Source organism: Clostridium muellerianum (assembly GCF_012926525.1).
GTDB classification, from domain to species: Bacteria; Bacillota; Clostridia; order Clostridiales; family Clostridiaceae; genus Clostridium_AM; species Clostridium_AM muellerianum.
Genome location: NZ_JABBNI010000010.1, coordinates 1 through 57,671, shown reverse-complemented (window position 1 = coordinate 57,671; position 57,671 = coordinate 1). Strand labels below are relative to the sequence as shown.

Annotated in this window: 65 protein-coding genes and 1 tRNA gene (1 of these 66 running past the window's edge); 14 read left to right on the top strand and 52 right to left on the bottom strand. The window is 28.5% G+C overall.

The window, feature by feature from the left end; all coding sequences use genetic code 11:
* The 8 genes from HBE96_RS05160 to HBE96_RS05125 all read right to left on the bottom strand — a co-directional run.
* A protein-coding gene (locus HBE96_RS05160) for an adenylosuccinate synthase (RefSeq protein ID WP_169296693.1) crosses the window boundary here: on the bottom strand, window positions 1-533 show its 5' end (the start). It extends 754 nt beyond the left edge of the window; 533 of the gene's 1,287 nt are visible here — the first part of the coding sequence; it begins with the start codon at window positions 531-533; its stop codon lies off the left edge, out of view.
* Between the two features lie 285 nt (window positions 534-818).
* Window positions 819-1,028, bottom strand: a complete 210-nt coding sequence (locus HBE96_RS05155) for a DUF3006 domain-containing protein (protein ID WP_169296692.1) — start codon at window positions 1,026-1,028, stop codon at window positions 819-821.
* Window positions 1,029-1,071: 43 nt separating this feature from the next.
* Complete coding sequence (locus HBE96_RS05150) at window positions 1,072-2,706, bottom strand: ATP-binding protein (protein ID WP_243186839.1); 1,635 nt, start codon at window positions 2,704-2,706, stop codon at window positions 1,072-1,074.
* A gap of 316 nt (window positions 2,707-3,022) precedes the next feature.
* On the bottom strand, window positions 3,023-4,756 hold the full coding sequence (locus tag HBE96_RS05145) for a phosphoenolpyruvate carboxykinase (protein WP_169296691.1): 1,734 nt from the start codon (window positions 4,754-4,756) through the stop codon (window positions 3,023-3,025).
* A gap of 581 nt (window positions 4,757-5,337) precedes the next feature.
* Window positions 5,338-5,811 (bottom strand): IS200/IS605 family transposase, encoded by a 474-nt coding sequence (tnpA, locus tag HBE96_RS05140; RefSeq protein ID WP_169296690.1) that lies wholly within the window; start codon window positions 5,809-5,811, stop codon window positions 5,338-5,340.
* A 705-nt stretch (window positions 5,812-6,516) separates the two neighbouring features.
* Window positions 6,517-7,140: a DUF2284 domain-containing protein gene (locus HBE96_RS05135; RefSeq protein ID WP_169296689.1), complete on the bottom strand. Its 624-nt coding sequence runs from the start codon at window positions 7,138-7,140 to the stop codon at window positions 6,517-6,519.
* The gene (locus tag HBE96_RS05130; protein ID WP_169296688.1) at window positions 7,127-8,722 is read right to left on the bottom strand and encodes a hypothetical protein; all 1,596 of its coding nucleotides are present in this window, start codon (window positions 8,720-8,722) and stop codon (window positions 7,127-7,129) included. Before HBE96_RS05130 ends, HBE96_RS05135 begins: the two co-directional genes overlap by 14 nt.
* On the bottom strand, window positions 8,715-9,692 hold the full coding sequence (locus HBE96_RS05125) for a radical SAM protein (RefSeq protein WP_169296687.1): 978 nt from the start codon (window positions 9,690-9,692) through the stop codon (window positions 8,715-8,717). The genes HBE96_RS05130 and HBE96_RS05125 overlap by 8 nt, the downstream gene beginning before the upstream one ends.
* A 321-nt stretch (window positions 9,693-10,013) precedes the next feature.
* Between HBE96_RS05125 and HBE96_RS05120 the strand changes: the two genes are divergently transcribed.
* Entirely contained in the window at window positions 10,014-10,754 is a 741-nt protein-coding gene (locus tag HBE96_RS05120) for a hypothetical protein (protein ID WP_169296686.1), read from the top strand.
* Between the two features lie 173 nt (window positions 10,755-10,927).
* On the opposite strand, the gene HBE96_RS25960 is transcribed toward HBE96_RS05120, so the two are convergent.
* The 18 genes from HBE96_RS25960 to HBE96_RS05030 form a co-directional block, all read right to left on the bottom strand.
* Window positions 10,928-11,365, bottom strand: coding sequence for a Rha family transcriptional regulator (locus HBE96_RS25960; protein WP_206154837.1), 438 nt, complete (start codon window positions 11,363-11,365; stop codon window positions 10,928-10,930).
* Between the two features lie 106 nt (window positions 11,366-11,471).
* A complete protein-coding gene (locus HBE96_RS05110; RefSeq protein WP_342590155.1) occupies window positions 11,472-11,630 on the bottom strand; it encodes an antA/AntB antirepressor family protein in 159 nt (52 codons plus the stop codon).
* Window positions 11,631-11,768: 138 nt separating this feature from the next.
* Complete coding sequence (locus tag HBE96_RS05105; protein ID WP_169296684.1) at window positions 11,769-11,990, bottom strand: hypothetical protein; 222 nt, start codon at window positions 11,988-11,990, stop codon at window positions 11,769-11,771.
* A 10-nt stretch (window positions 11,991-12,000) separates the two neighbouring features.
* The gene (locus HBE96_RS05100; protein ID WP_169296683.1) at window positions 12,001-12,189 is read right to left on the bottom strand and encodes a hypothetical protein; all 189 of its coding nucleotides are present in this window, start codon (window positions 12,187-12,189) and stop codon (window positions 12,001-12,003) included.
* Between the two features lie 93 nt (window positions 12,190-12,282).
* Window positions 12,283-12,555: a hypothetical protein gene (locus tag HBE96_RS05095; protein WP_169296682.1), complete on the bottom strand. Its 273-nt coding sequence runs from the start codon at window positions 12,553-12,555 to the stop codon at window positions 12,283-12,285.
* Between the two features lie 536 nt (window positions 12,556-13,091).
* The gene (locus HBE96_RS05090; protein WP_169296681.1) at window positions 13,092-13,679 is read right to left on the bottom strand and encodes a hypothetical protein; all 588 of its coding nucleotides are present in this window, start codon (window positions 13,677-13,679) and stop codon (window positions 13,092-13,094) included.
* Window positions 13,679-15,049, bottom strand: a complete 1,371-nt coding sequence (locus HBE96_RS05085) for an FtsK/SpoIIIE domain-containing protein (RefSeq protein WP_169296680.1) — start codon at window positions 15,047-15,049, stop codon at window positions 13,679-13,681. Before HBE96_RS05085 ends, HBE96_RS05090 begins: the two co-directional genes overlap by 1 nt.
* Window positions 15,036-15,176: a hypothetical protein gene (locus HBE96_RS05080; RefSeq protein WP_169296679.1), complete on the bottom strand. Its 141-nt coding sequence runs from the start codon at window positions 15,174-15,176 to the stop codon at window positions 15,036-15,038. The genes HBE96_RS05085 and HBE96_RS05080 overlap by 14 nt, the downstream gene beginning before the upstream one ends.
* 137 nt (window positions 15,177-15,313) lie before the next feature.
* Window positions 15,314-15,517, bottom strand: a complete 204-nt coding sequence (locus HBE96_RS05075; RefSeq protein ID WP_425350703.1) for a helix-turn-helix transcriptional regulator — start codon at window positions 15,515-15,517, stop codon at window positions 15,314-15,316.
* A gap of 200 nt (window positions 15,518-15,717) precedes the next feature.
* Window positions 15,718-15,915 carry a hypothetical protein gene (locus tag HBE96_RS05070; protein ID WP_169296677.1) on the bottom strand — a complete coding sequence of 66 codons (198 nt, stop codon included), beginning with the start codon at window positions 15,913-15,915 and terminating at the stop codon, window positions 15,718-15,720.
* A gap of 101 nt (window positions 15,916-16,016) precedes the next feature.
* Entirely contained in the window at window positions 16,017-17,486 is a 1,470-nt protein-coding gene (locus tag HBE96_RS05065) for a hypothetical protein (RefSeq protein ID WP_169296676.1), read from the bottom strand.
* A gap of 68 nt (window positions 17,487-17,554) precedes the next feature.
* Entirely contained in the window at window positions 17,555-18,040 is a 486-nt protein-coding gene (locus HBE96_RS05060; RefSeq protein ID WP_169296675.1) for a terminase small subunit, read from the bottom strand.
* Window positions 18,041-18,086: 46 nt separating this feature from the next.
* Entirely contained in the window at window positions 18,087-18,845 is a 759-nt protein-coding gene (locus HBE96_RS05055) for a Rha family transcriptional regulator (protein ID WP_169296674.1), read from the bottom strand.
* A gap of 11 nt (window positions 18,846-18,856) precedes the next feature.
* Window positions 18,857-19,006, bottom strand: coding sequence for a hypothetical protein (locus tag HBE96_RS05050; RefSeq protein ID WP_169296673.1), 150 nt, complete (start codon window positions 19,004-19,006; stop codon window positions 18,857-18,859).
* A 126-nt stretch (window positions 19,007-19,132) separates the two neighbouring features.
* On the bottom strand, window positions 19,133-19,888 hold the full coding sequence (locus tag HBE96_RS05045) for an ATP-binding protein (protein WP_169296672.1): 756 nt from the start codon (window positions 19,886-19,888) through the stop codon (window positions 19,133-19,135).
* Window positions 19,889-19,908: 20 nt separating this feature from the next.
* Window positions 19,909-20,718: a hypothetical protein gene (locus HBE96_RS26200; RefSeq protein WP_243186838.1), complete on the bottom strand. Its 810-nt coding sequence runs from the start codon at window positions 20,716-20,718 to the stop codon at window positions 19,909-19,911.
* A 51-nt stretch (window positions 20,719-20,769) separates the two neighbouring features.
* Entirely contained in the window at window positions 20,770-21,000 is a 231-nt protein-coding gene (locus HBE96_RS05035; protein ID WP_169296671.1) for a hypothetical protein, read from the bottom strand.
* Window positions 21,001-21,016: 16 nt separating this feature from the next.
* A complete protein-coding gene (locus HBE96_RS05030) occupies window positions 21,017-21,196 on the bottom strand; it encodes a helix-turn-helix domain-containing protein (RefSeq protein WP_169296670.1) in 180 nt (59 codons plus the stop codon).
* 155 nt (window positions 21,197-21,351) lie between these two features.
* Here HBE96_RS05030 and HBE96_RS05025 point away from each other — a divergent pair, with 155 nt between their 5' ends.
* On the top strand, window positions 21,352-22,251 hold the full coding sequence (locus tag HBE96_RS05025; RefSeq protein ID WP_169296669.1) for a helix-turn-helix domain-containing protein: 900 nt from the start codon (window positions 21,352-21,354) through the stop codon (window positions 22,249-22,251).
* 68 nt (window positions 22,252-22,319) lie between these two features.
* Complete coding sequence (locus HBE96_RS05015) at window positions 22,320-23,768, top strand: tyrosine-type recombinase/integrase (protein WP_206154836.1); 1,449 nt, start codon at window positions 22,320-22,322, stop codon at window positions 23,766-23,768.
* Window positions 23,769-23,919: 151 nt separating this feature from the next.
* On the opposite strand, the gene HBE96_RS05010 is transcribed toward HBE96_RS05015, so the two are convergent.
* Window positions 23,920-23,995, bottom strand: a tRNA-Thr gene (locus HBE96_RS05010).
* Window positions 23,996-24,360: 365 nt separating this feature from the next.
* Here HBE96_RS05010 and hsp18 point away from each other — a divergent pair.
* Window positions 24,361-24,813: a heat shock protein Hsp18 gene (gene hsp18, locus HBE96_RS05005; RefSeq protein WP_169296668.1), complete on the top strand. Its 453-nt coding sequence runs from the start codon at window positions 24,361-24,363 to the stop codon at window positions 24,811-24,813.
* Window positions 24,814-24,893: 80 nt separating this feature from the next.
* On the opposite strand, the gene HBE96_RS05000 is transcribed toward hsp18, so the two are convergent.
* From HBE96_RS05000 to HBE96_RS04945, 12 genes are all read right to left on the bottom strand, one after another.
* Window positions 24,894-26,228: a replicative DNA helicase gene (locus tag HBE96_RS05000; RefSeq protein WP_169296667.1), complete on the bottom strand. Its 1,335-nt coding sequence runs from the start codon at window positions 26,226-26,228 to the stop codon at window positions 24,894-24,896.
* Window positions 26,229-26,232: 4 nt separating this feature from the next.
* Window positions 26,233-28,110 carry a Lon family ATP-dependent protease gene (gene lonC / locus HBE96_RS04995; RefSeq protein ID WP_206154839.1) on the bottom strand — a complete coding sequence of 626 codons (1,878 nt, stop codon included), beginning with the start codon at window positions 28,108-28,110 and terminating at the stop codon, window positions 26,233-26,235.
* 51 nt (window positions 28,111-28,161) lie between these two features.
* Window positions 28,162-28,605 carry a 50S ribosomal protein L9 gene (gene rplI / locus HBE96_RS04990; protein ID WP_169296665.1) on the bottom strand — a complete coding sequence of 148 codons (444 nt, stop codon included), beginning with the start codon at window positions 28,603-28,605 and terminating at the stop codon, window positions 28,162-28,164.
* The gene (locus HBE96_RS04985) at window positions 28,605-30,590 is read right to left on the bottom strand and encodes a DHH family phosphoesterase (protein WP_169296664.1); all 1,986 of its coding nucleotides are present in this window, start codon (window positions 30,588-30,590) and stop codon (window positions 28,605-28,607) included. Before HBE96_RS04985 ends, rplI begins: the two co-directional genes overlap by 1 nt.
* 15 nt (window positions 30,591-30,605) lie before the next feature.
* Window positions 30,606-31,589, bottom strand: a complete 984-nt coding sequence (locus HBE96_RS04980; RefSeq protein WP_169296663.1) for a YybS family protein — start codon at window positions 31,587-31,589, stop codon at window positions 30,606-30,608.
* Window positions 31,590-31,600: 11 nt separating this feature from the next.
* Window positions 31,601-31,918 (bottom strand): MazG-like family protein, encoded by a 318-nt coding sequence (locus HBE96_RS04975; RefSeq protein ID WP_169296662.1) that lies wholly within the window; start codon window positions 31,916-31,918, stop codon window positions 31,601-31,603.
* 317 nt (window positions 31,919-32,235) lie between these two features.
* The gene (gene rpsR, locus HBE96_RS04970; RefSeq protein WP_169296661.1) at window positions 32,236-32,490 is read right to left on the bottom strand and encodes a 30S ribosomal protein S18; all 255 of its coding nucleotides are present in this window, start codon (window positions 32,488-32,490) and stop codon (window positions 32,236-32,238) included.
* An 18-nt stretch (window positions 32,491-32,508) separates the two neighbouring features.
* Window positions 32,509-32,952, bottom strand: a complete 444-nt coding sequence (locus tag HBE96_RS04965; RefSeq protein ID WP_169296660.1) for a single-stranded DNA-binding protein — start codon at window positions 32,950-32,952, stop codon at window positions 32,509-32,511.
* 11 nt (window positions 32,953-32,963) lie between these two features.
* Complete coding sequence (rpsF, locus tag HBE96_RS04960) at window positions 32,964-33,251, bottom strand: 30S ribosomal protein S6 (protein WP_169296659.1); 288 nt, start codon at window positions 33,249-33,251, stop codon at window positions 32,964-32,966.
* 94 nt (window positions 33,252-33,345) lie between these two features.
* Window positions 33,346-33,549 (bottom strand): DUF951 domain-containing protein, encoded by a 204-nt coding sequence (locus tag HBE96_RS04955; RefSeq protein WP_169296658.1) that lies wholly within the window; start codon window positions 33,547-33,549, stop codon window positions 33,346-33,348.
* 4 nt (window positions 33,550-33,553) lie between these two features.
* The gene (locus HBE96_RS04950) at window positions 33,554-34,429 is read right to left on the bottom strand and encodes a mechanosensitive ion channel family protein (protein WP_169296657.1); all 876 of its coding nucleotides are present in this window, start codon (window positions 34,427-34,429) and stop codon (window positions 33,554-33,556) included.
* Between the two features lie 13 nt (window positions 34,430-34,442).
* Entirely contained in the window at window positions 34,443-34,694 is a 252-nt protein-coding gene (locus HBE96_RS04945; protein ID WP_169296656.1) for a putative Se/S carrier protein, read from the bottom strand.
* Window positions 34,695-35,052: 358 nt separating this feature from the next.
* On the opposite strand from HBE96_RS04945, the gene HBE96_RS04940 reads away from it, so the two are divergent.
* From HBE96_RS04940 to yyaC, 3 genes are all read left to right on the top strand, one after another.
* The gene (locus tag HBE96_RS04940) at window positions 35,053-36,213 is read left to right on the top strand and encodes an aminotransferase class V-fold PLP-dependent enzyme (protein WP_169296655.1); all 1,161 of its coding nucleotides are present in this window, start codon (window positions 35,053-35,055) and stop codon (window positions 36,211-36,213) included.
* Entirely contained in the window at window positions 36,214-37,269 is a 1,056-nt protein-coding gene (gene ytvI / locus HBE96_RS04935) for a sporulation integral membrane protein YtvI (RefSeq protein ID WP_169296654.1), read from the top strand.
* A 149-nt stretch (window positions 37,270-37,418) separates the two neighbouring features.
* Complete coding sequence (gene yyaC / locus HBE96_RS04930; RefSeq protein WP_169296653.1) at window positions 37,419-38,021, top strand: spore protease YyaC; 603 nt, start codon at window positions 37,419-37,421, stop codon at window positions 38,019-38,021.
* A 32-nt stretch (window positions 38,022-38,053) separates the two neighbouring features.
* On the opposite strand, the gene HBE96_RS04925 is transcribed toward yyaC, so the two are convergent.
* The 13 genes from HBE96_RS04925 to rpmH all read right to left on the bottom strand — a co-directional run bounded on the left by HBE96_RS04925 (window position 38,054) and on the right by rpmH (window position 47,768).
* On the bottom strand, window positions 38,054-38,308 hold the full coding sequence (locus tag HBE96_RS04925; protein WP_169296652.1) for a YkuS family protein: 255 nt from the start codon (window positions 38,306-38,308) through the stop codon (window positions 38,054-38,056).
* Window positions 38,309-38,364: 56 nt separating this feature from the next.
* Complete coding sequence (locus HBE96_RS04920; protein WP_169296651.1) at window positions 38,365-38,865, bottom strand: DUF4446 family protein; 501 nt, start codon at window positions 38,863-38,865, stop codon at window positions 38,365-38,367.
* A 56-nt stretch (window positions 38,866-38,921) separates the two neighbouring features.
* Entirely contained in the window at window positions 38,922-39,788 is an 867-nt protein-coding gene (locus tag HBE96_RS04915; RefSeq protein ID WP_169296650.1) for a ParB/RepB/Spo0J family partition protein, read from the bottom strand.
* Between the two features lie 7 nt (window positions 39,789-39,795).
* Entirely contained in the window at window positions 39,796-40,563 is a 768-nt protein-coding gene (locus HBE96_RS04910; RefSeq protein ID WP_169296649.1) for a ParA family protein, read from the bottom strand.
* A gap of 220 nt (window positions 40,564-40,783) precedes the next feature.
* Window positions 40,784-41,560, bottom strand: coding sequence for a nucleoid occlusion protein (gene noc, locus HBE96_RS04905; RefSeq protein ID WP_169296648.1), 777 nt, complete (start codon window positions 41,558-41,560; stop codon window positions 40,784-40,786).
* An 83-nt stretch (window positions 41,561-41,643) separates the two neighbouring features.
* On the bottom strand, window positions 41,644-42,363 hold the full coding sequence (gene rsmG / locus HBE96_RS04900) for a 16S rRNA (guanine(527)-N(7))-methyltransferase RsmG (RefSeq protein ID WP_169296647.1): 720 nt from the start codon (window positions 42,361-42,363) through the stop codon (window positions 41,644-41,646).
* A gap of 28 nt (window positions 42,364-42,391) precedes the next feature.
* Window positions 42,392-44,278 carry a tRNA uridine-5-carboxymethylaminomethyl(34) synthesis enzyme MnmG gene (gene mnmG, locus HBE96_RS04895; RefSeq protein ID WP_169296646.1) on the bottom strand — a complete coding sequence of 629 codons (1,887 nt, stop codon included), beginning with the start codon at window positions 44,276-44,278 and terminating at the stop codon, window positions 42,392-42,394.
* Between the two features lie 9 nt (window positions 44,279-44,287).
* Window positions 44,288-45,667 (bottom strand): tRNA uridine-5-carboxymethylaminomethyl(34) synthesis GTPase MnmE, encoded by a 1,380-nt coding sequence (gene mnmE, locus HBE96_RS04890; RefSeq protein ID WP_169296645.1) that lies wholly within the window; start codon window positions 45,665-45,667, stop codon window positions 44,288-44,290.
* Window positions 45,668-45,714: 47 nt separating this feature from the next.
* Window positions 45,715-46,338 carry an RNA-binding cell elongation regulator Jag/EloR gene (gene jag, locus HBE96_RS04885; protein WP_169296644.1) on the bottom strand — a complete coding sequence of 208 codons (624 nt, stop codon included), beginning with the start codon at window positions 46,336-46,338 and terminating at the stop codon, window positions 45,715-45,717.
* Window positions 46,339-46,352: 14 nt separating this feature from the next.
* Window positions 46,353-47,018, bottom strand: coding sequence for a membrane protein insertase YidC (locus HBE96_RS04880; protein WP_169296643.1), 666 nt, complete (start codon window positions 47,016-47,018; stop codon window positions 46,353-46,355).
* 20 nt (window positions 47,019-47,038) lie between these two features.
* Entirely contained in the window at window positions 47,039-47,248 is a 210-nt protein-coding gene (gene yidD, locus HBE96_RS04875; protein ID WP_169296642.1) for a membrane protein insertion efficiency factor YidD, read from the bottom strand.
* Window positions 47,248-47,580 (bottom strand): ribonuclease P protein component, encoded by a 333-nt coding sequence (rnpA, locus tag HBE96_RS04870; RefSeq protein WP_169296641.1) that lies wholly within the window; start codon window positions 47,578-47,580, stop codon window positions 47,248-47,250. Before rnpA ends, yidD begins: the two co-directional genes overlap by 1 nt.
* Window positions 47,581-47,633: 53 nt before the next feature.
* Window positions 47,634-47,768, bottom strand: coding sequence for a 50S ribosomal protein L34 (rpmH, locus tag HBE96_RS04865; RefSeq protein ID WP_169296640.1), 135 nt, complete (start codon window positions 47,766-47,768; stop codon window positions 47,634-47,636).
* Between the two features lie 573 nt (window positions 47,769-48,341).
* Here rpmH and dnaA point away from each other — a divergent pair.
* From dnaA to gyrA, 7 genes are all read left to right on the top strand, one after another.
* Entirely contained in the window at window positions 48,342-49,694 is a 1,353-nt protein-coding gene (dnaA, locus tag HBE96_RS04860; RefSeq protein ID WP_169296639.1) for a chromosomal replication initiator protein DnaA, read from the top strand.
* 260 nt (window positions 49,695-49,954) lie between these two features.
* Window positions 49,955-51,058: a DNA polymerase III subunit beta gene (dnaN, locus tag HBE96_RS04855; RefSeq protein WP_169296638.1), complete on the top strand. Its 1,104-nt coding sequence runs from the start codon at window positions 49,955-49,957 to the stop codon at window positions 51,056-51,058.
* Between the two features lie 20 nt (window positions 51,059-51,078).
* A complete protein-coding gene (gene yaaA / locus HBE96_RS04850) occupies window positions 51,079-51,285 on the top strand; it encodes a S4 domain-containing protein YaaA (RefSeq protein WP_169296637.1) in 207 nt (68 codons plus the stop codon).
* Window positions 51,286-51,388: 103 nt separating this feature from the next.
* Window positions 51,389-52,480, top strand: coding sequence for a DNA replication/repair protein RecF (gene recF, locus HBE96_RS04845; protein WP_169296636.1), 1,092 nt, complete (start codon window positions 51,389-51,391; stop codon window positions 52,478-52,480).
* A gap of 14 nt (window positions 52,481-52,494) precedes the next feature.
* Complete coding sequence (gene remB / locus HBE96_RS04840; protein ID WP_169296635.1) at window positions 52,495-52,758, top strand: extracellular matrix regulator RemB; 264 nt, start codon at window positions 52,495-52,497, stop codon at window positions 52,756-52,758.
* 15 nt (window positions 52,759-52,773) lie between these two features.
* On the top strand, window positions 52,774-54,687 hold the full coding sequence (gene gyrB / locus HBE96_RS04835) for a DNA topoisomerase (ATP-hydrolyzing) subunit B (RefSeq protein ID WP_169296634.1): 1,914 nt from the start codon (window positions 52,774-52,776) through the stop codon (window positions 54,685-54,687).
* 16 nt (window positions 54,688-54,703) lie between these two features.
* Window positions 54,704-57,175, top strand: a complete 2,472-nt coding sequence (gyrA, locus tag HBE96_RS04830) for a DNA gyrase subunit A (protein WP_169296633.1) — start codon at window positions 54,704-54,706, stop codon at window positions 57,173-57,175.
* The last annotated feature ends 496 nt before the right edge of the window (window positions 57,176-57,671 follow it).

Below are 57,671 nucleotides of genomic sequence, written 5' to 3'. Positions count from 1 at the left end.
TTAAAAACTTTTGTTATTATATCATTTTTCATTTCTACATTTTCTTTTAACTTTTCTATAAAAACTTCTTTGTGCATAAGGTCACTAACCCTTATTCCACTTCTCTCCATCTTATCAGTGTAACAAGGACCAATTCCTTTTCCCGTAGTTCCAATGTCCTTTTTACCTCTGCAGCTTTCCTTTATTCCATCTAATACTCTATGATATGGCATTATAAGTTGTGTTCTATCACTTATTACTAAATTTTGTGGAGTAACCTCAACTCCAACCCCTTTTAAATAATTTATTTCTTCAAATAATGCTTTAGGATCAAGTACAACACCGTTTCCTATTACATTTAATTTATCCTTATAAAGTATACCTGAAGGCACCAAATGAAGTTTATATTGTTTATCTCCAACCTCTACAGTATGACCTGCATTGTTTCCTCCTTGAAATCTTACTACCACATCTGCATCTTCTGCAAGATAATCTGTCATTTTTCCTTTTCCTTCGTCTCCCCATTGAGCTCCTAAAACAATAAACGCTGACATAAAAGTTTCCTCCTCTTTAATTAAGCTAAACATTATTTTTAATGCTAGCTTTAACTATATAAATGTATTTATTACAATTAAAATTAAAGTTATTACTTTTTCTAAGGTTCATCCTACTATCTTATGGTATCAAATGTATAACTTTCAGTCAACAACAAATACGAATATTTTAACTTTAAACTTGAATAAGATTCGTTTCATTTTTTGTTTTATATGTTTGTTTTGTAAATATATTTTATACCATTATAAAAAACTAGAAGAAAATAAAACTCTCCTAGTTTTTGTTTAATTCCATAAATCCTTTGTTAATTTTTCTATATTACTTTTTCTTTTTTTAGTTTCAACATAGTTTATTGTTATTATGTTATCTATGTTTAATACATCTCCTTCTTTAGCTTCTTCCGGGATCTTACCTTTTTCTATATTTACCATTTTCATATTTTCTAATTCTACTACCGCAAATTCTCCTTCAAACCTATCAATAATTCCAGTCATACAACACACACCTCATTTTAAATAATCTTATTATTTTAATTTACTATAAAAGATATAAAAATAATGCTTCTCGGTCTATATTCCTTTGTTTATTTATATTGTTTAAGCCAGCTTCATCATCTTTAACCATCTTATACACAGTTTGTAATAACTCCTCAACATTAAAAGGCTTTGATATATACTCGTCCATTCCCAAATTTAAAAAATTTTCTTTATCACCTTTTAATGCATATGCTGTAAGTGCTATAATCGGCACATGCTTATTATTACTTTCTTCTGACTTTCTTATAAATTTAGTAGTTTGGACACCATCCATTATAGGCATCTGTATATCCATTAAAATTAAATCATACTGTTTGATATTTAAAAGATTCAACGCTTCTTTTCCGTTATTTGCAATATCACATATATGTCCATGCTTTTTAAATAAATTATACATTACAATTTGACTAGCTTTATCATCTTCTACAATTAAAATATTTAACTTTTTATTTACTTTTTTAACCCTATTATTTGTACTATTTATATTCATAAATGTAGGTTTAGCACACTTTTGCAAAAATAAATTAAAAGAAAATAATGTTCCAACATCTTTTCTACTTTTTACTTCTATTTTACCACCCATTAACTCTACAAGACCCTTACATATACAAAGTCCTAATCCTGTACCTGGGGACTTTTTAGTATATACTTTGTTGTCTATTTGTTCGAAACTTGTAAATATCTTAGAAACATCCTTTTTATCTATTCCTATTCCTGTATCCTTAACATAAAACTTAATATTTATCTTTTTATCAATAATCTCACCCTTTTCGATAATTAGAGATATTGTACCGTACTTAGTAAATTTTATTGCATTATCTATAAGATTATCTAGTATTTGTTTTAATTTTATAGGATCTCCTATTAACATTTCTGGAATTCCATCATCTATCTTAGATTTAAATTCTAATTTATTATCCATTGCTTTCATAGTACTTATCCTTACAGTTTCACTATACATCTCCTTAAAGTTAAATTCCACATTTTCAACTTTCATTTTTCCGCAATTTACCTTAGATAAATCTAATATGCTGTTTACTATATTTAAAAGTTTTAAAGCGCTGGATTTTACTAACTTTAAGTTTTCTTTTTGTTCCATTGTCAAATCTGTCATTATAGTTAAATCTGTCATACCTATTATTCCATTAATAGAAGTTCTTATCTCATGACTTATGTTTGCTAAAAACAATTCTTTACTTACGCTATTATTTTCTACTACTTTTTTTTGTTCTATTAATTTTTCTTCATACAACTTATAAGCTGTAATATCGTGTATAATCATAATTTGGTAAGACACTTCACTATCTTCCAGATAATCAAGTGTAACTTCTAAATATTTAGTACCCTCTTCTGTTACAACTTCATATTCACACTTTTTTTCCACATTCTTTTCACTAAAATTTGATACTTTTTTACTAATTTCAGTAATTATATTTTGCAAATGGTATTCTATGTCTAACCCCTCAAACATTTTTAATGCTTTATTGTTTAATTCAAAAGCTCTATCACCTTCATTTAACAATATAGCTGCACAAGGAAGATTTTTATATATCTTCATATATGTATCTTTATTAGAATTATAATTTGTTTTTGAATCCAAAACTATTGTATCTTGTTTTTTTAGCTCATTTAGCAATTTAATTACCTCCTAAAAGCACAATAATTCATACAATATAAAGTATCGCTCTAATTCTAAAATAGTCGTCTATATAATTTTCATTATAATGCTAATTCAAAATATGTCTATTGGTTATTTTGAAATTAAACTTTGAAATAAGAATATACCTAATGATAACAAATTAAAAATAATTTATTTTTTACTTTTACAATATTGATTTGTTTTCCTGAACTGAAAATCTATTAACTCTGTTGTTTTTAATTATAATACAGCAAAAAAAAATTTCAACACATTTCCATATATTAATGTGTTGAATTATTACTTACTTGAATCCCTATAAATTTCTAATTTGTTCTAATAACTTAATAGCAGCTTTTTTAGGCCCTTCTTTTTCTTTTCCAGGTATGCCCAACATGGTTCTTAATTGTCCAACCTTTACCCCCTTATCAAAAAAATTATAAAAATACTTATAAATAAGTTTATCTGTTTCCTCGATTTTTTGTACTGGTCCAAATGGATTTGCAAAATAAGTACTTACAAGTCCACTTTCTGTAGTTGTACCTTTAGCCATTCTTATTCCTTTCCTAAATACATCTATTGCTTTATCTACATCTGTAAAGAACTCTAATTCTTCACTATCTTCATAATTATTAGCATAGAGAAATATATCTACAGGATATCCTTTTGTAATTTCTTTATAACTAGCTACAGGAATAACAAGCCTTGCATTTATTTTATCTGGATTCATAAATATACTTCTATCAATTTCCCTAAATGCATATCCTACATCTAAATCATCCAATCTCACAAATGCTCCTATTTCAGTGCCAAATCCTAAAGGCTTACCTTCATCATTGATCTTTAAAAACCCCATGTCATCAAAAATTATAGTCATATCGCTTATATAGTTGTAACTTAACTGTCTAAAGGCTTCTAAACTTTCTGATTTTCCTGCCCCACTATCTCCCATTATAATAACATTTGCTTCTTTATCATCTTTAGTTATTATATTAACCATTGCACCATGTATTGGAAGATAACCTCTTTTTATCATTATTAAATTATAGAGAGTTAACGTCATTTTTTTCATATATCCAAAGTAGTCTATAACTTCTTTGTAATTTACATATCCAAGCATTATATCATTTTCTTTGTCATCATAAAATATAGTACGTATATCCTCATTATTATCTCTAACACCAAATGCATATACTATATCAGGCTTCTTTCCCCTATACTCTTTCTCTTTAGCCAATTCAAAAAGATTGCAAAGAGTCACTCCGTGAGCCATAAAATCTCTATGAAAATATATATATGCTAATAAAGTTCCTACCTTGGCAGGATAGCAAAACCAGTGATTTTCATTTATTGAACAATTAATTAGGGGATTTTCATTACACTCTGTAAAAATTCCATCTCTTTTATTTTTTTTGGGATATATTATAAACGGAGGATCAACTAATATAGATTCTATAAATGGTATTTTATTTAAACATTCATATCCACTTGGATAAGGCCATTTTATATCATTTAAAATAAGCCCCGCATTTCCCCCTGCTGGAAGCTGTCTGTATACCTTTGGCTTTTCCCCTATAACATTTTCTTCTACTTTTCTATAGGTGTCTAAAATAAGATTTGAAAAATCATTATTTGCATCAATAAAATTTACACTTTGAAATCCTTCACCTATTTTATTATTTTGCACTATAGTATACCTTTCTAACTTTCTCCAAAATCCATATAATCCTTCTATAAATGATATAAACTTATCCTTGTCTTCCAGGAACTTATTATATTTCTCATTAAATTTTCTTATTTCCTCAGCCTTTAACACCATAAGCAATTTTAATACATTTATAATATTCTCCAAAATATTTGTATCATCACAACTCATAGAGTTTTCAATATATTTATATACATTACTTTCCTTACTCTTTATTTTAGATATGTAGGCTTCTAAAACTATTTTAAAGCCTTTACTCCCTAATAACTTTTCTGCAGTGTTGCAGTATTTTGCTGTAAAATTGATCATAGCTTTTCCATTACTTAAAGAAAATTCTTTTTGCATAAACATCCCCCTATTTCGAAGTTTATTTTTGCACTTTCCTGGATCACTAATAATTAAATATAACTGCACTACATATTTTGGGAACTTACCTCATTACTAACCTTGATTTTTTAACAGTTACTTTACTTAACTAAACATTAAAACTTCTAATTCATATTATGGGAATGTAAAGATTTTAGTTCTTAAAAAAATAAATAATTAATTTTAGCACTTGCATACTTATATAAATTGTATATATTTTGTAAACGAACGAAAAATCAGTATTATATAAACATATATGAATAACTCATAAATTACTTGTTGAAAGTACATAAAGAAGTCATTATGTTGAAATTAATAAAACTATTCTGTTTTTGCTTTAAACCTACAGCAATAGTAGTAACTCCTATGTAACACATATTTGTAATTATTTGTTTCGTAGTGTACCTATTTTAGATTTTAAAGAAAAAATCATAATCAGGACCACCCGTAAAACGGGTGGTTTGCTCCAGCCCTATAAGGGCATATTGCTGGCTTATGTCTAAAGACATTCTGAAAGGTCTGCCAACCGCAGATTTCTACGGTCTACCCCTAAAGGGGTTTTATTTTTTGACCTTATTAACTGGCTCACCCGTGAACGGGTCAATATATTCTTTAATACTGATTTGTTCTGCTACTATATCCTCTTGTATTTGCTTTCTTATATATTCTTCAATTATTTTTTTATTTCTTCCAACCGTATCAACATAATATCCCTTACACCAAAATTGCCTATTGCCATACCTGTACTTCAAGTTTGCATGTCTATCGAATATCATAAGTGAACTCTTGCCTTTCAGATATCCCATGAACGCTGCAACACTCAACTTTGGTGGTATACTCACAAGCATATGTATATGATCTACACATGCATTTGCTTCTATTATTTCTACTTCCTTGTGTTCACACAACTTTCTCAAGATTTGACCTATGTCTGCTTTTATACTTCCATATATTATCTGTCGCCTGTATTTTGGTGCAAATACTATGTGATATTTACAATTCCATTTACTGTGTGATAAACTGTTGTTATCCATTTGGATACTCCTCCTTTGTATTTTGTTGTGGTTGGCAAACCCACTTTCATTTTACATCGGAGGTTTTATTTTTTCTACTCATAGCTAAAAGCCTTTTAGAACCCCCGGTATAACCGGGGGTATTCATTAAACAAAAAAATAGAAGCTTGATATATCAAGCTTCTTTATGGTGCTCCTAACAGGAGTCGAACCTGCGACCTACTGGTTACGAATGTGTATCACTACTTATTTTATAATTTATTATCTTATCGTAAAGCCTTGTTTTAAGCCATTTTTATATTTTTGCTTATTGTATTCTGTAGCTGTTTTTAATAATTTTTAGCATTAATAAATCCCAAGTAAAGCCCAATGGGTATTATTGAATTTTTATTGCATTTTAGATATTAATTCTACCCAATTTTCAGGAAAGCCTACTAATTTTAAATCTATATAATTTCTATATTCATTTATCAGTTGCTGCAAATTTATTCCATATCTTTTTATCTGCAACCAAATATTTAATCACTATAATATTTATAAAAATTCTCTTTGTATCAAAATTATATTTTTTATCCTCTTTTCTTATTTTAACTGGAGGAAAAACTTCATTATATATTCTTCCATAATGATCACATTAGTTTCTGAAATGTGTTAAAGATTGTAACCACGAATCAAATAACTTTGAATTTACTTTACATAGGTTATTTTTAATACTGATTACAAAGACTAATTTTGTTTTTTAAGAATTTCAAATATAATGTTTTCATCTATAATTTCATTAGATAACAAGCCTGCAACAACACTAGTATATTCAGGAACATTTTTTTTTCTGTACCACAATAGCTTAAAATCAAATAGATCTTTAACCATATTTGAAACATCAACTCCTAGAGCTTCAAAACTATAAGTTTTAATGTCATTATGAGCACAAGGTTTATCTAGTTTACATTTACATGGTTTACACATTCTACAACTACCAGTTGAAATATAGTGATTATCTGGTCTTTTTAATTTTCTTAGAGTTTTATCAATTCTACTTTTTAGTATACTATTGGCAGCTTTTACTTTTAAATAATCATTTTTTATATATGAAAATTGTTGTAGTTTTATATGTAATAAGCATATTGATATATAACTATAACCTTTAGTAAATTCCTCGAACAAAGGTGAATATGGCGGGCACGACCACTTTTTTCCATAATTCACACATCCACTTTTGCATAATTCGGAAAACTTAGTATAATCCATATAACCTTTTAAGTTGCAAACTCTACTTTTTAAAATAAAACCTTCATATAATAATGATCCATGAGGCGTAATTGCCTTGAATTTTTTATTAATCATTTCCATCCTTTATAGAATATACCCTTTCAGTATCTAAATTTGAAGATTGTTCAAGCGCTAAAACTTCACAAGAATATATTCCTTTTAAAAATTTTTCTCCAAACTCTTTTATTGTACTAGTAATATCAGCTGATTTCAACTTTACAGTAAAAGTAGAATCATCCTCATTTGAAATTTTAAATTTTATTTCAAAAATCGATGTAGCACCTCCATCATCATAAGTTATATTACAATGTTTTTTAAATATAAAATTCCTTTTAGCAGTATCTTGTCCATCTCTAAATATTGCTTTATAACTGTATATTTGTTTTTGAATACTCTTTAAAATTCTTTTTAAGCCATCAATATCATTACCTTCAAACTTAAATTGTTCACTAACCAAACATTCATGAATACATATAGTTTCACCATCAATAGTACTTTCACTTACATCAAATTTAGGAGTTATTCCAAGAAGTTCATATGTAGAATTAGATTTTATATATAATTCAGAAATTCGCTTTCTTCCCCACTCTTGACAATCATCTACAATAATTAATAAATATGCAAAACTTAAAATATCCAAATGATAAATGTCATGGCATGTATGAGATGCTATGGCTCTTAAAATTTCTCTTCTAATGTAAAATTGTCTAACATCTTCTTCATTAAAACGATAATCCTCATTTATATTATAATCAGATTCTAAAAAATAAATTAATAACTTATAAATAATAATTGAACTCAATATACCATGTTTACATTGCTCAAGCGACTTTTGAAATTTAAAATAATACTTAGGTTGCAATCTTGCAACATAACCTTTTTTATCTTTAGCTTTTCCTTCTTCAGTTTTTTTCTCTTTACATTCTTCTTTGTTCTCTTTTGGGCAATTAGTATTAACTTCATGCATTTTTGAACTAATGAACCTTAAAACAAAATCATTCATATTGTTTTGAACACCATTAAAAGATAAATCCATGGATACAATCGGATTCGCTATAAATGTCTTCATCATATCTTTTGTTTTATCAATAATTTCTTGTGACTTCTCTAATGGATATCCTAGATCATGAGTTAATGCTATCATTGACCATATACTTAACTTTTCTAGAGAATTAATTTTTATACCTTTTTCAATATTTATTCTTTCAAGATATTGGCCATCTTTATTAAGTAAACATTCTAACCCTAACATCCAAACACGAAAAACATGAACTACATGATCTCTATAGTACTTTCCACCACCATAAAGCATAGATTCAAAATTCGAGTATTTTTCAAAGTAATCACCTAATTCACTTACGCCATATGCAATGGGATGCTTAGTTCTAATTTTAAGAAATGGCTCCCTTGTATCAAAAAATCTCAAACATTTTATAGACTTATCAATAATTAATTTCCAAGCCTTTTTTATTGTTTCTAGATAACAGAAAATACGGTAGTCATTATCATCACTTCGTATTTCGAATTGATCTAAAATTTTCAAAATCTCTTCATCTAAAGGATGTTCAATATCTTGTACATCTAATTCTTCCAGATATTTAGGTATTTGTTCTTTGCCATATTTTTTAATTTTATTTAATAATTTTAAATCCCCATTAGCCATTATTATCACCGTCCTTACTAAAAGATTTAATAAGATATTGTCCTACACAATTTTCACAATTTTTTACTTTTCCAAACTCTGCTATATAATTTCTAACATATTTTAAATACATTGAGTTTTTATATATTGATTCAATGTCAATTTCATTTATGTTTTCAGGAACCAAATCTTTCATTTTTATTCTATTATTTTTGAAGACTTCACAAGGATATACAAATCCATCATATTTAATATTAAGCTTTCCTCTTGCTGCTTCACAACTATCCTTGTTATTCTCTTCAGATAACGGAACTCCAATTCGGATATCAACAGAATCATTTTTGCTAATAAAATTCAACTTTTCTTTTAAGTTTTCTGTTTCTTTATCTGATAAGGCAATTTTATGTGCATTTTCGAATGCTCTTCCATGCAAAACAAGCCTTAAAAAACTTATTTTTGAAACACCAAGTTCTTTGCAAAAATCAATGGTAGATTCAATCTCATGTATATTTAATTTCATTGGAACAAAATGAGCCTCTGTTACTATATTAAACTTTCTAGCACTAGTTATTGACTTATTTAAAAGCTCAAAATTTCCTTTTGTCCCCATAATAACATCATAAGTCGATGGACTAGCACCTTCAATATTAAATATAAGTTTAGTAACCTTTCCACAAATTTCACTTAAAATATTTTCTGGAATTGATATTCTTTGTTGTTTACTACTTAAACAAATTCCACTTGTATAAACGTAACTAGACAATCCTCTTTTAAATACATATTTTATCATTTCAATAATTTGTGGATGTAAAAAAGGCTCTCCTCCTGAAAAACATACAGTATTTAGTCCTAATTTAATACCACCATTAATGACTTCAGTAAATTTATCAAAAGAAATCATTTCGGTACAATTAATAGAAGAGTATGATGAACAATGCAAACAATTATTAGGGCATTTTCGTATAATTTCTATAGATATTTCATTTAACATATTTTCACCTCTTTTACAATCATATATTTATATTTTAATATTGAATTTAACCATATTTATACACTTTAATTGTAGTCCTTAATATTTTTTATGTCAATTTCATAAATAAACTTGATTCACTTCTAAATTAGAATTCATTTCATTTATATATAATTTTATTACAATTATGAAAAAAACATCACATAATATAATTGAAAGATGAATTTTAGTTAAAGCGCTACGTATTATTCACTTCATTTTTGTACCATGTTATTTTACAAAATACATGATTAACTATACTATAAAATTTAAGCTATTATAATTTTTATGGAGGTTACGCTTATGTATAATTTAAGTATTGGATTAACTTATGAAAATTTATTACAATTATCTAAAAATTACAGATATGATTTTTTATCAATTAATCCGACACCTGGTTATGGTTTTGGACCATTAAACAGTTCAATATTTGTATTTCGAACTATAAAAGAATCTCATTTATTAAATAAAAAATCAATTAATAATGTCCTAATTGATGCAATTAATTATAAAAATATAAACGGTTTTGATGCTGCAATTCATGGTGATTGTCATTTTCACATTCTTGATATAAACAATATTAACGAAGGTGCTATTAATCTTACAGATATCATTTCTTTAAAAATAATAAAAGACGAAACTGGAGAAACTTTTTATGCTACTATTAAAAATCAAAAAATAATTCCAGCAGACAAAATTGATAATAATGATGATAATGATATTATTGAAGTAAAGCAGCTTAAATACATACTATTTAAAATAAATAATTCAGATATCATCAATTGTAAAAAAGTAGAGTTAGCCAAAATTTTTGCCCTTCAAATCAAAGATATTTGGCACCGTAACAGATATCAAAATTTTAACAATATAACTAACCTTGATATAGATAAAGGTCTAAATGACAAGTTAGATCCATCAACTTCCTGGGAAAAGGCCAAAGAACTGGTGGAACAAAAACGTAAACACTGGGAAACTAAACAAGATATTGCTTTTAATAACTTACTAACAGAAAAACGATCTTTAGATTATATAGTATTAGATTAACTTATTTTTATCACTATTTTAAAGGGATATAATAATTTTTAATATCTATATCCCTAATAACCTTATTTTATAATATTAGATTATTTGACAATATCACCTACTAATTTTTATTAGCTGTACTTCTAAATCCTGAATATATTTTGTTATCAATTCAGTTTATACTTTTATTTAATTTATATTTGTAAATAACAGAATGTATAGATTTTCACTAAATCCCCTACTAGAATTAATGAATGACTTACTTTTACTGGATCTGCAAATATAACTTTAGGCTCCTGTTCTTTTAATTGATTTACATGCTGCTTATTTTCTAATTCTAGTTGTTTCTTTTCTTCCTGTTCCCTTATCCATATTTTAGCTCTTTCAATTGAATCTTCTATCATATAACTAGGTTTTGACTGTCTAAGATTTTCTTCTAATTTATTGATATATTCAATAGTTTTGTATCTTACAAAAGCAGACTCACTATTTAACATTTCTAACATTCCATTACGATTAAGCTCATAGCATGGTTGACTTTTATTTTGAGAATTTATATACGAGGACTCGGAAAAATTTCCTATTCCTCCTAAACCTAGATTTTTTAACGTTTCAAGTTCTTTTCTGTCCACAAAACAAGCTGTAGTGCGAACTTTAAAGGTTCCATACTTTCAGTAGGCAAGCTCTTTTTTAAATCTTTTAGTTCCTGGCTTTCTAATTTTATAAAATGTTTACACTCTATATTTCTTTTGCAATATCTAAAGTTATAATGTAGTCTATTAATGTTGCATTATTACCTTCCCTTTTAAAAGATAAGCAAGTAAAGCCTTTATTTTCAATAGCTCCAATCATTTCAAGTTGCTTTTTAATCCAATCTGAAAAAGCTTCTTTATCAATTACAACTCTTAATCATAAGATCATAATCCTACACATAAAAAAATTAAGGCTCGTTGAGAGCCTTATATGGGGTTTACAAAAATGATTATTTTAAAGTACATTTACATTATGGACAAGTTACTCTTTTCTATTCACTTATTAAGAAAAAAAGCTAATTATATTACATATAACTTTTATTATTCCTGGTGGGTGCTGTATTATATAAGCTACAATCTGCATTACATTTATTCCAATTAAACAAATACCACTAAACTTTATTACATCTGCATAATCTTGTTTTCCAAATGTCCTCATAGCTTTGCTTAATACCAATGTAATAGCTCCTGTTTTTATAATTCCTATAGCTAAAACTTTTACCATATTAAAACTCCTATAAAATTGATGTACAAGCTTGTAAAAGCTTAATAACTATTCCTAATGCTGTTACTCCAATACCACTCAACCCTGCTATATTCACAAATTGAGCCATATCTACCTTACCAAAAGCATTAAGTAACTTTTCTGCTACTGCTGCACTTATTCCTATAGCTGCCATTGTAACTATTAGAGTTGTATTCATAATAATACCTCCATAAATCACACATTATTTTAAATCAATTAGATATAATAATAGAAAGGAAAGAAGAGTGCGAAACTTCTCTCCACTGTGCATTTAAGCACGTTTTCTAAATGGAATAACATTGTCATGAGTAGCTTCTTTATTAAGCTGCTCTTGTCTTTTCTGTTGTAACTCTAACACTAGTTTTTTGCTACCTTTAATTGAGTATCTAAGCAATCTTTTCATTCCTCTATAAATTGCTTTTTCTAATGTGTGCTTTCCTACAATGTTTCTAAATAACACAAATCTTATTGTGATAGTCATAACTTCCCATAGTAAGAAGATCTGAAAAAGTTCCTTTAAAGCTTCTCTAATAGTTTGTAACATAAATTTTCCCTCCTTAGTTTTTTATATCTTAACTATTTATTCATAGACTCATAGCAATTTTGAGTTTTCTATAATATCCAATTCCGCTTACTTACTCATATCTAATGATCTTCTATAACTTATATATCCTACCTGGCTAAAATTGTAGTGAGTAGGATTAAGAGTATTACCTCTTGGGACCTTATCTTTGCAATATAACTAGATAAGAAACATAAGTCATAGAAACCCATTGGATAGAATAAGTAATGGTAAAGATATATAGAAAATACAAACACTATAGACCTGAATAAGTAGGTAGATATCCCATAAAAGCAAATGTATCTATCTTTTGGCCTTGTATCTGTCTTTTGTGGTATGTACCAGGAGCAACCGCTCCCTTTATCGAAGTGCCTTTTATTAAAAGTCTCTTCTTATTGAGAACTAAGGAATTGCATAATTAAGCCATTTAACTGTATATCAAATATACGGTTATTGTGGTTATACTTTAAGCTGTCTTAAAACATATATTCATAGAGTATACTTTAGTATACACTAAATTACATGAATATCTTGGCAAAATCACTAAGGTTAAAGTCTAAATGTATTATATCCATGCTTTGAAAAGTAGGATCACTTTTATGGTTTATATCATCAATTAGAATAATCGTAGGGAATACTCCATAAGCCTTTTGCAACTCTCCACTATTAAATAAGCTTTCGTACTTCTCCAGGTTTAACTTATTGTGTGAAGCATTAACTTCTATGAGGTTATAAAATCTATAACCATTGAAGTCATATATACAAAATCCATCTGATCTGATTTTTCCATCAAGCCATTCCTTCTCTTTTTCAAAATGCACTATTTCAGCATTACAATGTAGCAGTTCCACATAGTAATCCATTAAAAGCATAGAATGTAAGCTAACCTTTCTATATTGATTGTCAATGTAATAAATATTTTGGTTTGTTATAAAATTTCTACTGCACTTAAGGTAATCGTTTGATACTAGTTTATTTAAACGTCTCCTGGCTATATCATAAGAATATTTTTGCTCCTTAAAAAATGCCTTTTGTATCTGCTCTATACTAGCAAATTTATATTTTTCTATGTGGTAGTAAATAGCTCTATCTCTATCCGTTAGCATTAAAGCTTCACTCTCCCTTTATGTGGCTTTTCTGTTTTGATTGGAATCTTAGTCTTATCAATTACATGTACTGCTTTTGTTTCTTCATAGGGTACAAAGTTAGGTATATTGCTCACAGCTACCTCTTTAGCAGGACTTACTTTATCGAATACTATAGGAATTTTTCCTTTACCCTTAGGAGTATTTTTTTCTTTAGATTTGCTCCCTTCATCAAAGGTTAATGTTCTATGATGTGGTTTGATATGTGGCTTTAAATAATTGATTATTGCTTTATCTGTTATTTCTAATGTTTTTAGGTATGTTCTTTCTCCAATATCCATAATTGCCATTCGTGGCTCTAAATTCAATGCTGAATCATCATCAAGTGCTACTTCTGAACTCTTCTTATTGGTTTGTCTAAAACTGATCTTGACGTTACACATAGCTTTTACAAATGGCGGCAGCTTATCTGCTGTTGGCCTTTGTAGTGATAGTATAAGGAATACCCCCACACTACGACCTATCTGTGCTATTTCCTCCAAATAGTCCATTATTGCACTCTTCCACTCTTTAACCTGTTTACCATCACTTGTTTTACTCATAAGACTTGAAAACTCGTCTATAACAACATATACTGTACTCATAATACATACGTTCCTTTTGTTATACTCTGTTATCTTTCCTGCTATTCCACGCTTTTTTAGAGGAATGATTAAGGAGCTACGCTCAATCATTTTTTCATGTATGTGCTTTAGCATTAAATATGTTTTCTTTATGGTAGTAGCAAAACATCTTACCTGGTCCATATCCTCATAAATATATAAATCTTCCTTTGCTATCTGCACTAAATACAATTCAAGCTGTAACATACTACTGTTATAGATAAGACTTGTTAAGATATGATCTACTAATTTACTTTTACCGCTTCCAGTTGAGCCGCATATAAAGAGATGTGGAAGCTCATTCATGTCAATTATTATAGGTTCTCCATCAAAACTAATCCCCAAGAACACTTCATAAGGTTTTACTTTTGGTGGCAAAAATTTTCCCACTTTAGCAGGAGTTTGAATTATTCGTGCTAAAGCAAAATTTTCATTCTTTTTTTTAGTAAGCATAAGGATACATGGTAAACTATCCTGTATTAAGTCCATAGCACATTTTAGTCCTTCAAATGTTAATCCATAGGGTATTAACACCTTTGCATTGTATCCATAATTTACAGACTCTATTTCCGTTAATGAAAAGGTATCTTTTTCTTTATTATGGATACCAGCATTAGCTAATATTCTTATCCAGGCTCTTTCAAGTTTGCTTATTTTGTTATGCTGCTCCAATGATGTTTTAAGATTTTTCCACTTTGACTTCAAATTCATAACATCACCTTTTTTCATCTAGTCTTTTAAACCTATTAAGCTCCGCTCTACAATTCATGTACTTTTTTTTATGACCAAAAGGTTTAACTATAACAACTCCTGCTGCTGTAGTTAAGAACCAAACTAATATAATATACTTTAACACCTCTTATCCTCTAACTTGATTGCTTATACTATATCTTATTCAATGTATCTGAAAATATTGCCTGTCTACTAAATTTTTTTTTGTAGAATCTAAAATAAATTTACTCTAAACTAAATTTCAAAATAAAAAAATAAGTCCTATTCACTGGACTTATAAAATATTTTCTCTACATGCATATGTAATTTATTAGCTATATCTATAGCAGTTTCTAATGTTACCTGCTTTCTATTATTTTCTATCAAATTATAAGCAGTATTATTCATTCCCAATAACTCAGCAAAATCCTTTTGCTTTTTATAACCTTTTTGTAATCTTATCTGAAGAAGTCTATTTTTTATCATCATATCACCTGCTTGTACAATAAATCACTTTCCAATATATTTAATATTCTACAAAGATTCAACTAGTTCCTTTTAAATTAAACAAATATTATTTGTACACCTAACACTAAACTATATACATATAGTATATTCATAAAAATATGGTTACTGCAAAACATATTCCAGTAACCACAATATAAATTATTGAGTATTCAGCGCTTTTAATAGCTTATCTTTTTTTGATACATATAATTTTCAACAAGCTCTTCTGGTACTTCTTCTATAGTCTCAGTAACATCACCCTCATTTGCTTTAATAATTTTTTTATAAAACTTATTTGTATTTTTATCATGAAAATACCATATCCCTTTATTCCCCAATCTATCACCAAATAAAAAGTCTAATTGTATTTTTAGCATTTTAATTCCTCCATAAATCATATAGTACATATTTTTTATACTCTTTTGATATTTTGAATATTTCAAAACTATATCTGGCCTATCTCTCACTTTATTAATTATTAAACATCATCATACCATCTTCCATCCAGTAAAGCCTGTTTCCATAGATTTGCATCATTTCTTGATCCAGAATCATTATTATAATTCTCTGAATAACCATCTAAATCTTGTAGCCTGTTGTAAAGAGGTATTGATTTATCAGATGCAAAAGCTTCTATTTGATCGTCTTCACTACCATATGAATTAGAGGACGATCTTCTTCCCCCACTACTATAACTTCTACCACCGCCCCTGCCACCACTTCCACCACTAGAAGCTCTTGATAAAGCAGCTGTTAATTTTTCTTTCTCTAAATCAAATTGTCTATCTGCATTCTGCTTATTAAAATCAAAAGTTTTCTGCCATTGATCGTTAGAAGTATCAAATTGCTTTTGCCAGTTATTCTGTTGTTGTTGCTTGTAAGTCTGATCTGCATCATAACTCTTATTTTTCCAATAGTCCCCACGATTAGCATTATATAAATTCATTTGATTTTGGAAACCTTGCTGATTAGCTGTATTCTGTGCATTATATGTCTGCCAATTATTAGCGTTTTGGTCTTTCCATCCCTGGTATGACCTATCATAAGCTTTATCATAATTTTGCAAGGCCATATTATTAATTTGCTGCTGTTCTTGCATAGCTGCATTAGTTAAATCGGTAGTTCTAGCTTTGTTAACCTGATCTACTCTATTTCCTGCATAACTGCTTCTGGCCAATCCTCTTGATAAAGTATCATTATTAGCCTGTGGTATTAAATTAGTATCGTAATTATCATTTATATTTTTAACAGTTAAATCATATTGAGGTTTAAGCATTTGTTGTGCTTCATCTAAATAGTTTTGCATATTACCCGTAAAGCTAAAAGGTGTAAATGTTGGTGTTGATACAACTGTAGGAGATGTAGGCTTTTGACTATCCCAATAGTAATTTTCTGCCGCTTTTGCTGTTCCTGTTGAATCTTGTCCATATGCTCTATTAATATCTAGCCTATTAAGCATATTATCAGTAATATTTTTATTTACACCATTTCCACCAAGCATTATTCCACCCTTTTGCATATTTGCTGGATCAAAATCAGGAGCTGAAACATCAACTATTTTATAACCATCACCTGTTCTAAATATATTTTGTGCATTTTGTAAATCAGTTCCTGAAGCATAAACATATTTTAATCCGCTTTGCGGTGTACTTATTCCATTACTAATAGCATTTGCCAACGCATTCTGAGTATCTGTAGCATCCGCACCACCTAATCTATGTATTCCCTTGGATTGAAGCATATCATCACTAACATTAGTATTTACTTTGTTTCCTCCAAGCATCCACCCATCACTTTTCATAGTAGAAGGATCAAAACCTTGCGTTGAAGTATCAACAAAATTGTAGTTTTTATTATTTCCATATTTAGCAATAGCATCTGATAAGTCTCTCCCTGAACCATAAATATATTGAGCATTTTTTGATATATTATCCATTGTTGAACCCATATATAAAACCTCCCTCTATTGTCTTATATTTAATATTTTTTAATAATTTTTCAAAACTTATTACTTTCCTAAAAAAAATCCTCTAATTTCTTAGTACCAACACCTATATTTCCAGTATGTTCTACCTTGTCTACAAACATTCCTAAATGCTTTGCTATATCTTCAAGCGCTTTAACTTTATCGTGAATCTTAATTGATATACCATCTTTTGTTTGTTTGATCTCTACCACCGCTCTTAATTTTTCCTTTGGAATATCTGTAGTATTAAAAACTTTTACTGCATCGTCTTTTACTTCCAGATAGTCGGCAATATTAGCAAAACCGATTGCTGCAAGCTCATTTAAAACTTTATCTTGTGTTATCTCTGTCCTTTTTTCCCTATCTTTCATACATTTATGCATATGTTTCTGAACTGTAGTTTTCTGTAGTAATTCTGAACCAATTTTAAAAGCATTTTTTTGACTGTATCCAGCTCTTATTGCTGCTTGTGTTGCATTTAAGTCAATCAAGTATTCATCAATAAATTTTTTCTGCTTATCTGTAAGCCTAGCCATAATAACACCCCCAATGCACTTTAAATAAATTGTATAAATATATTACTTAACTAACCTTTATATTCTCTAAATCCATTAAAGCTTTAATTCCTATACTTTCAAGTAATTGATGTATAAATAGTCTTCCTTTTTGAGTCCACTTTGTATTTAACCGAACCTGACCTACAGCATCAATAAAAGTTTCTGATTTAGTAAATCCCTTATCCTTATACTTAGCTTTCAAAATCCATTGTTTATTAACCTTATATTGCACTTCACTTTCTTTAAGAATTTCATTTAATTTCTTGGCACTAAGTCCATAATCAGCAGCTATTTGGGTAACAACTATAGCATTTGTAGAATTTAGAATAGTATCTAAATAAGATATTTTAGGTTCATATTCAAAAATTCGCTGTTCTAATATAAGCTTTTCTTCCTGTTCCTTTATCCATGCTCTAGCTCTTTCAATTGGATCTTCTATCCTATAGCTATCTATTTTTTTTACTTTTAATTGATTCTCCATTTCTTCAAATTTAGTTACATACGTTGCAGTAAATAAAATTCCTTTTTCACCTGTCATTTTATTTGCTACCATATCACAACCTTTTTTAGTAAGCAAATAACATTTTAAAGTCCTTCCTGTACTATCTTTATATGAACTCTGAATAAAAAAATCAACTGAACGGAATTTTCCATTGAGTAAATATTTTATATATCCATCAATGCTTTCAAGTAAATCACTATGCCTTTTACCTGCCATTACAGCAACTTCTCTACTATCTGTTACTAACTGACCATACCTATTTATAATTTTTAAATTATTCATATCAACACTCCTCAAAATTTGCTCTTACAAAATTTAAGCTCCATACGAACTTTATTTACTATGGCTTCAATGTCATTGACTTCAAGTACATCAATATTTTCAATACCTCCTAAAACTTGTTTTAAATTCTCCTTCAAATTTGTACTTTTTGTATTTTTCATCTCAAATTACCTCACTTTTTTATTTTAAATTTTGCTTTTTTGAAGCTCAATTTCTTTTAAATTATCATCTGCAGAAACAGTACTATTGCCAAACTTAATTCCTCAATTATTTTTGTTCCTTCTAATTCACTCTAATCTCTTGTCAAATTCTTCTCCAAATATATCAAGAATTCTATTTTCACACATTTCTATAATTCTTCCACCTAGTGCATAATCTATATTCAATAAAGATTGACTTAAATGTTCACTAGAAACTACTATTGGTAATCTATTCAAGTACCTATAATTCAATATATCAAACGTAGTTCTTATGTCCGATTCTGTTGCCCCACCTTTAAATAAATCATCAATAATAAGAATTTTTGATTTTTTATACTTATTCATTTTCTCCTGATATATTATTGGATTCATTACATTTTGTTTTAACTCTGTAATAACCTCTCTATACGGAAAATATACAGGATAAAAACCTTTTTTGATAAGCTCTAAAGCTATAGCCATACATATATGTGTTTTCCCTGATCCTGGTTGTCCTAGAAAAGATATGCTATTATTATTATTAAATTGGATTGCCACAAAATTCTCAACATAATCCATCGCCATATCTTTCATTTTTTCTGATACCTTATTATCTATTTTAAATGTTTTAAAATTCCTATCGGCTGACATTATGTTAAATCCAGCATCTATCCATTGTTGCCTTAAAATCTCCTTTTGCTGGCATTTACATATTTTTATAATAGGTTGTCCATCAGCTTGATCTGTTATTATACTTCCTGTATCTCTACAAATAGGACAACTATAGTTTGCCTTAGGTGCTCTTTCTTTACATTTTAAGGCCATCTCTTTAATTCTTTTTACTGATTGTGAAATACTCTCCAAACCTCATCATCCCTTTTTTATTAATCCCATCCAAGTAATTTTTTAGGTTTCTCTTTTTCTTGTTTTAATTTATCTGTCATTATGCCTTTTCCTAAACCTTCACTTAATTCTAAAATTAATCTGTCATATTGTTTACGTAATTTATCTGGACTTAGAATATTTTTATACCAGAACTTATGTTGTTGACTAAACTTTATTAGTTCTTTAACTTCTTCTAAATCTCTTTTATCTATTCTAAGAACATAGTCAAATACTTTTGCCCAATTTTGTAAATTAGGTTCTTTAGCTTTAGGATTATTTTTTAATATATATTTATACAAATATTCGGCCAGTCTGTATTCGTTAGAATCAGACATATAAATCTTTTTATTTTTTGTTTTTATATATTGTTTTTTAGAGTTGTTAATCTCATTGCTACTGTCATTGTTATTCTCATTATCACAAATACCATCTAAAGCTTTGATATCACTAAGTTTCTCATTGTTGTTGCCATTGTTAACCTCATTGCTGCCGTCATTGTTAGCAAAAATTACTGAATTATACTTCCATATTGAAGGATTTTTACATCCTTTGGGAGGCGTATAAACATTAGTTATAATGCCAATTTTATCAAATTTTTTAATCAATCCTCGAGCTGCTGCAAATGTAACATTTAAATCTTTGCTTACTTTATTTATAGTCATATAAAACTGGCCTTTTGGTAAGCCACCTCTTATTCTTTGCAAATTCTCCTTTCTGGTTATATAATGATTAAATTTTATTTTGTCCAAATCTTTATCTAAATAAAAATTTAATACCTCATTATTTGTTGGATAAAACCCTTCTGCCATTACATATCTACCACCTACTTAAAATTCTTATTGAATATTGTATATACAACATCAATCACAACCAATTTTTCTTAAAACCCCATATTGTTTAGTACTTTCAAATGTTTTTACATTTTCCATTGCCTTATTTTTCAAAAATTCTTGGCACAGCTCTATATCAAATACGTAACGATTTCCACTAAGCAAACATGGTATTTTATGTTCCTTTGCCATCCTCCTTAGCTGATACTCCGTAAGCCCTAGCTCTGGTGCTGCTTTTTTTAAATATGCTCTTCTAGCCATTTAAACTTCCTCCTATTTAAAAAAATAATTCTTGAACTGATGTTTCAAGTACTTTTGATATCTTTTGCATAATTACTTTTGATGGATTTTTAACCTCTTTTTCTAGTTGATAAATGTAAGAAGCAGAAACCCCAATTGCTTCAGCTAAATTAGCTACTGTAAATCCTTTTTGCTTTCTGATTTCTTTCAAGTTCAATATTACGCCCCCTTCTAAACTGTTAGTTTAATTTATCCACAAATTCATTATATTACAAACTGACAGTTTGTACAAGTACTTTTTAAACTTTGAGTTTATTTTTGCAAAAAACCATGATACAATATAACTATCAGTTTAATAAGAGGAGTTTTAATATGAATGGAAATACACTAAAAAAATTAAGACTAAAAGAGAATCTTACACAAGAACAACTTGGGAAAAAAATAGGCGTTTCAGGTGCATACATTCAGCAACTGGAAAAAGGTAAAAAAGATAATCCTAGTTTAGATATATTAAACAAAATAGCTGAAACACTTAAAATTCCAGTTAATAAACTACTAGGAAACTTAACTTGGGGAACTAGATTAAAAAACTTAAGAGAAAAAAAACAGTTAACCGAATATAATTTAGCTAAAGAATTAAATATCTCAATAGATGATATTTTAGATTATGAAAAAGGAACTGAACCAGACATTGAAACACTACGTGAAATTGCTAAGTTTTTTGGTGTTACAACAGATTACCTTATAGGTGAAAGTGATTATCAAACTCCAGAAGACGAATCACTTTTGAAGGCTGCTAAATCTCATGTTGAATATTGGGATTACAACTTTTATCATGAGTTGGACATAATTGAAGAACATATAACAACTATAAAAGAAAATATAAAAGAAGAAACTGCAAAACTGAATGAAGCATTAGTTAACTATTATAAATCTCATATAGATATTGAACGCAGAAAAGAGTTCAATATATTAATAAATGTCATTCACGATTTAACTAAATTTACAAATTTCATAGTAGAATTATCAAAAGACGATAACTTTAAATATTTTATAAACAGTGAACTACTTACAAAAAGCTTAGTAAATTCTGCTATAGATCCAACTAAGCAACTTCAAGCTTTGAATGAATTTCATCTAAAGACCTTTAGCATGCCACATATATCAGAATCAACTTTCAAAAATTTAAAAACACTTGAAGAGCTATATACTAAAAATATTGATACAAGCGTAAATATTATTAAATTTTACTCCTTATTAAAAAAAAAATAATGATGAAAATAATAAATAATAATTAAGAATTTACATTTAATATGAATCATGAAAGGAGAATTACGATTATGGCATCAATAGAAAAGCGTGGTGAAAGCTCTTACAGACTTACTGTATCATGTGGATATAATAAGAGTGGAAAACAGATAGTTAAGCGTAAAACTATTAATTTAAGCCATATTAAACCCAATAAACGGGAATCGGAAGCCGAAAGGCAATTTGTATTATTTAAAGATGAAGTTGAAAAAGGAATCTTTCTTGATGCTGGTAAAATAACTTTTGAGGATTTTATAAATAAATGGCTAAAAGATTATGCAGAGCATGAGCTGGCACCTAAGACATTATTTAGTTATAAAAAGATATTGGAAAGCCGTATTATTCCAGCACTTGGCCATATTAAATTAAATAAGCTGCAGCCAACACATTTAAACGAATTTTATAATAACCTTCGTGAAAATGGTATTAGGCTTGATAAAAAGTATACTGCAAATAAGCACTATGCTGCTATTATTTCACAATCAGGAATAAACTTAAAAGATCTTGCTGCTAAAACTGGAATTCAATATAGAACCATAAAAAATATTAAACCTGGTAATAATACAACTTTCTCTATTGCTAATAAGATATGTCAAATTTTAAGTGTAAATATTAATGATATATTTGATGCTACTGAAAAATCTGCTACATTATCAGAAAGAACTATCTTATACCATCACAGAATTATATCCAGTATTCTTACATGTGCTGTTCAATGGCAATTTATATTAAATAACCCCGCTCTACGTGTAAAACCTCCAAAAGTTGAAAGAAAAGAAGCAAAACATTTTGATGTTGACCAAGTAGAGTACATATTAGAACTCATGGAAAATGAATCAATAAAGTATAAGGCTATGGTTTATTTATCTATTTATGGTGGCATGAGAGCTGGTGAACTAAATGGTTTGGAATGGTCCGATTTAGATTTTGATAATGCTGTATTAAGAATACAACAATCTTCTCAATATATACCTGGCAAAGGTACTTTCACAAAATCCACTAAAAATGAAAGCAGTGAAAGATTAATTACTTTACCTAACACAGTAATATCTGTACTAAGAGAATATAAACTATGGCAAAATGGTATTAAAGCTGATCTGGATGATTTATGGGTAAATAGTGACCGTATATTCACTAAACACAATGGTGAACCTATATTCCCTCAAACATTAGGAAAATGGTTCTCAAATTTCATTAAAAGACATAATAATAAAATCTTAAATGATAATACGATTGCAAAAAAAGATAAAGAAAAGTATTTGCTTGATACTGTAAACTTTCATGGACTAAGACATACAAGCGCAAGTTTATTGATTGGCGAAGGTGTAGACCTTGCTGCAGTGTCTAAAAGACTAGGTCATGCAGAACCGTCCACTACACTTAAAATTTATACTCATGCACTTCAAAGAGCAGATAAAGAAGCTGCTAACAAACTTGAACATTTATTTACTAAAAAAGAGGATAATAAAAAGCAAGGATAATAAAATATCGTTGCTTTTCTTATTGTATTTTAAGGCTATTTTTAATAACTTTTGATATTAATAAATCCCAAATAAAGCCCATTTCTAATTTAAATCCTATTTTTATAAAAAAATAAAAGCTTGCTATGCGTTGATATTTCAAGCTTTTTTGTGGTGCTCCTAACAGGATTCGAACCTGCGACCTACTGATTACGAATCAGTTGCTCTACCAGCTGAGCCATAGGAGCACAGTTAAATCTTTATCTATTTATAATTTTAATACACTTTGTTAATATAATCAACTATTCTCATAATTAATTTAATTTTACATATTTTTGATAAAACAATGATAACTTAACTTATACAGATGATCACAATATTAAAGGTCAAAAAAATTATATTTTTTTGACCTTTAATAATAAAATAGAAATATTTAATCAAATATTTCTATTTTTACGTTTTAATTCCCATTATACTAATTTACATCATTAAATCATTTACTTATTATTAAAATCTTTAAAATACTAATTTTTCTTACTTTGACTTTCTTTGACCTTTGTATTATTATATAAGCATAAACACAAGATATTAAAAAATTAAGGAGGTTTTTATTATGTTTGATATGGTTCCTTTTAAAAGAAACAATTCTTTAAGTAAAAGAGGTGATGACATTTTCGATAGCTTCTTCAACAATTTCTTTGCTGATGATATGTTTTATCCATCAACTATTTCTACATTTGGAAATGGATTTAAAGTAGATTTAAAAGAAGATGATACTAACTATATGATAGAAGCTGACTTACCAGGTATAAAGAAAGAAAACATAGATATTAGTATTAACAATAACTATTTAACTATATCAGCAAAAAGACAGGATGATATAGAAAACAAATCAGAAAACTATGTAAGACGTGAAAGAAGATATGGAGAATTTAAGAGAAGTTTTTATATAGACAATGTGGAGGAAAATACTATTGATGCATCTTTTACAGATGGCGTATTAAAAGTTGTTCTTCCAAAAAAGGAAAAAGGTAAAGAATCTAATAGAAAAATAGATATTCATTAATAACTTAAAAATAAAAAATTTTAAATATTAATGCCATTTTTATAAAAAATGAGGTCTAGCATAAAAACTAGCCTCATTTTTTATTGTTGGTGGATAACATCTAAATTACCAAACTTACTAAATTGTCCAAGCCAAGCAAGTTTAACAGTACCTGTAGGACCATTTCTTTGTTTAGCAATAATACATTCTGCTACATTTTTTTCTTCTGTTTCTTTATTATAATACTCATCTCTATATAAAAACATAACTACATCGGCATCTTGTTCTATGGAACCAGATTCTCTAAGATCCGATAACATAGGCCTATGATCTGTTCTTGCCTCTGGAGCACGAGATAACTGTGACAGGGCAATAACTGGACACTGCATTTCTTTTGCTAATGCTTTAATGGATCTAGATATTTCTGATACTTCTTGTTGTCTACTTTCTGAGCCCTTACTTCCTGACATTAACTGAAGGTAGTCCACCATTATTATATCTATTCCATGTTCTATCTTTAATCTTCTACACTTAGATCTCATTTCCATAACCGAAATACCTGCAGTATCATCTATATATATTTTAGCTCCACCAAGTGGCCCTGATGCCCTCGCAATGTTTTCCCAATCCTTATCTTCTAAATTACCTGTTCTTAGTCTGAGCATATCTACATGAGCTTCAGAACATAAAAGCTTATATGCTAATTGTTCCTTAGACATTTCTAGGGAAAATACTGCTACACTTTTACCTTCTCTTAAGGCTGCATATTCTGCTATATTTAAAGCAAATGTAGTTTTTCCCATAGATGGTCTTGCTGCAATCAATACCATATCACCTTTTTGAAATCCTGATGTCTTAGCATCAAGTTCTCTAAACCCTGAAGCAACACCTGTAGTTTGCCCTTTATTATTAAAAAGCCTTTCTATTTCTATAAATCCTCTTTCTAGAACAGTGCTCATAGGCTCAAAATCAGAAGTACTTGTGTTATTAGAAATATCAAATATCTGCTTTTCCGCTAAATCAATAACTCCTAACACATTATCCTGATTATTGTAACTCTCTTCTATTACTTTTGTAGAAGATCTAATAAGGTTTCTTAATACTGCTTTGTCCTTCACTATTTTTATATAAGATTGTATATTTGCTGTAGAAATTACTGAACCACTCAATTCACTTATATAAGTTATACCTCCTGCAGCATCTAATTTATCATTAGATTTTAAGTTTTCTGTAAGAGTTATTATATCTACTGCTACATCTTTTTGATTTAAATCTAATATAGCTGTAAATAAAATTTTATGTGCATCTTTATAAAAGTCTTCAGTTTTTAAAACTTCCATAGCTTCAGCTATGGAAGTTTTATCTACAAGCATTGAACCTATTACGCTTTGTTCTGCCTCTATACTATGAGGCATACTTCTAAGAGGTGCATCCATTCCGTTATCTCTCCTTAGAATTACATTCAAAAACTAGTTCCATTAATTCTTCTATATTTTTAACTGCTTTTATTTCTATATCGTTAAATTCTGTTGGAGCTTCTTTTATATTATCTTCAGGCATAATTACGAGTTTTATACCCTTTCTTCTTGCTCCATAAACTTTTTCAAATATACCTCCAACAGGCTTTATTTTACCTCTTAAAGATATTTCTCCAGTTATAGCTATATCTTGTCTTAATGGTTTATTTAAAAGTGCACTTATAATACACATTGTAATTGCTGCTCCAGCAGAAGGTCCATCTATTTTTCCTCCTCCTATAACATTTACATGTATATCATAATCGCTTAAATCTTTATCCGCTATTTTTCTTATTACAGAAGCAGCATTGAATACGGAATCTTTTGCCATACTTCCTGCAGTATCATTAAATCTTACTGTACCTTTTCCTTTTTCTTTTGCCTCAAAAACAGCTGTTTCTATCTCCAATGTAGAACCAATGTATCCACTAACCCCTAAGCCGTATATATGTCCAATTTCATATTTTACTTCACTTTTTACATCTTCGAAAGGTGCTAGTCTACTTATACTTATAACTTCATTTAAATCTTTATTTGTTATCAAAACCCTTGAGTTTAAATTAACTCCTTTGTTGTTATATAGTACATATCCATATACATCTGCAAGTATATTAATGGCTTTTCTACCTTCTATAGTATACCTGCTTATGGTTTCTGCTACACCTTCTTCTATATCAATATTAATTTTTTCAGCTGCATTTTTAACTATTTTTTGTATATCTTTTGAACTTAAAGGTTCAAAATAAACTTCTGTACATCTAGACCTTAATGCTGGATTTATTTCATTAGGTTCTCTAGTTGTAGCACCTATTAATACAAAATCTGCTGGGGCACCATTCTCAAAAAGATACTTTATATACTTAGGGGTACTCTCATCATCCGGATCATAATATGAAGATGAAAATTCTACTCTTTTATCTTCTAATACCTTCAACAATTTATTTTGAAGCATTTCATCTAATTCTCCGATTTCATCAATGAATAGCATTCCACCATGAGCCTCTGTAACAAGTCCAGGTTTTGGTTCTGGTGTACCAGTTTCTGCTAAATCCCTCTTAGTACCCTGATATATAGGATCATGTACTGAACCTAACAAAGGATTTGTTATTTCTCTCGGATCCCATCTTAAAGTAGTACCATCAACTTCCACAAATTTAGCACTTTCATGAAAGGGAGTATACTCTAATTTTCTAACTTCCTCTAATGCTAACCTTGCAGCTGTAGTTTTACCCACACCCGGTGGACCATATAAAATAATGTGTTGTGGGTATGGTGATGCTAATTTTGATAATATAGATTTTATTGCTCTTTCCTGTCCTACAATTTCAGAAAAACTTTCTGGTCTTAAAATACTTTGAATATTTTTACTTAATTTTCTAGAATCTAAAACTTCAAGTTGAGCATATTTCTTAAGCGTTTTTGCATTTTCTGGACCTTTTTGTTTTTTTATAATTCCTAATCTTACTTCATCTAAATACTTCTCTTGTTTCTCTATAAGATTTTTTTCTACTTCTTGCTCTATCTTACTTCTAACATACTTTGTAGCTAAAGCTTCTGAAATCCAAACATTTGTATCTTCTAAAACTTTATATGCTTCTGATTCATTAGGTACAGTTTTTATTCCCTTACCATCACTTACTATCATATTTAAAGCATAAAGTCTTTTTAGCGTATCCCTACTTTTTACATAACTTTGAAGCTTATATTTTATTGTCCTAGATTTTATAGAACCTTCATCCATTACTTTATTTAGTAGTTCGTACAATACATTTACTTGGGTATCAATTGATATGTTATCCATAACTCCATCTTCTATATCATTCACAAATTGTGATTTCACAGGTTTTCCCCCTTATTTTTCTGCTATAATAACTTTTATCTTTGTTGAAATTTCAGGATATAATTTTATTTCTACATCATAAGTTCCAACTTGTTTTATATTACCTATTACAACTTTTTTCTTATCAATATTTAAATTATATTTCTTATTTAGCTCATCAGCTACATCTTTTCCTGTTATTGATCCAAATAATTTTCCATTTTCTCCTGTTTTAACTGAAAGATTAATTTCCTTACCTTTTAAATTTTCTGCTACCTTCTGCGCTGCTTCTATTTCTGCAAGTTTTTGTCTTCTTTCATTTTCTTTTTTATTATTTAAAATATGAACATTAGTGCCTGTTGCTTCTTGTGCAAGTCCCTTTGGTAATAAATAATTCCTTGCATAACCATCAGAAGCATTTATTATATCTCCTTTCTTTCCTACTGACTTAACATCTTTTAAAAGTATAACTTTCATTACTCTTCACCTTCCATAACATATTTGCCAATGGCATCTTTAAGTTTTTGTAAAGCTTCATCTACTGTGATTTGCTTAACTTTTGCACCTGCCATAGTCATATGCCCTCCACCTCCTAAAGATTCAAGTATAACTTGCACATTCACTTCTCCTAAAGATCTTCCGCTAATACATACATCCTCTTTTATTTTAACAAAAACAAAAGAGGCTTTAATACCTGTAATATTTAGCAATTCATCAGCAGCTTGTGCAGCTAATACAATATCTTCTATTTCACTAGGACATACAGCTATGGCTATATTATTAAATATTTTAGCTGACTTTATAATTTCCGCTCTTTTTAAATAGGTGTCTAAATCATCTGCAAAAAACTTTTTTACATCTATGGTATCTGCCCCTAATCTTCTTAAAAAAGAAGCAGCTTCAAAAGTTCTTACACCGGTTTTAAAGCAAAAATTCTTAGTGTCAACACAAATTCCTGCTAAAAGAGCTTCCGCTTCTATAACTTTTATTTTAGGTTTTTCAACCATATATTGAAGCATTTCTGTAACTAATTCAGATGTAGAAGATGCATATGGTTCTATATAACTTAAAAGTGCTCCTTCTACAAAATCTGTAGACTTTCTATGATGATCTATTATAACTATCTTTTCAAAGGCTTCTACTACATTCATATCTTGAACATATCCTTTGCTATGAACATCTACAAGAATAAGCAGACTGTTATATTCTGCATTCTCTATGCATTCTTTACTACTTATAAATACTTTTTCATATCCTTCTTCCATTTTAATTTTATCTAATATAAGATTTATACTAGTATTAGTTTCATCTAGTACTATATAGCAATCCTTCTTTAAAAATTTTATTGTACTATAAATTCCTACAGCAGCGCCAAGACAATCTATATCTGGATTTACATGACCCATTATGAAAACCTTGCTGCTTGCATTTATTAGATCTATAAGAGCATGTGCTATAACTCTCGCTCTTACTTTAGTTCTTTTCTCTACTTCCTTTGTTTTTCCTCCATAAAAAGATAACTTTTCTCCAATTTTTACTACTACCTGATCTCCACCCCTACCAAGTGCTAATTCCTTAGCAGAAACTGCATAATTTTCATTTTGTAATGGAGATTCCCCTCCTCGCCCTACTCCTATGCTTAAAGTAACAGCTAATTTGTTTCCCATATTGATTTCTCTTATATTATCCAATATTTCGAACTTTTTTTCCATCTCTTTTTCAATATAATTATCTTGAACACATAATACATACTTATTATCATCATATTTTCTTAGCATTGCGTTTAAGCTCTGCGCATAACTATTTACTGATCTTTCTATTTCTGCAATTATTAAAGGTCTTTCATTCTCTTCAATTGTCTTAATTACATCATCGAAATTATCAACTTCTATAAGCATTATAGTATATTTATTTGAATCTATATCCTTAAGCATCTTTAATTTTTCTGTAACATCATAAAAATATAAAATTATTATTCTATCTTCTAAGTCATCAGATATGTCCACTACATTACTATATATATCATAATACTTTTCTTTTAATTTAGCATTCTTAATTACATTTTTTTTACCATCAAAAATTTGTCTCAAGTTAATTTCCTTGATTATACTGTTAACATTCTTGCCCAATATATCTTCATCTTTAACTATATAAGAAGATTTTTGATTGTACCAAAGAATTTCTCCTTTTTTATCTATTATAATTAATGGAAATGGCATCTTTACCAAAGTGTTTCTAGTGGCATTATCCAGCTGAGTAGAAAAGTTTTCTATAAACTTTTTCCACTCAGTTTGCCTAACCTTTATATTTTTCATATTATATACTACAAGAATTATATATAAACTTATAAACACTATTCCTATAAAAAAATGCCCATAAATTAAAAGTATTGAAATAAGAATAGCTATTATAATCATATATACTTTATTACTATTTATAAAATAATTATATTTATTATCCATTTAATAAGCCTCCATTTATTTTTCTATAGGCCTTCTTCTATGTGGGTCAAGTTTTCTAAAATCCAACAATATATCCATAAGTCCTAAATAAATGAAAACTATATAGAGCGGGGAAAAAATAGTAAACACTAATATTAATGTTAAAACTAACTTTGACATATTAAATTTATTTTTTAAATAATATAAAGCAAAAGCTACTCCATCTAATAAAAGCAGTATTAGAAGAATGCCATAACCAGATGTGGTTATAGAACTACCTATAGATATGTTATTTCTAGTAAGCAATACCCCTATTAAAATAAAAATAGCCATTATTGCCGCTACTTTACTATTAACATAAAAATAAATAAAAGATTTTACTTCTACCACATCATATTTTAACTTTTTCAATATAACTCTAGTGACATAATAGTTTACACTTGCTGAGAAAAATCCACTCATACATAATATCAGTAATAGATTTTTAAATAAATTGTTTGGCTTAGCAAGTTCCGCCATATTGTCTAATAAAGCCAATTGTTCTTTCGTTAAACCTGCATCTACGTACATTTGCCTTGCCACTTTTATAGATTCCTGTAACTGGTTTGATATAAAATCTATAATTCCATGTTTTCCTGCTAAGTTTACTATTATAACTAAGCTTATTGTAATTGCTACAGCGGATGCTAAAGTCAGCATAATTAATGTTAAGCTATTACTTTTTTTATGCTTTATACAATATCCTAAAGTTATTCCGGTAGTACTAAGTACAATTAAGCATCGAAGTGCCATTAACGGATTACTTATCATAGCTACTATAATTGAGCTCACTATGACTGCAGATAACGAAACTTTAAAATTATGTCTTATATAAAGCACTGTTACAGGAATTGGCAACGCTAGCGTTCCTAGAATTGATACCATAGGAACATATAAATTAGCAAGCATAATTATTACAATTAAAGTTGATACTAATCCTGCTTCCACTATTGACTTTGTACTGTAACTTCTATTTTGCATTTTTTCCTCCATCATTCTCTTTCCTTTAGATGATTATAAAGTTTACTTAAATCCTTACCTTCTTTCTCTATTTTATCTTCTTCTATTATACCTATTCTTAATTTTTTTCTCATGGTTTCATCTACTGATGCATGTGAATACCCTAGTCTTTCTGATAGTAAGTATAATACTATTATCGCTCCTGAAATACAATCTAATATTGCATTTTGAGCTATATTGCTTCCCTTAGTAAGTACCTTAAACAAATCACCGATTGTACATAAAAGATCTGCTTTCAATTCTTCAATTATTTTCACATTGTACATTATATTAAAATCTTCTTTTTTCATTTACCCCCATCCCCTCTAAAGTTATAATTATATTTTAGTTATTTTTCTGTATTTATGCAATAAATCAATGTCTATTTAGAATTTTAGCTATTTTATACTTTTATTATACATAAACAATTGCATAATTTATTTTATTTTTAATATTAATGCCCTACATTTCAACACTGCTCATTAAAAAAACGTTTTCATATGTATATCTTTATCATGATGATATTTTAAAGTATAAATTGTATGAATAACATTGTCAATTTGCACTGTTATATAAAACATATACAAAAAATAAAAAGTGAAGAATAAAAATCCTTCACTTAAACTTACTATTCTGTTGTGAATGGTAATAATGCTATGTTTCTTGCTCTCTTTATAGCATCAGTAAGTTGTCTTTGATGTTTTGCACAGTTTCCAGAAATTCTTCTTGGAAGAATTTTACCTCTTTCTGTAACATACTTTCTCAACTTATTTATGTCTTTATAATCTATTGATTCGGCTTTATCCATGCAAAAGCTACAGATTTTTCTTTTAGCTTTTCTCATTTTACCAGAATTTCTTCTTCCGCCTTCTCTATTTTGCATCTTTATCCCTCCTTACCTTTAAAATGGGATATCTCCATCATCTACTGGAGTAATATCCTCTCCATAGGCCTTTTCATTAAAGCCTTGAGCATTTCCAAAATCTTCAGATGAAGTTCCGTTAAATGATGATGTTGATTTATTTCCACTTCCCCATTCAAGGAATTGTACTTCATCTGCAACAACTTCAGTAACGTACCTTCTAGTACCGTCTTTAGCATCATAAGTTCTAGTTTGAATTCTACCACAAACACCCATAAGTTTACCTTTACTCATGTAATTTGCTGTAGATTCAGCTTGTTTTCCCCATACTACTACAGGGATAAAATCGGCTTCCTTTTGACCATCTTTAGAAAATCTCCTATCAACGGCTAAAGTAAAGGTGGCAACAGCTGTACCATTTCCTGGAGTAAACTTTAACTCAGGATCTTTGGTTAATCTTCCAATTATAACAACTTTGTTCATAAAAACACCACCTATTTTTCATCCTTAACTATTATGTGTCTTATAACAGCATCTGAAATTCTGAATACTCTGTCTAACTCTTTTGGTAATTCAGGATTAGCGCTAAAGTTTATTAGAGTATAATTTCCTTCGCCAATCTTGTTTATTTCATAAGCAAGCTTTCTCTTGCCCCAAGCATCAACGTTATCTATTACGCCTCCACCATTTTCTATTACGCCCTTAAATTTTTCAACGTTAGCTTTAACAGCTTCTTCGTCTAATGATGGGTGTAGTATGAATATAGTTTCATATTTTCTCATTAGATTTCACCTCCTCCCCTTGGACTAACGGCTGTGCTTTACACAGCAGGGATCACAATTAGATATTATATCACTTATCTTCATAAAAATCAATTTATTTTTCTTCAATGACATTTTGTTTTATTATTTTTTTTACATCCTTTTCAAACTTACTTCTGGGTATCATAACTATTCTGCTACAATTACAACACTTAATTTTTATGTCAGCTCCAAGTCTTATTATTTCCCATGAATTTCCGCCACATGGGTGTCCTTTTTTCATCTCAACTATATCTCCAAGATAAAAAGTTTTTACCATGTTATCACTCCTTTACTATTTTCACCTGTGCATATGGTGTCTTTATATTAGCATTAATTAAAACTTCTCTTATTTCTTTTCTAAGCTTCATCTCTGTATCCCATTGAGTCATGGGTTTAGACTTGCCAGCAACTCTTATAGTGATTCTATCTTCTTTTAATGCGGATATACCTAATACTTTTGGTCCTTCTGTAACACATTCATTTTCTACTTTAAACTTATCACATAAGTCCGATATTAATTTTATTGCTCTATCCAAGTCTTCATCATGAGATACATCAACATCTACCATAATCCTTATGTTTCCCCTTGAATGATTAGTAACCTTAGTTATAAGTCCATTAGGGATTATATGTAAGTCTCCATTAAAATCTCTTATTTTTGTAACCCTAAGCTCTATACTTTCTACTATTCCGCCTTTATCATCTACATTAATATAATCGCCTACAGTAAATTGATCTTCAAATAATATAAAAAAGCCATTAATAACATCTTTTATAAGACTTTGAGTTCCAAAACCTAAAGCTAAACCTCCTATTCCTGCAAAAGTTAAACCAATTTTGTTAAATAAAACTTCAACTATACCGAAAATACCCAAAAAATATACTGAATATCTAAGTACACTTTTCAAAATAGCACCTACAGTTTTAGCTCTTTTATCATCTAATGAAAACTTAAAATTTTTTTGTTTAGAAACATATCTATTTATAATTGTATTTCCTATTTTAACAGCTATGTACATAAGTATTAAAATAATTATAACTTTAATTATATTTAATCCAAATTTGTAAATATCCTGTTTATCTAAAAAATCATCAATCTTTAAAACACTTTTATTTAAATCAATACTTAAAGTAAAAAAACAAAATAAATTCTTCATTATTACCACCTAATTATATGCTATAACTCTTGTATTCAATTCCATCCTTAATATAAATACCTTTTATGGATAATTCGCCTCTTTTTATTAAAGCACTTACCTTCTCTATAAACTCACCACCTAATTTTATGCTTATACCACAACTTTTAGTAATCACTGTTGGTGTAGGCATTATTTCTACTTTAATGTTGTTATTTTTTAAAACACTTTCTCCACTTATAGCACTATGTGTATTGGGAAAAGTTAAAATGTAATAAATTTTCATAAACCTTAATTCATTTAAAATGAATTCTCCTCCTTTTTTAATTTAATTTTTGTTTTATATATAATTAATTTAGTTTATAATTATATATGATATGGAATATTGTATATAATTATTTATTTATTATAAATTTATGAAAAATAATCCATATATTTTCATACAATATTATACTCTATTATATCAGAAATAATATTTAATGGCGTTACTGTATTGTATGAGTTTATAAAAATTTCAAAAGCTTCAAAAGTAACATTTTTATATTAATGATCTCTATACTTTTGTAGTCATTATTTTTTATGTTTCATTTAATTTCTTATGTTTTCATAATAAATTTTATTTAATTGATATGGGAGGTATCATTTTGAGTGTTTATTTAGACAATGCTTCTACTTCTTATCCCAAGCCTGAAGCAGTTTACTCATCAATACTTAATTATATGAAAAATATAGGTGCTAATCCTGGAAGGGGGGGATATTCCAATGCTTTAGCGGGGGATAGAATTATTTATGATTGTAGAGAAGCTTTAATGAATTTTTTTAATTTCAACAAATTAGAAAATGTAATATTCACTGGAAACATAACACAATCACTTAATATATTAATGAAAAGTATTATTAAAGATGGCTGGCATATAATAACTTCTTCAATGGAACATAATTCCGTATTAAGACCTCTATCCTCACTAAAAAGAAGTATGAATATAGAAGTAGATGTTCTAAAATGTTCTGAAAATGGACTTATTGATGTTGATGATTTTAAGAATGCTATAAAACCAAATACTAAACTTGTAGTATTGTCCCACGCTTCTAATATAATAGGTACTATTCAACCTTTAGAAATTATAGGCAGTATTTGCAAACAAAAAGACATATATTTTATTGTAGATTCTGCTCAAACAGCTGGATGCATATCTGAAGATTTTTACAAGCTTAACTGTAATGCACTAGCATTTACAGGACATAAATGCCTTCTTGGTCCTCAAGGTGTCGGTGGTTTTTTAATTGATGATAATTTAAATAAAGAAGCTGTCACTTTTATGGAAGGTGGTACAGGGAGCCTATCCCAAAGCATTATGCAACCTCAGTTTCTTCCTGACAAATTTGAAAGTGGTACATTAAATGCTCCCGGTATCTCTGGTTTGCTCGCTGGCATTAACTACATAAATAAAATTGGTATTTCAACTATATGTGAAATAGAAACAGAATTGTGTCAGCGTCTTATTGATGGACTTTTAAATATTAAATCAATTCAAGTATATGGATTGAAAAATGCTGCTTTAAGAACTTCTACCGTTTCCATAAATTCATCTAAGATTAATAATGAAGAACTTTCTCTTATTTTAGATAAAGGTTTTGATATAATGAGCAGAACTGGTCTGCACTGTGCTCCTTTAGCACATAAAACTATCAATACATTTTCAAAGGGTACTTTAAGATTCAGTATAGGATGTTTTAATACCAAAGAAGATATAGATTACACTTTATATGCTATAAATTCAATCTTAAAAGGCAGAGTAATTTAAATGGAAGACTTATTAATCAAACTTGATAAATTTATGATTTTTTTTATAATATATACTGTGGTTTTTTTAACATTTTTTAGCACTATAAATTATACGCTTCCATTTGTACTAGCTTTATTATGTGCATTAATTTTAAAAACACCAACTAGATATATTATAAAAAAGTTAAAAATTAAAAGTTCATCAGCATCCTTAATAACTACAATTATTTTTTTTACTGTATTAATATTGCTATTATCCTTTGGAATAGGAATTCTTACAACGGAAGCTATTCAATTGGGAAAAAATACTCAATCATATATATCTCAAAATTCTTCTAATGTATATGAATCCTTCGAAAAGCTTCAAAAATATTATAAAAATCTTGATCCTTATATAATTAACGCTGTAGATAAAAATTTCTCAAACTTTGTAACTAAAGTTTCTAATATAACTGTATCTGTAACGGGAAAAGTTGTATCTACAATAATATGCTTTTTAACATCTATTCCATATATAATTATGGTTATACTTTTTACTTTACTTACTACATACTTTTTTACTAAAGATATAGTTAATGTTAAAGATAAATTTTTAACTATTATTCCAGAAAATCAAACAGATAAAATATTTTACATTTACTTAGAAACAAAAAAAATGCTTATTAAATATCTACTATCTTATATGTTTATTATAAGCATAACTTTTCTAGAAACCATAATAGTATTTTTAGTTTTTAAAGTAAAATATGCAATTATTTTAAGCACACTATGTGCCTTTGTAGATATTCTGCCTATATTAGGAATAGGCACTGTATATATTCCTCTCGCTCTTATATATGTTTTCTTATTTAAAAATTATATAACCGCATTTGGAATTATTATTTCTTATATTTTAGTATCAATAATACGACAAATTATTGAACCAAAAATTGTTTCATCTTCATTAGGTATCAACCCTGTAGCAATTTTAGCTGCCTTATTTATAGGTCTTAAAGCTGATGGGATTTTGGGCATGATTTTCTGTATATTCCTTGTAGTTTTTTATAATATATTTAAAAAAATTAATATACTTTAACCATAAAAGTCCATATGTTTTTAAAATGTATGTACTTAATCTGGGATTCCTGATACCAAATATCAGGAATTTTTTACGCTAAAAAATAAAAAATATAGGTATAAATAACCTCTATGTGGTTAAAATTCATAATAACAGGAGGTTTTTATATGATAAATAAATTAATATTAGATTCCTCATCCCAAGATTCTGTTTTTCAATTAAGAGACACTTTAAGCAAAGAAATTTATCCTATAGTGAAATCAGGCAGACCTATAATTATTTTGTGTATAGGAACTGATAGATCAACTGGTGATAGCCTAGGCCCCTTAGTAGGTGATAAGTTAAATTTTTTAATAAGAGATCGAGTATTTTTATATGGTAGTCTTAAAAATCCTGTTCATGCCAAAAACCTTACTAATACTATTAATGAAGTTAATAATAAATTCAAAAATCCTTTTATAATAGCTGTTGATGCATGTTTAGGCAGCATTCAAAATGTTGGAAAAATAATAGTAGAAGGGAAACCTTTAAAACCAGGTTCTGCTATGAATAAAGATTTGCCTGAAATTGGCGACTTAAGCATAACAGGTATAGTTAATATATCTGGTGCTATGGAATTTATGGTTCTTCAAAATACAAGACTATTCACAGTAATGCAAATTGTAGATGTTATATATAAAGGATTGTATCACTCTATCTTAAAAACCATTGGAGGGAAAAAGTATAATAATGATTTTAACGATAATCTAATACAAAATGCTAATGCCTAATGAAAGATACAAGTATAAATGTTGAAGGCATTTTAAAGTAATGTACTACATGATCTATTATTTAATATACACTCTATTTCTTCTATACTTTTACTACCAGAATCTATTATCAGTGTGCCTTCTCTTTCTATACTACTATTTATATTTGGACTTATTAATCCTCCATTTTTCAAGTTGCATATTATAACATCATACATTTGATTTTCCGGTTTATCAATTATCTCATATCCTCTTTTTTTTAATTCTTGTCTTATGTGCATAAGTTCTTGTGAAATAAAAATTTTCATAAACAAGCCTCCTTTAAGGCTACTATTCCCTTAAAGGAGGCTTATTATTCATTACTTTAAACTTTATTTATAGAATTTTGTAACACTTGTTTTTCTTCTTCAGATAAATCGTATCTTGATATTCCTCTATCAACTGGTTTAGCATACGTAGTACTCTCGTTTCTACCATATATACCTGTAATAATAACACCATCATTATTTTCATCTAATAAAGATATTGAAAAACTTAGATCACTTCCTACATCTTCAAATGCTCTGTATCTTACAACAGAAACTTTTTGAATACATCCTTTTAATCTTGTATCCAATTCCTTATATATTTCTTTCATATCATCTGAATTTTTTTCTACCTTATCCACTTTATCTAGATAGCCTGTTATTAGTTCTTCCAAATTCTTATTATCTACACCCCTCATAAACTTCCTATATCTACCTTCTAATCTGTTTAATGACTTGAATGCAGTAATTACCATAATAAGTAATATTACAACCAATACAAAAAGTGCAGCGATAATATAAACTTGAAAATTGTTTATTATTCCTATGATGTTTTGCATATTGTTTCTCCTTCCATAAATGTTTCATGTGAAACATTAGAGCTGAAAATTTATAATTAATTTTTGATTTCTAATATATCTAGTATTCTTTGAAGATCTTCACTAGAATAATATTCTATTTCAATTTTACCTTTATCTTTTTTATCCAATAACTGAACTTTAGTTCCAAATAGATTTTCTAATTTATTTTTGATATCCACATAATATGGATTTACATCACTTACTGATTTTTTAGATAACCTTTTTTTATTATTTATATTTTTAATAAGCTTTTCTGTTTGCCTTACACTCAATGCTTCATCTATTATCATTTGAGCATATTCATACTGCAAATCCTTATCTTCTAAACTTAATAAAGCTCTTGCGTGTCCTTCTGATATAACTCCATCAATTAAATATTCTTTTACTCTATTATCAATATTTAGTAATCTCAATAAATTTGTTACAGCAGTTCTTGACTTTCCTATTCTATTGCTTAATTGTTCCTGAGTTAATTTAAAATCTTCAATTAACCTCTTATAAGCTAGAGCTTCTTCTATAGGATTTAAATCCTGCCTTTGTATATTTTCGATTAATGAAACTTCTAAAATCTCCTTATCTGATAGGTCCATTATTATTGCAGGAACTTCTTTAATTCCTGCAACTTTAGCTGCTCTCCATCTTCTCTCACCAGCAATTATGGTATATGTATCTCCATTAGATTTTAATATTATAGGTTGTATAATTCCATGTTCTTTTATTGATTCTGAAAGTTGAATAATTTTACGTTCATCAAAATTTTTTCTTGGTTGAGTACTATTCGCCTTTATTAAATTTATATCTATTAAATTTATATTCTCATTATTTTTAGCTTCATTTTCTTCAATAGTTTGATCTGGTATTAATGCCCCAAGGCCTTTCCCTAATCCAAACTTTTTATTCAATATTTCCTCACTCCTTCTGCCTTCTTAAAAATTCTTTAGTTAGATTCTCGTAAGCTTCTGCTCCTCTACATCTATCATCATAAAGCATTATTGGCAGTCCAAAGCTTGGTGCTTCAGCTAACCTTATATTTCTAGGGATAGTTACATCGTAAACTTTATCTTTAAAATACTTTCTTACTTCATTTACAACTTCATTAGATAATTTAGTTCTGCCATCATACATACTCATAATAACCCCTTCAATTTCTATGTTCTTATTAAGAGATTTTTTTACAAGTTGTATAGTATTTACAAGTTGTCCTACGCCTTCTAGTGCATAAAATTCACATTGGATTGGAATAAGTACACTATTAGATAATGTAAGTGCATTAATTGTAAGCAATCCTAATGATGGAGGACAATCTATAAATACAAAATCAAATTGTTCATTTAGGTATTTAATTTTATCCTTTAAAATATTTTCCCTATTTGGTTTATCTATGAGTTCAACTTCTGCTCCTGCTAACTCCATCTTAGATGGTATAATATAAAAATTATCTATTAGCTCACACTTTTTCATAACTTGCTCTAAACCTACATCTGAAGTTAAAACATCATATATAGACTCCTTGATAGTTCTTTTATCAAAACCTAATCCACTAGTAGTATTACCCTGAGGATCAATGTCTATATTTAATATTTTATATCCCTGCATAGCTAAATAAGCACTCAAATTTATAGAAGTTGTCGTTTTACCAACTCCTCCTTTTTGGTTAAATATTGATATTATTTTCATAATCATCACCAACCTTACAGTAGAGGCATTACTAAATATTATTTATGTATAAAAGCGCCTCATTCTTAATTATATATTTTTAAATGAAATATTTAAAGTACTTTAACAAAAATTTCACTTTAATATTTGTAAAAAAAAACTTGAGCCAATACTAGCTCAAGGAAAAAAACAAGTAAGCACTAAAATAATCTGTAAAATTTAAAGTTTCACGTGAAACATCTTATTTTTTAGGTATTTTTATAGTAATTTGTATTTCATCTTCAAAATCTTTAGATGAATACTCTGCATTAAGTCCATATTTATCAAAAACTTGCTTAACGGTATTTATGTATACTCTTGGTGAAAATATTCCTTTTATTTTTTTCTTTCCGTTTTTTGTATTATCCGTCTCTAATTTACTCAATTCTTTTTCTACTAATATTTCTGTATTTTTAACATTTAATGATTTTTTTATTACTACTTTTAGTATGTTTTTTTGAAATTCTTCCGTTGGTAACTTAAGTAATGCTCTAGCATGCCTCTCTGTTAAATTATTTTCTAAAACAATATTTCTTATTTCAGGTGTCAATCTTAATAATCTAATTTTATTGGCAATGGTAGATTGCTTTTTACCTATAGCTTCCGCTAACTTTTCTTGTGTATATGAATGATCCTTTATTAAATTATAATAGGCTTCAGCTTCTTCTAAAAAATTTAAATTATCTCTCTGTAGATTTTCTAAAAGAGCAATAGCTGCTGATTCTCTATCGCTTATATCCACTATTATAACTGGAACCTTTTCTAGACCTGCTTTTTTTGCAGCTCTTAATCTTCTTTCACCAGCTACTAATTCATATTTATCTTCACTTACTTTTCTTACTGATAAAGGTTGTATTATACCATATGTATTTATAGATTGTGCTAACTCCTCTAAACTTTCTTCATCAAAATACTTTCTAGGCTGATATACATTAGGTAAAATTAAATCAACTGATATATAACTAATATTTTCTTGCATATTTAACCATCCCTCTTAAGTTTCACTATTATTAACATATTTCCAATCTTTTAAATGCCTTCTTTTTTATTGAATTATTATACTTATCTTAAAGGCTTTTTACTTGCTGTTCCTGCTTTTCTAGGATATGCTTTTGGTGTTTCTTTTATCTTTTTTATTATAACAAGATTATGTTTTAAATCACTATCTTCAATATTTATCTTTATAACATCTTCTATTTTTCCGCCTAAAATAGATACTGCATTTTTACCATCCTTAATTTCATCTTCCACAGAAGGGCCTTTCATGGCAACAAAGTAACCTCCAACCTTAATATAAGGAATACATAATTCACTTAATACTGAAAGATTGGCAACAGCTCTTGATACTGCAGCATCACTTTTTTCCCTATATTCCGGTTTTCTAGAAAAATCTTCTGCTCTTCCATGAATAGTAGCTACATTTTTTAAACTAATTTTATTTACGACTTCATTTAAAAAATTTATTCTTTTATTTAAAGAATCCAGCAATATCAAATTTAAGTCTTGCTTCATGATTTTAATTGGTATTCCAGGAAAACCAGCTCCAGTACCTACATCAATAATACTTTTAGCTTCTTTTAAAGGAGAAAATTTAAAAATCTTTATACAATCTATAAAATGTTTCTTAAATATTTGTTCATCATCAACTATAGCTGTTAAGTTAATTTTTTCATTCCAAAATTTAATCATGTCTTTATACTGATCAAACTTACTGTAAATATCCTTATTAAAAGATAACCCTACATCTTTACACGCATCACTCATTATATCGAAATATTTCATAATTTATTCTCCATTCTAAAACATTTAATTATTCCTGACTTTTGGTTCTATATTCTCTTTCAAGATATATTAAAAGTACTGAAATATCCGCAGGAGAAACACCTGAAATTCTTGAAGTTTGCCCTATGTTCATAGGTTTCACCTTGCTTAGTTTTTGTATAGCTTCTAATCTTAAACCTTTTATATTATTATAATCAATATCATTTGGGATATTTTTATTTTCAAATTTTTTAAATTGTACTACCTGCTCTAATTGTTTGTTGATATATCCTTCATACTTTGAAATAATATTAACTTCCTCTTTTATATCATCTGGTAATTCAATTCTATCCTTATCTAAAGGAGCTACTTTAAAATAATCAAGTTCAGGTCTTTTTATAAGTTCATATAAACTTATAGACTTTTTGAGTTCTGAAGAATCCAATGAACTTAGAAATTCAATAACTTCTTTTTTAGGATTAATTTGAACACTTTTTATTCTATTTATCTCTTCTTGTATTGCTTGTTTTCTTTGTAAAAACTTATTATATCTTTCTTCTTTAACTAAACCTATGTCATGTCCAATCTCTGTTAATCTTAAATCTGCATTATCTTGTCTCAAAATTAATCTATATTCTGAACGTGATGTCATCATTCTATATGGTTCTTCTGTACCTTTAGTTACTAAGTCATCTATGAGTACACCTATATATGCATCTGATCTTTTTAAAATTAAAGGTTCCCTATCTTGAATTTTAAGCGAAGCATTTATTCCTGCAATAATTCCTTGCGCTGCTGCTTCTTCATATCCAGAACTTCCATTTACCTGACCTGCTCCAAAAAGTCCTTCTATATTTTTAAACTCTAATGATAACTTAAGTTGTTGGGGATTTATAGAATCATACTCTATAGCATAAGCTGTTCGTAAAATTTCTACATTCTCAAGACCTTCTATTGTTCTATACATAGCAAGCTGAACTTCTTCTGGAAGTGAACTAGAAGCTCCTCCTACATAAAGTTCTTCTGTATTCTCCCCTTCTGGTTCTATAAATATTTGATGCTTTTCTTTATCTGGAAATCTCATAACCTTATCTTCTATTGACGGACAATATCTAGGTCCTACTGATTTTATAGTTCCATTATACAATGGAGATCTATTTATATTGTCTCTTATAACCTTAAGTGTATCATATGTAGTATAAGTTAAATAACAAGGTATTTGTTCTCTATTAATATCATCACTCATAAATGAAAATGGAACTATCTTCTTATCACCTTTTTGTTCTATCATTTTAGAAAAATCAACACTTCTACTGTTCACTCTTGCAGGTGTACCAGTTTTAAATCTCCTAAGTTCTATACCTAGCTCTAAGAGTTTTTGTGATAACTCATTAGCAGGGAAAAGTCCGCTTGGACCTCCACTATAATTAACTTCACCTATTATAATTTTACCTCTTAAATAAGTTCCTGTAGTAAGAATAACTGCTTTTGTTTTAAAATAAGCTCCATTTTTAGTTAATACACCACAAACTTTTTTATTTTCTACTTTTATATCTATAACTTCAATTTGTCTTAAATAAAGATTTTCTTCTTTCTCTATAGTATGCTTCATTCTTTCGGAGTATCGTTTCTTATCAGCCTGCGCCCTTAATGAATGTACTGCAGGACCTTTAGATGTATTAAGCATTCTTGATTGAATAAATGTATGGTCTATATTTACACCCATTTCTCCACCTAATGCATCTATCTCTCTTACCAAATGACCTTTTGCAGTACCACCTACACTTGGATTACATGGCATAAAACCAACACTATCTAAATTCATAGTACACATTAAAGTTTTGCAACCCATCCTTGCTGCTGCAAGTCCTGCCTCACAACCTGCATGACCTGCTCCAATTACAACTACATCATATTCTCCAGCAAAATATTCCATATACTTTTCCTACTTTCCTAAACAAAATTCCGAAAATATTTTATTTATTATATCTTCTTCTAACGTATCTCCAGTTATCTCACCTAAACTCATCCAGGCATTTCTTATATCTATAGATGCTAAATCTATAGCTGATGTATTTTTTAATGCATCTAAAGCTTGAATACAGCTTTCCTTAGCTTTTATTAAAGCTTCTTTATGTCTTGTATTAGTTATAAGTATATCTTTTGATATAACTTCTCCATTAAAAAACAATTCCTTTATACATTCTTTAAGTTTATCTATACCTTCTCCTGTTTTAGCTGAGGTTTCTATTATATAATTTGAATTAAGATTTTTTATATCTCCTTTATTTATTTTACCACCTAAATCACTTTTATTTAACAAAATTATATATTTTTTATCTTTTATATAATCTATAATTTCGATATCCTCATTATCTAATTTTCTACTCAAATCTAACATTAATATAACTAAATCAGCTTCATTTATCTTTTCTTTAGATTTTTCAACACCGATTTTCTCCACAAAATCTTCAGTTTCTCTAATTCCTGCAGTATCTACTATTTTTACAGCTACACCATCTATATTTATATATTCTTCTATTACGTCCCTTGTAGTTCCTGGTATTTCAGTAACTATAGCTCTTTTTTCTCTTAAAAGAGAATTTAAAAGTGAAGATTTTCCCACATTAGGTTTACCTACAATAACAGTATTAAGACCTTCTCTAATTATTTTACCTTCTTCCGAAGTTTTTAATATGTTATCCATATCTTCAACCACACTTTTTAACTGTGTTGAAACTTTATCTGCAGTTACTTCTTCCAAATCATCTTCTGGATAATCCACTGTGGCTTCTATATGAGCAACAATTTCTAAAAGATTATTTCTTACTAAATTTATTTTCTCGGAAACTTTTCCTTTAGACTGAGCCACTGCTGATTTCATTGCAAGTTCAGTTTTAGCTCTAATTATATCAATAACAGCTTCAGCTTGACTTAAATCAATTCTTCCATTTAAAAATGCTCGTTTCGTAAATTCTCCAGGCTCTGCTAACCTAGCCCCACTCTTAATTACTTCTTCTAATACTTTTTTAGTAGCGACTACTCCACCATGACAATTTATTTCAATTGTATCTTCAGCCGTAAAACTTCTAGGAGCTTTCATATAGCTTACTAAAACTTCATCTAAAGTATCACCAGTATCTTTCTCTATAATAAAACCATATCTAATAGTATATGGTTTTATATCATCTAATTTTCTATCATTAGGTCCTTTAAATAAACTACTTACCATTTTTAACGCTTTATCTCCTGAAACTCTTATGATAGATATTCCACCTTCACCTAAAACCGTACTTATTGCTGCTATAGTATCAAATTCTTTCATCATTTCACTCCTTATTTAAATTTACTAGTAAAGCAAAAAGAAAGCCATTAGGCTTTCTTTAAATCCACTACAACTCTTCTAAAAGGTTCTTCACCTTCGCTATAGGTATCCACTAAAACGTCATCTTGAAGCGCAGAATGAATTATTCTTCTTTCATAAGGATTCATCGGCTCCAACTTTACAGCCTTTCCAGTCTTCCTAACTTTATCTGCTATTCTTCTTGCAAGTCTTTTTAAAGTTTCTTCTCGCTTTAATCTATAATTCTCAGTATCTAAAATTACTCTTTTGTATTCAGTATCATGTCCCTTGTTGACTACAAGGCTTATAAGATATTGCAGAGAATCTAAAGTTTCGCCTCTATATCCTATAAGTATACCCATATTAGGACCTGTCAAAGATACTTTTATTACATTACCCTCTTCTTTTGTTCTTATTTCAGCTTTGACTTTCATAGAATCTAACACATCTCTTAGAAAAGCTTTAGCCTCATACATATAATCTCTTTTAACTGTTACTTTTATTTTCGCAGGTCTGGAACCTATATTAAAAAAACCTTTTTTCCCAGAATCCAAAACCTCTACTTCTACCTTATCTTCTGTAACCTTTAATTCACTTAAAGCAATTTTCAAAGCTTCTTCAACAGTTCTTCCCGTCATTTCCATAACCTTCATATACAGGTCACCCCCTAGGCTTTAATATTGCCTTTGTTTTTATCAACTTTCTTCATAACTAATGTCTGTGCTACTTGAATCAAATTGTTTACTACCCAATATAATACTAAAGCTGATTTTAAACGCCAGCTAATAAACACCATAAATATAGACATACCTACATTCATTGTAGTTGTCTGTTTTGCTTGAGCACTATCTCCTGACATCATCATTAAAGCTCCAGAAAAATATGTAGTTAAACCGGACAAAACAGGTAGAATAAATTTACTATCAGGTTTTGCTAAATCACTTATCCATAAGAAATGAACTCCACTTATACCGTGCAAGTTATTAAATACATAATAAAGTGCTATAAATATTGGCCATTGAATAAGCATTGGTAAACATCCACTAAGTGGGCTAGCTCCTTTTTCCTTATAAAGCTTCATCATCTCTTGTTGAGCTTTTTGTGGATCATTTTTATATTTTTCCTGTATTCTTTTTGTTTCCGGTTGCAATTCACTCATAACTAAAGAAGATTTAGTTTGTTTTATATTTAACGGCAACAATATAATTCTAATTATAAGTGTAACTAAAATAATCGCTACACCATAAGAAATATTCTGATTAGGAATTACTCCTGAAACTCCTTGATGTACTAATTCAAAAAATTGAACAAATGCATTATTTAAATGTTGCAAAATATAAACCTCCCGACGATTTATTTAACTGGATCATATCCACCTTTATTAAAAGGATTACACCTTAATATTCTCTTTATAGCCATAAATCCACCTTTTAATACACCATGCTTTTCTAAAGCGTCTAAAGCATACTGTGAACATGTTGGATAAAATCTACAACAAGGTCCTTTTAAAGGAGATATATACTTTTTATATAACTTAATAAAAAAAATTAAAAATCCTTTCATTAATTATACAACCCTGCCCTTTTTAAAAGATTTTTAATAGCATCACTTATTTGATCATAATTCTTTTCACTAGCATTGCTTCTAGCTATAAAAACTAAATCATATCCTGTTATTAATTCACTATTATTTAATCTATAGCCTTCTTTAATTAGCCTTTTAACCCTATTTCTAGTAACGCTCTTACCTACCTTTTTACTCACTGATATCCCTAATCTATTTATATCTTTTCTATTTTTGTATATGTACAATACTAGCAAATGATTAGAAAAAGATTTTCCTCTCCTATATATAAACCTAAATTCTGTATTCTTTCTTACCTTATGGTCCTTCATTTACCTTGCTCCTTTTTTTCTGCAATTGCAGAAAAAGGCCACAAAAGCGGCCCTTATGCTGTTAATCTTTTTCTACCTTTTAGTCTTCTTCTTTTAAGAACGTTTCTTCCTGCTGAAGTACTCATTCTTTTTCTGAAGCCATGCTCTCTTTTTCTTTGTTTCTTTTTTGGTTGATAAGTCATGAACATCCTAACTACACCCCCTTTTAAGTAAGTTATATGACCCTCTAAAACTCACTCTAAGCCTATGAGGATTATTCACTTTAAAGCTAATTGTCAACTTATTACCACGTTTAAAGTTTCACTATTAAATTATATATTCATGAAGTTACAATGTCAACATAAATTCTGTTAAGTAAAAGAATTAAAAACACCCTGTGACACTTTTTTATTTCTTTTTGTGGATAACTTCTTGAATAGGTTGCTATGTTTTGATATTATTAATAGAGAACTGTGTATAACTTAATTTTTTCAATACTTATGCACAGCTGTGTATAAAATTGTGCATAACTTGTTTCTATTAATATGAAAAGTATCTTTGCTTTTCATATTTTTGACTAATTTCTTAATATTATTCACTGTTTATAACATTCATATTTATTTTTTAATTTATGTTAATAACTTTTTAATTTATAAAAACATAAACAATTTTATTAACATGTGAATATTTTTATAAACATTTGTCAAGAAAATATAATGGTGTTTATAATAGTGTTTATAAATTGTTAATTCTATTTTTTATTTAAGACTGGAGGATACAAAATGAATGCCCATTTAAAAGAAATATGGGAAAAAACATTAAATATAATAAAAGGTGAGCTTACTGAAGTAAGTTTTAATACTTGGATAAAAAGTATTACCCCGATATCTATAGAAAATAATATTTTGCATTTAAGTGTTCCTAATGATTTTACTCGCGGAATACTAAATACTAGATACAAAGATTTAATAGTAAATGCATTAAAGCTCATTACTTCAAAAAAGTATAATGTTGAATTTTCTATAGTTTCTGAAGAGGCCCTATCTTCAGAGGAACCAAAACAAAAATCAAAAGATATTAAAACACATATAAATGTTAATGACGAAATGTCAACCATGCTAAATCCAAAATATACTTTTGATTCATTTGTAATAGGTAATAGTAATAGATTTGCTCATGCTGCATCTTTAGCTGTAGCAGAAGCTCCAGCTAAAGCTTATAATCCTCTTTTTATTTATGGAGGGGTTGGTCTTGGAAAAACTCACTTAATGCATGCTATAGGTCATTATATATTAGAAAATAATCCAAACTCTAAAGTAGTTTACGTATCATCAGAAAAATTTACAAACGAACTTATAAATTCAATTAAAGATGATAAAAATGTTGATTTTAGAAATAAATATAGAAATATTGATGTTCTCCTAATAGATGATATTCAATTCATAGCAGGTAAAGAAAGAACTCAAGAAGAATTTTTCCATACATTTAATGCACTACATGATGCAAGTAAACAAATAATTCTTTCAAGTGATAGACCACCAAAAGAAATTCCTACACTTGAAGATAGACTTCGTTCTAGATTTGAATGGGGACTTATTGCAGATATACAAGCTCCTGATTTCGAGACTAGAATGGCTATACTAAAAAAGAAAGCTGATGTAGAAAACTTAAATATACCAAATGAAGTTATGGTATATATAGCTACAAAAATAAAATCAAATATAAGGGAATTAGAAGGAGCACTTATTAGAATAGTAGCTTTTTCTTCTCTAACTAACAAAGAAATTAGCGTAGATTTAGCTGCAGAAGCTTTAAAGGACATAATATCTAGCAAACAATCAAAACAAGTAACTATAGATTTAATACAAGATGTAGTTGCTAATTATTTTAACCTTAAGGTCGATGATTTTAAATCTTCTAGAAGAACTAGGAATGTTGCTTTTCCTAGACAAATTGCTATGTATTTATGTCGAAAGCTCACAGACATGTCTCTTCCTAAAATTGGCGAGGAATTTGGTGGAAGGGATCATACCACTGTAATACATGCTTATGAAAAAATATCCGGAAACTTAAAAGTTGACGAAAGTCTTCAAAATTCAGTTAATGACCTTACAAAAAGAATAAATCAAAAGTAAGTATAAACAACTGTTTATATTTATTAAGTAATATCTTGTGGATAACAAAACAATATTATTTATTTATTTAATTATGTGGATAAAGTCAATAATTGTTGGCTTACTTATCCACAATTATTTTTTCTTAATTTTTCAGGTTTATGAACGTTTATAGACGTTATCAACATATTCACAGCCCCTACTACTATTACTACTAAATAATTTAATTATCTAATCTATAATATATTAAAAATTTATTGTGAATAAGGAGGCTCTTTATTATGAAATTTACATGTGAAAAATCAATATTACAAGAAGGTATATCCACAGTACAAAAAGCTGTTACTGGAAAATCTAATTTACCTATTTTAAACGGAATATTAATAAAAACAAATAAAAATGAACTAATCCTAACAGGATCCGATATAGATTTAAGTATTCAAACAAAAATAAAAGCAGATGTAATTGAAGAAGGAACTATAGTTATAGATGCAAAGATATTTGGAGAAATAATAAGAAAACTTGATAATGATACAATACATATATCTACTATAGAAAATAACTCTATAGAAATAATATGTAATAAATCTAGATTTACTCTTATTCATATGAAGCCAGAAGATTTTCCTGAACTTCCAAATATAAATGAAAATATGATATTTAGTATACCTCAAAATATATTAAAAAGTATGATAAGAGGAACTATATTTGCTACGGCTCAAGATGAAACTAGACCTATACTTACAGGTATATTATTTGAAATAAACAATAAAAAGTTAAATTTAGTGGCTCTTGATGGATACAGACTTGCGTTAAAATCTGAAAATTTAGATACAGATAATGTTATAAGTGCAGTAATTCCCGGGAAAACTTTAAGTGAAGTATCTAAAATATTAGAAGAAAATGATGAAAATGTTAATATAACATTTACACCTAATCACATTTTATTTAGTATTGCAGAAACTAAAATTATATCAAGACTCTTAGAAGGTGAATTTATAAAATATTCTTCCATAATTCCAGAAGAATATAATTTAAAAATTATTGCTAAAAGAGGGGAATTGCTTAATTCCATAGAAAGAGCATCATTAATGGGTAAGGATGGAAACACAAACCTTATTAAATTAAATGTAGAAGATGATACAATGGTAATAACTTCAAATTCTCAATTAGGAATGGTGAGAGAAGAGGTTAATATAATTTTGCAAGGAGATCATCTTGAAATTGCATTTAATTCAAAATACCTTATTGACGTTTTAAAAATAATGGAAGAAGATGAAGTAGTTATGGAACTATCAAGCAGCGTAAGTCCGTGCATTATAAAAAATAAGGATGAAAATAATTGCACATATCTTGTATTACCTGTAAGATTATTAAACAATTAATTAAAGTGAGGAAATTGATTATGAAGGAAATAGAAATAAATACTGATATCATAAAATTAGATTCTTTTTTAAAATGGTGTGGAGCTGTAACTTTAGGTTCTGAAGCAAAGATGTTCATACAAGATGGTTTGGTTAAAGTAAATAACCAAGTTGAAACCAGAAGAGGAAAAAAACTTATAAAGGGAGATATTATAGAATATAACAATGAAATTTATAAAATAATTTAATTTACATTGGCACATAAAGTAATTTATAATTATTACTTAACAATATTTTAATGTTAATTGTGCATTGACTATAGTATGGTATAATTATGTTGGGTGTGTTTGTATGTATATAAAATATTTACAACTTATTAATTTTAGGAACTATAATGAACTAAATATAGAATTAAATAGAAACATAAATGTTTTTATAGGAAATAACGCTCAAGGAAAAACTAATATTTTAGAGAGCATATATTACTGCAGTATCGGAAAATCTACCAGAACAAATAAGGATAAAGAACTTATAAATTGGAATGGTAAGGAAGCATATATAAAATTATATGTTGCAAAACATAGAATAGATAAAAAAATAGAAATAAAGATTTTTAAAGAAGGTAAAAAAGGGATAAATATAAATTCTATTAAAGTAAATAAAATATCTGATCTTATGGGAGTTTTTAACGTAGTTATGTTTTCACCTGAAGATTTAAAAATAGTTAAAGAGTCTCCATCATACAGACGAAAATTCCTAGATATGGAACTGTGTAAACTAAGCAAAAAGTATTATTTCAATCTTGTTCAGTATAATAAAGTTTTAAATGAAAGAAATGTAATTTTAAAAAAATGGAATAAACAAGATTTAGATATGCTTCAAGTATATGATGAACAATTAGCAAAGTATGGAGCATATATAGTTGAAACTAGAAGTAAGTATGTAAAAAAGCTTACAGAAAAGGGTATAATAATACATAAAAGAATGACTTCAGGTTCTGAAAATATAGAATTCAATTATATAACAGGTGTAAAAAACATAGATGATTCCCAGCAGGAAATTTTAAATTTATTAAAAAGTAATAGATTAAAAGACTTTGAAAAAAGAATTACTGCTTTTGGACCTCATAGAGATGATTTTGATATAAAGATAAATGGTATAGATGCTAGAAGTTATGGTTCACAGGGACAGCAAAGGACTTCAGTTTTAACTATTAAATTTGCTTCTTTAGAAATAATAAAAGAAACTATAGGAGAATATCCTATTCTTTTATTAGATGATGTTTTGTCTGAACTTGATTGTAATAGGCAAAAATATATACTAAATTCTATTAATAATATACAGACATTTATAACCTGCACTGGTATTGAAGATATAAAAAATAATTTAAAAGAAGATTCTCAATTGTTTATGGTTGAAAAAGGTTTTGTAAATAGAGTTTGAAAGGAGAGTGTCTTATGTTTTTACACTTAGGTGAAAATATAGTAGTTCCAATAAAAGATATAATTGGCATATTTGATGTGGAAAACTCAATGTATAGTTCTGATACTATTCAATTTTTAAGAATGGCTGAAGAAGATGGCTTTGTTCAAAGGATTACAAATGATAAACCAAAATCCTTTATTATAGCTGAAGTTGATAAAAAAAGTAAAGTTTATTTATCACCTATTTCTTCATCTACGTTAACAAAAAGATCAGAAACTTTATATTATGAGCCTTAAGATAGGAGGATAGGTATGTCAGAACAAAAAAAACAAATTTATGATGAAAGTCAGATACAGGTATTAGAAGGATTAGAAGCAGTAAGAAAAAGACCAGGAATGTATATAGGAAGCACAAGTGCGAGGGGTCTTCATCACTTAGTTTACGAAATAGTAGATAACAGTATAGATGAAGCTTTAGCAGGATTTTGCAAAAATATAGAGGTTACTATACACAATGATAACTCAATTACTGTTATTGATGATGGTAGGGGAATGCCTGTTGGCATGCATCCTAAAATGAAGAAACCTACTGTTGAAGTTATAATGACAGTACTTCATGCAGGTGGAAAATTTGGAGGCGGTGGATACAAAGTCTCAGGGGGACTCCATGGTGTAGGAGCTTCTGTTGTAAATGCCCTTTCAGAATTATGCGAAGTTGAAGTTAAAAGAGAAGGACATATATGGAGACAGGTATTTGAAAGAGGAAAAACTAAAACAGGTCTTGAAACAATAGGTGACAGTGAAGAACATGGAACTAAAATTCACTTCAAGCCAGATAATGAAATCTTTGAAGAAGTAGACTATGATTATGATACATTAGCTCAAAGATTGAGAGAATTATCATTTTTAAATAAAAATATAAAAATAATTTTAAGTGATGAAAGAACAGATAAATCTGAAGTATTTCACTACGAAGGAGGAATAAAATCCTTTGTAAATTATTTAAATAGAAACAAACAAATAGTTAATAAAGAGCCGATATATGTTGAAGGAAATAGAGAAGATTGTTCTGTTGAAATTTCTATTCAATATAATGATGGATATACAGAAAATATATTTTCTTTTGCAAATAATATAGATACAGTAGAAGGTGGAACACATTTAGCAGGATTTAAGTCTGCATTAACAAGAGTTTTCAATGATTATGCGAAGAAATTTGGTATTTTAAAAGAAAATGACAAAAATTTATCTGGAGAAGACATAAGGGAAGGACTTACAGCAGTTATATCAGTAAAGCTTATCGATCCCCAATTTGAAGGTCAGACTAAAACAAAGCTTGGTAACAGTGAAATTAGAGGAGTAGTTGATAGTGTAGTAGGTGATGGAGTAAGTTCATTTCTTCAGGAAAATCCACAGATAGCAAAGGCTATACTTGACAAGTCATTAATGGCATCACGTGCTAGAGAAGCAGCTAGGAAGGCTAGAGAGTTAACAAGACGTAAATCAATACTTGAAAATACATCTTTACCAGGTAAACTTGCAGATTGTTCTTCTAAGGACCCTAAGGAATGCGAAATATATTTAGTTGAGGGTGATTCTGCAGGTGGTTCAGCAAAACAAGGAAGAGACAGAAAAACTCAAGCTATATTACCTTTAAAAGGAAAAATAATGAACGTTGAAAAGCAAAGGTTAGATAAAATTTTAGGATATGAAGAAATAAGAGCTATGATAACAGCTTTTGGTGCAGGAATAGGTAAAGATTTTGATGTTGAAAAAATAAGATATGATAGAATAATTATAATGACAGATGCCGATGTAGATGGTGCGCATATAAGAACATTATTACTTACATTTTTTTATAGATACATGAAAGAACTAGTAGAGCAAGGACATGTATATATAGCTCAACCACCGCTTTATAAGCTTGCTAAAGGCAAAAAAGAATATTATGCCTATACTGATAAAGAATTGGAAAAATTACTTGGGGATATGGGCGGAAAAGATAATAATACAAATATCCAAAGGTATAAAGGTCTTGGAGAAATGGATGCCACACAACTTTGGGATACTACAATGAATCCAGAAGAAAGGATCTTACTTCAAGTAACAGTAGAGGATGCTATGGTAGCTGATGAGATTTTCACTATACTTATGGGTGATAAGGTAGAGCCGCGCAGAGAGTTCATACAAGAAAATGCGGAAAAGGTTATAAACCTAGACATATAATAAAGAGGTGTAATTGATGTTTAATGAAGGAAAGATTTTACCAGTAGACATAAGCCATGAAATGAAAAAGTGTTATATAGATTATGCTATGAGTGTTATCGTAGGGCGTGCATTACCTGATGTACGTGATGGATTGAAACCTGTACATAGAAGAATTCTCTATTCCATGCATGAGCTAGGACTGACTCCTGATAAGGGATATAGAAAATGTGCTAGAATAGTAGGAGATGTTTTAGGTAAATACCATCCACATGGTGATACAGCTGTTTATGATGCTTTAGTTAGATTAGCACAGGATTTTTCTATAAGATATACATTAGTAAATGGACACGGAAATTTTGGTTCTGTAGATGGGGATAGTGCAGCAGCTATGAGATACACAGAAGCTAAGATGAATAAAATAACTCTTGAAATGTTAAGAGACATAAATAAAAACACAGTAGATTTCGTTCCTAATTTTGATGGAGAAGAGCAAGAACCATCAGTAGTACCATCAAGATTTCCTAATTTACTTGTTAATGGATCTGCAGGTATAGCTGTGGGTATGGCAACTAATATTCCTCCTCATAATTTAACAGAAGTTATAAATGGTATAGAAATGCTTATAGACAATCCTGAAATTACAATAACGGAATTAATGACAGAAATAAAAGGACCTGATTTTCCAACAGCGGGTATAATACTTGGAACATCAGGAATAAGATCTGCTTATGAAACAGGAAGAGGAAAAGTTATTGTAAGGGCTAAAACTGATATTGAAGAAGAGAAAGGCAGACATAGAATAGTTGTAAGTGAAATACCTTATCAAGTAAATAAATCTAAGCTTATAGAAAGTATAGCTGATTTAGTTAAAGAAAAGAAAATAGAGGGTATTTCAGACATTAGGGATGAATCAGATAGGGAAGGTATGAGAATTGTAGTAGAGTTAAAAAGAGATGCTAACCCTAATGTAATTTTAAATCAACTTTATAAACATACTAAAATGCAAGATACATTTGGTATTATAATGATTGCACTTGTAAATAACAAACCAGAAGTATTAAATTTAAAACAAGTTCTTGTACATTATTTAGATTTCCAAAAAGAAATAATAAGAAGAAGAACTAAATTTGATTTAGATAAGGCTTTAGCTCGTGCTCATATTTTAGAGGGTTTAAGAATAGCGCTTGATCATATAGATCAGATTATAAATATTATAAGGTCTTCTAAAAATGGAGAAGAAGCTAAAAATGGACTTATGACAAACTTTAATCTTTCTGAAAAGCAAGCTCAAGCTATATTGGATATGAGGCTTCAGAGACTTACAGGTTTAGAAAGAGAAAAAATTGAAAATGAATATAACGAATTGGAAAAAGCTATAGCTCATTTGAAGGATATATTAGAAAGAGAAGAATTACTTCTAAGTATAATAAAAGAAGAACTTATTGAAATAAAGAATAAATATGGCGATGATAGAAGAACTGAAATAGAGAAAAATATCAACGATATAAATATTGAAGATTTAATACAGGAGCAGGAAGTAGTTATAACATTAACTCATGCTGGATATATAAAAAGAATAGCAGCAGATACGTATTCTGCTCAAAAAAGAGGTGGAAAAGGAATACAGGCAATGACTACAAAAGAAGATGATTTTGTAGAGCATATGTTTATTACATCCAATCATAACAATATATTATTCTTTACTAATAGAGGTAGGGTTTATAAATTAAAAGGCTATGAGTTACCTGATGCTGGTAGAACAGCTAAAGGAATGAACTTAATAAACTTACTACCTATAGAACCAAATGAAAAAATACAGGCAGTTATAACTTTTAAAGAATTTAATGAAAGCAACTATTTTATAATGGGTACAAAACGAGGCCTAATTAAGAAAACTCAAGTTAGTCAATATTCATCTATAAGAAAAAATGGTTTAAATGCAATAAACTTACGAGAAGATGATGAACTTATAGGTGTTAGGATGACTACAGGTGAGAGTGAAATACTTGTGTTTACTAAAAATGGTTATGCTATTAGGTTTAATGAAAAAGATGTAAGACCTATGGGAAGAACTGCTACTGGTGTTAAAGCTATAACTCTAAGGGAAGAAGATATAGCAGTTGCTATGGATATTGTATGTGAAGGACAGGATGTTTTAGTTATAAGTGAAAATGGATTTGGAAAAAGAACACCTGTATCAGAATATACACCTCATAGAAGAGGCGGAAAAGGTATGATAACCTATAAGGTATCAGAAAAAACAGGGTTAATAGTTGGAGCAAGATTAGTAAAAGATGAAGATGAAATGATGCTTGTAAATAGCAGTAATGTAGCTATAAGACTTAATGTATCAGATATATCTACAACTAGTAGAAATGCAATGGGTGTTACTTTAATGAGAACAGGTGATGAACAAAAGGTAGTTGCTATTGCTAAAATTAATTATGATGAAAATGTAGAAAAAATTGATTTAGAAAAAGATGATGAAGAAATAAAAGGTGAATAAATTTTAAAAATAAGTGAGGAGTAAGTACTTCTCACTTATTTTTTATATAATAAAAGTTTTAGTTAACAATGGTTTATCTCACAGTTTTAAATAAACCAAACCACGTGTGTCAATATGAGAAAAAGCTTTAAAAATAAAGAAATGCATAGTAAAGTTAGGATATTTCAATACAATCAGTAGATTTTGTTAATAAAAAGGTGTTAAATTTGATAAAATATCACTTGTCGTTAGCAAATACGACAATTTAAATTAATCAATTCAATGTTTGACAAGTTTGAAATTACATGATATAATATAAAAGTCGTGTGATTGTTAAAAAAAAGAACTTAAAAAAAGTTCTTGACAAAACTAAGCAAACATGATAAGATGTAAAAGTCGCTGAGATGCGACAAGATCCTTGAAAATTAAACAGAGTGAAAGTAAGATTTAAATCTTATTTTAAATAAGCCAGTATTAGTTAAACTAATAAGTTTAACGTCAATAATTTGAGTACAGA

Excerpts from the sequence above, each read along its gene's own strand:
- HBE96_RS05100 (WP_169296683.1), bottom strand. The coding sequence starts at position 12,189 with ATGAATACAACTCTAATAGTTACAATGGCAGCTATAGGAATAAGTGCA.
- HBE96_RS05075 (WP_425350703.1), bottom strand. The coding sequence starts at position 15,517 with ATGATAAAAAATAGACTTCTTCAGATAAGATTACAAAAAGGTTATAAA.
- HBE96_RS05145 (WP_169296691.1), bottom strand. The coding sequence starts at position 4,756 with ATGCAAAAAGAATTTTCTTTAAGTAATGGAAAAGCTATGATCAATTTT.
- HBE96_RS04945 (WP_169296656.1), bottom strand. The coding sequence starts at position 34,694 with ATGAAAATTTATTACATTTTAACTTTTCCCAATACACATAGTGCTATA.
- yaaA (WP_169296637.1), top strand. The coding sequence starts at position 51,079 with ATGAAGGAAATAGAAATAAATACTGATATCATAAAATTAGATTCTTTT.
- HBE96_RS04975 (WP_169296662.1), bottom strand. The coding sequence starts at position 31,918 with ATGAAAAAAGAAGATTTTAATATAATGTACAATGTGAAAATAATTGAA.
- HBE96_RS05090 (WP_169296681.1), bottom strand. The coding sequence starts at position 13,679 with ATGCTAACGGATAGAGATAGAGCTATTTACTACCACATAGAAAAATAT.
- HBE96_RS26200 (WP_243186838.1), bottom strand. The coding sequence starts at position 20,718 with ATGGCAGAAGGGTTTTATCCAACAAATAATGAGGTATTAAATTTTTAT.
- HBE96_RS05120 (WP_169296686.1), top strand. The coding sequence starts at position 10,014 with ATGTATAATTTAAGTATTGGATTAACTTATGAAAATTTATTACAATTA.
- tnpA (WP_169296690.1), bottom strand. The coding sequence starts at position 5,811 with ATGGATAACAACAGTTTATCACACAGTAAATGGAATTGTAAATATCAC.
- HBE96_RS05000 (WP_169296667.1), bottom strand. The coding sequence starts at position 26,228 with ATGGATGCACCTCTTAGAAGTATGCCTCATAGTATAGAGGCAGAACAA.
- mnmE (WP_169296645.1), bottom strand. The coding sequence starts at position 45,667 with ATGAAAGAATTTGATACTATAGCAGCAATAAGTACGGTTTTAGGTGAA.
- rpsR (WP_169296661.1), bottom strand. The coding sequence starts at position 32,490 with ATGCAAAATAGAGAAGGCGGAAGAAGAAATTCTGGTAAAATGAGAAAA.
- noc (WP_169296648.1), bottom strand. The coding sequence starts at position 41,560 with ATGCAAGAAAATATTAGTTATATATCAGTTGATTTAATTTTACCTAAT.
- HBE96_RS05155 (WP_169296692.1), bottom strand. The coding sequence starts at position 1,028 with ATGACTGGAATTATTGATAGGTTTGAAGGAGAATTTGCGGTAGTAGAA.
- jag (WP_169296644.1), bottom strand. The coding sequence starts at position 46,338 with ATGAAGGTTATGGAAATGACGGGAAGAACTGTTGAAGAAGCTTTGAAA.
- HBE96_RS04910 (WP_169296649.1), bottom strand. The coding sequence starts at position 40,563 with ATGAAAATAATATCAATATTTAACCAAAAAGGAGGAGTTGGTAAAACG.
- HBE96_RS05125 (WP_169296687.1), bottom strand. The coding sequence starts at position 9,692 with ATGTTAAATGAAATATCTATAGAAATTATACGAAAATGCCCTAATAAT.
- dnaA (WP_169296639.1), top strand. The coding sequence starts at position 48,342 with ATGAATGCCCATTTAAAAGAAATATGGGAAAAAACATTAAATATAATA.
- dnaN (WP_169296638.1), top strand. The coding sequence starts at position 49,955 with ATGAAATTTACATGTGAAAAATCAATATTACAAGAAGGTATATCCACA.
- rpsF (WP_169296659.1), bottom strand. The coding sequence starts at position 33,251 with ATGAGAAAATATGAAACTATATTCATACTACACCCATCATTAGACGAA.
- HBE96_RS04925 (WP_169296652.1), bottom strand. The coding sequence starts at position 38,308 with ATGAAAATTTTTATTTCACAAGAACTTATGCACATAAGACAAGAATTA.
- HBE96_RS05135 (WP_169296689.1), bottom strand. The coding sequence starts at position 7,140 with ATGGAAATGATTAATAAAAAATTCAAGGCAATTACGCCTCATGGATCA.
- ytvI (WP_169296654.1), top strand. The coding sequence starts at position 36,214 with ATGGAAGACTTATTAATCAAACTTGATAAATTTATGATTTTTTTTATA.
- gyrB (WP_169296634.1), top strand. The coding sequence starts at position 52,774 with ATGTCAGAACAAAAAAAACAAATTTATGATGAAAGTCAGATACAGGTA.
- HBE96_RS05105 (WP_169296684.1), bottom strand. The coding sequence starts at position 11,990 with ATGGTAAAAGTTTTAGCTATAGGAATTATAAAAACAGGAGCTATTACA.
- HBE96_RS05035 (WP_169296671.1), bottom strand. The coding sequence starts at position 21,000 with ATGGCTAGAAGAGCATATTTAAAAAAAGCAGCACCAGAGCTAGGGCTT.
- HBE96_RS05070 (WP_169296677.1), bottom strand. The coding sequence starts at position 15,915 with ATGCTAAAAATACAATTAGACTTTTTATTTGGTGATAGATTGGGGAAT.
- yidD (WP_169296642.1), bottom strand. The coding sequence starts at position 47,248 with ATGAAAGGATTTTTAATTTTTTTTATTAAGTTATATAAAAAGTATATA.
- HBE96_RS05015 (WP_206154836.1), top strand. The coding sequence starts at position 22,320 with ATGGCATCAATAGAAAAGCGTGGTGAAAGCTCTTACAGACTTACTGTA.
- rnpA (WP_169296641.1), bottom strand. The coding sequence starts at position 47,580 with ATGAAGGACCATAAGGTAAGAAAGAATACAGAATTTAGGTTTATATAT.
- lonC (WP_206154839.1), bottom strand. The coding sequence starts at position 28,110 with ATGGATAACATATCAATTGATACCCAAGTAAATGTATTGTACGAACTA.
- HBE96_RS05130 (WP_169296688.1), bottom strand. The coding sequence starts at position 8,722 with ATGGCTAATGGGGATTTAAAATTATTAAATAAAATTAAAAAATATGGC.
- HBE96_RS05060 (WP_169296675.1), bottom strand. The coding sequence starts at position 18,040 with ATGGCTAGGCTTACAGATAAGCAGAAAAAATTTATTGATGAATACTTG.
- HBE96_RS04985 (WP_169296664.1), bottom strand. The coding sequence starts at position 30,590 with ATGGATAATAAATATAATTATTTTATAAATAGTAATAAAGTATATATG.
- HBE96_RS05025 (WP_169296669.1), top strand. The coding sequence starts at position 21,352 with ATGAATGGAAATACACTAAAAAAATTAAGACTAAAAGAGAATCTTACA.
- HBE96_RS04950 (WP_169296657.1), bottom strand. The coding sequence starts at position 34,429 with ATGAAGAATTTATTTTGTTTTTTTACTTTAAGTATTGATTTAAATAAA.
- rsmG (WP_169296647.1), bottom strand. The coding sequence starts at position 42,363 with ATGAAATATTTCGATATAATGAGTGATGCGTGTAAAGATGTAGGGTTA.
- HBE96_RS04980 (WP_169296663.1), bottom strand. The coding sequence starts at position 31,589 with ATGCAAAATAGAAGTTACAGTACAAAGTCAATAGTGGAAGCAGGATTA.
- rpmH (WP_169296640.1), bottom strand. The coding sequence starts at position 47,768 with ATGTTCATGACTTATCAACCAAAAAAGAAACAAAGAAAAAGAGAGCAT.
- HBE96_RS04965 (WP_169296660.1), bottom strand. The coding sequence starts at position 32,952 with ATGAACAAAGTTGTTATAATTGGAAGATTAACCAAAGATCCTGAGTTA.
- yyaC (WP_169296653.1), top strand. The coding sequence starts at position 37,419 with ATGATAAATAAATTAATATTAGATTCCTCATCCCAAGATTCTGTTTTT.
- HBE96_RS05055 (WP_169296674.1), bottom strand. The coding sequence starts at position 18,845 with ATGAATAATTTAAAAATTATAAATAGGTATGGTCAGTTAGTAACAGAT.
- recF (WP_169296636.1), top strand. The coding sequence starts at position 51,389 with ATGTATATAAAATATTTACAACTTATTAATTTTAGGAACTATAATGAA.
- mnmG (WP_169296646.1), bottom strand. The coding sequence starts at position 44,278 with ATGGAATATTTTGCTGGAGAATATGATGTAGTTGTAATTGGAGCAGGT.
- HBE96_RS05065 (WP_169296676.1), bottom strand. The coding sequence starts at position 17,486 with ATGGGTTCAACAATGGATAATATATCAAAAAATGCTCAATATATTTAT.
- HBE96_RS05095 (WP_169296682.1), bottom strand. The coding sequence starts at position 12,555 with ATGTTACAAACTATTAGAGAAGCTTTAAAGGAACTTTTTCAGATCTTC.
- HBE96_RS04955 (WP_169296658.1), bottom strand. The coding sequence starts at position 33,549 with ATGGTAAAAACTTTTTATCTTGGAGATATAGTTGAGATGAAAAAAGGA.
- HBE96_RS05050 (WP_169296673.1), bottom strand. The coding sequence starts at position 19,006 with ATGAAAAATACAAAAAGTACAAATTTGAAGGAGAATTTAAAACAAGTT.
- remB (WP_169296635.1), top strand. The coding sequence starts at position 52,495 with ATGTTTTTACACTTAGGTGAAAATATAGTAGTTCCAATAAAAGATATA.
- hsp18 (WP_169296668.1), top strand. The coding sequence starts at position 24,361 with ATGTTTGATATGGTTCCTTTTAAAAGAAACAATTCTTTAAGTAAAAGA.
- HBE96_RS04920 (WP_169296651.1), bottom strand. The coding sequence starts at position 38,865 with ATGCAAAACATCATAGGAATAATAAACAATTTTCAAGTTTATATTATC.
- rplI (WP_169296665.1), bottom strand. The coding sequence starts at position 28,605 with ATGAAAGTTATACTTTTAAAAGATGTTAAGTCAGTAGGAAAGAAAGGA.
- HBE96_RS05085 (WP_169296680.1), bottom strand. The coding sequence starts at position 15,049 with ATGAAAAAAGGTGATGTTATGAATTTGAAGTCAAAGTGGAAAAATCTT.
- gyrA (WP_169296633.1), top strand. The coding sequence starts at position 54,704 with ATGTTTAATGAAGGAAAGATTTTACCAGTAGACATAAGCCATGAAATG.